The 57,671-nt window shown below is 39.5% G+C and carries 57 protein-coding genes (1 of these 57 running past the window's edge); 44 read left to right on the top strand and 13 right to left on the bottom strand.

What is annotated here, in order from left to right; genetic code table 11:
- Nucleotides 1-91: 91 nt before the first annotated feature.
- Nucleotides 92-241 carry a hypothetical protein gene (locus HMPREF2957_RS09280; protein ID WP_173390505.1) on the bottom strand — a complete coding sequence of 50 codons (150 nt, stop codon included), beginning with the start codon at nt 239-241 and terminating at the stop codon, nt 92-94.
- A 258-nt stretch (nt 242-499) separates the two neighbouring features.
- On the opposite strand from HMPREF2957_RS09280, the gene ruvB reads away from it, so the two are divergent.
- From ruvB to HMPREF2957_RS07475, 8 genes are all read left to right on the top strand, one after another.
- Entirely contained in the window at nt 500-1,498 is a 999-nt protein-coding gene (gene ruvB / locus HMPREF2957_RS07440) for a Holliday junction branch migration DNA helicase RuvB (protein ID WP_004250631.1), read from the top strand.
- Nucleotides 1,479-2,051, top strand: coding sequence for a nucleotidyltransferase family protein (locus HMPREF2957_RS07445; protein WP_004250632.1), 573 nt, complete (start codon nt 1,479-1,481; stop codon nt 2,049-2,051). Before ruvB ends, HMPREF2957_RS07445 begins: the two co-directional genes overlap by 20 nt.
- Before the next feature lie 165 nt (nt 2,052-2,216).
- Nucleotides 2,217-2,948, top strand: a complete 732-nt coding sequence (locus tag HMPREF2957_RS07450) for a pseudouridine synthase (protein ID WP_070678624.1) — start codon at nt 2,217-2,219, stop codon at nt 2,946-2,948.
- A 98-nt stretch (nt 2,949-3,046) separates the two neighbouring features.
- Nucleotides 3,047-4,381 carry an aminopeptidase C gene (gene pepC / locus HMPREF2957_RS07455; protein ID WP_004250638.1) on the top strand — a complete coding sequence of 445 codons (1,335 nt, stop codon included), beginning with the start codon at nt 3,047-3,049 and terminating at the stop codon, nt 4,379-4,381.
- A gap of 138 nt (nt 4,382-4,519) precedes the next feature.
- Nucleotides 4,520-5,836 carry an ISL3 family transposase gene (locus HMPREF2957_RS07460; RefSeq protein WP_004250640.1) on the top strand — a complete coding sequence of 439 codons (1,317 nt, stop codon included), beginning with the start codon at nt 4,520-4,522 and terminating at the stop codon, nt 5,834-5,836.
- A 234-nt stretch (nt 5,837-6,070) separates the two neighbouring features.
- Nucleotides 6,071-6,676, top strand: coding sequence for a DUF4230 domain-containing protein (locus HMPREF2957_RS07465; protein ID WP_004250641.1), 606 nt, complete (start codon nt 6,071-6,073; stop codon nt 6,674-6,676).
- A 166-nt stretch (nt 6,677-6,842) separates the two neighbouring features.
- Nucleotides 6,843-7,088: a hypothetical protein gene (locus HMPREF2957_RS07470; protein ID WP_004250643.1), complete on the top strand. Its 246-nt coding sequence runs from the start codon at nt 6,843-6,845 to the stop codon at nt 7,086-7,088.
- A 368-nt stretch (nt 7,089-7,456) separates the two neighbouring features.
- Nucleotides 7,457-8,149 (top strand): leucine-rich repeat domain-containing protein, encoded by a 693-nt coding sequence (locus tag HMPREF2957_RS07475; protein ID WP_004250645.1) that lies wholly within the window; start codon nt 7,457-7,459, stop codon nt 8,147-8,149.
- A gap of 83 nt (nt 8,150-8,232) precedes the next feature.
- Here HMPREF2957_RS07475 and HMPREF2957_RS09510 read toward each other — a convergent pair whose 3' ends face one another.
- The 5 genes from HMPREF2957_RS09510 to adhP form a co-directional block, all read right to left on the bottom strand.
- Nucleotides 8,233-8,322 carry an IS3 family transposase gene (locus HMPREF2957_RS09510; protein ID WP_367400507.1) on the bottom strand — a complete coding sequence of 30 codons (90 nt, stop codon included), beginning with the start codon at nt 8,320-8,322 and terminating at the stop codon, nt 8,233-8,235.
- 60 nt (nt 8,323-8,382) lie between these two features.
- Nucleotides 8,383-9,294, bottom strand: a complete 912-nt coding sequence (locus tag HMPREF2957_RS07480; protein ID WP_070678627.1) for a PTS system mannose/fructose/sorbose family transporter subunit IID — start codon at nt 9,292-9,294, stop codon at nt 8,383-8,385.
- Nucleotides 9,295-9,308: 14 nt separating this feature from the next.
- The gene (locus tag HMPREF2957_RS07485; protein WP_004250648.1) at nt 9,309-10,121 is read right to left on the bottom strand and encodes a PTS mannose/fructose/sorbose transporter subunit IIC; all 813 of its coding nucleotides are present in this window, start codon (nt 10,119-10,121) and stop codon (nt 9,309-9,311) included.
- Nucleotides 10,122-10,150: 29 nt separating this feature from the next.
- On the bottom strand, nt 10,151-11,140 hold the full coding sequence (locus HMPREF2957_RS07490; RefSeq protein ID WP_070678630.1) for a PTS sugar transporter subunit IIB: 990 nt from the start codon (nt 11,138-11,140) through the stop codon (nt 10,151-10,153).
- A gap of 434 nt (nt 11,141-11,574) precedes the next feature.
- Nucleotides 11,575-12,594, bottom strand: a complete 1,020-nt coding sequence (adhP, locus tag HMPREF2957_RS07495) for an alcohol dehydrogenase AdhP (RefSeq protein WP_070678633.1) — start codon at nt 12,592-12,594, stop codon at nt 11,575-11,577.
- 370 nt (nt 12,595-12,964) lie between these two features.
- On the opposite strand from adhP, the gene HMPREF2957_RS07500 reads away from it, so the two are divergent.
- The 7 genes from HMPREF2957_RS07500 to HMPREF2957_RS07530 all read left to right on the top strand — a co-directional run bounded on the left by HMPREF2957_RS07500 (nt 12,965) and on the right by HMPREF2957_RS07530 (nt 20,074).
- Entirely contained in the window at nt 12,965-14,242 is a 1,278-nt protein-coding gene (locus HMPREF2957_RS07500) for a glutamate-cysteine ligase family protein (protein ID WP_070678635.1), read from the top strand.
- A 74-nt stretch (nt 14,243-14,316) separates the two neighbouring features.
- On the top strand, nt 14,317-15,801 hold the full coding sequence (gene thrC / locus HMPREF2957_RS07505; protein WP_070678638.1) for a threonine synthase: 1,485 nt from the start codon (nt 14,317-14,319) through the stop codon (nt 15,799-15,801).
- 60 nt (nt 15,802-15,861) lie between these two features.
- Nucleotides 15,862-17,142: an MATE family efflux transporter gene (locus HMPREF2957_RS07510; RefSeq protein ID WP_070678641.1), complete on the top strand. Its 1,281-nt coding sequence runs from the start codon at nt 15,862-15,864 to the stop codon at nt 17,140-17,142.
- A 3-nt stretch (nt 17,143-17,145) separates the two neighbouring features.
- A complete protein-coding gene (locus HMPREF2957_RS07515; RefSeq protein WP_070678644.1) occupies nt 17,146-17,760 on the top strand; it encodes an HAD family hydrolase in 615 nt (204 codons plus the stop codon).
- Nucleotides 17,761-17,937: 177 nt separating this feature from the next.
- Nucleotides 17,938-19,047 carry a LysM peptidoglycan-binding domain-containing protein gene (locus HMPREF2957_RS07520; RefSeq protein ID WP_070678647.1) on the top strand — a complete coding sequence of 370 codons (1,110 nt, stop codon included), beginning with the start codon at nt 17,938-17,940 and terminating at the stop codon, nt 19,045-19,047.
- Nucleotides 19,048-19,275: 228 nt separating this feature from the next.
- Nucleotides 19,276-19,701: a MarR family winged helix-turn-helix transcriptional regulator gene (locus HMPREF2957_RS07525; protein ID WP_070678650.1), complete on the top strand. Its 426-nt coding sequence runs from the start codon at nt 19,276-19,278 to the stop codon at nt 19,699-19,701.
- A gap of 10 nt (nt 19,702-19,711) precedes the next feature.
- The gene (locus HMPREF2957_RS07530) at nt 19,712-20,074 is read left to right on the top strand and encodes a DUF1304 domain-containing protein (RefSeq protein ID WP_070678653.1); all 363 of its coding nucleotides are present in this window, start codon (nt 19,712-19,714) and stop codon (nt 20,072-20,074) included.
- A gap of 46 nt (nt 20,075-20,120) precedes the next feature.
- On the opposite strand, the gene HMPREF2957_RS07535 is transcribed toward HMPREF2957_RS07530, so the two are convergent.
- Complete coding sequence (locus tag HMPREF2957_RS07535; protein ID WP_070678656.1) at nt 20,121-20,978, bottom strand: DUF975 family protein; 858 nt, start codon at nt 20,976-20,978, stop codon at nt 20,121-20,123.
- A gap of 116 nt (nt 20,979-21,094) precedes the next feature.
- Here HMPREF2957_RS07535 and tgt point away from each other — a divergent pair, with 116 nt between their 5' ends.
- The 6 genes from tgt (at nt 21,095) to HMPREF2957_RS07565 (ending at nt 31,008) form a co-directional block, all read left to right on the top strand.
- Nucleotides 21,095-22,237: a tRNA guanosine(34) transglycosylase Tgt gene (gene tgt / locus HMPREF2957_RS07540; RefSeq protein ID WP_016466286.1), complete on the top strand. Its 1,143-nt coding sequence runs from the start codon at nt 21,095-21,097 to the stop codon at nt 22,235-22,237.
- A 134-nt stretch (nt 22,238-22,371) separates the two neighbouring features.
- A complete protein-coding gene (locus tag HMPREF2957_RS07545) occupies nt 22,372-24,189 on the top strand; it encodes an acyltransferase family protein (RefSeq protein ID WP_070678659.1) in 1,818 nt (605 codons plus the stop codon).
- A gap of 117 nt (nt 24,190-24,306) precedes the next feature.
- Entirely contained in the window at nt 24,307-24,648 is a 342-nt protein-coding gene (locus tag HMPREF2957_RS07550; protein WP_004250665.1) for a metal-sulfur cluster assembly factor, read from the top strand.
- Nucleotides 24,649-24,828: 180 nt separating this feature from the next.
- The gene (gene pgfS, locus HMPREF2957_RS07555; protein ID WP_004250666.1) at nt 24,829-25,779 is read left to right on the top strand and encodes a glycosyltransferase PgfS; all 951 of its coding nucleotides are present in this window, start codon (nt 24,829-24,831) and stop codon (nt 25,777-25,779) included.
- Nucleotides 25,769-28,387: a YfhO family protein gene (locus tag HMPREF2957_RS07560; protein WP_070678662.1), complete on the top strand. Its 2,619-nt coding sequence runs from the start codon at nt 25,769-25,771 to the stop codon at nt 28,385-28,387. The genes pgfS and HMPREF2957_RS07560 overlap by 11 nt, the downstream gene beginning before the upstream one ends.
- Nucleotides 28,388-28,407: 20 nt before the next feature.
- Nucleotides 28,408-31,008, top strand: coding sequence for a YfhO family protein (locus HMPREF2957_RS07565; RefSeq protein ID WP_070678665.1), 2,601 nt, complete (start codon nt 28,408-28,410; stop codon nt 31,006-31,008).
- Between the two features lie 106 nt (nt 31,009-31,114).
- Here the strand turns inward: HMPREF2957_RS07565 and ilvD are convergent, their stop codons facing one another.
- Nucleotides 31,115-32,818, bottom strand: coding sequence for a dihydroxy-acid dehydratase (ilvD, locus tag HMPREF2957_RS07570; RefSeq protein ID WP_070678668.1), 1,704 nt, complete (start codon nt 32,816-32,818; stop codon nt 31,115-31,117).
- Between the two features lie 184 nt (nt 32,819-33,002).
- On the opposite strand from ilvD, the gene HMPREF2957_RS07575 reads away from it, so the two are divergent.
- The 4 genes from HMPREF2957_RS07575 to rpmG all read left to right on the top strand — a co-directional run bounded on the left by HMPREF2957_RS07575 (nt 33,003) and on the right by rpmG (nt 34,710).
- Nucleotides 33,003-34,010, top strand: a complete 1,008-nt coding sequence (locus HMPREF2957_RS07575; protein WP_070678671.1) for an SPFH domain-containing protein — start codon at nt 33,003-33,005, stop codon at nt 34,008-34,010.
- A 2-nt stretch (nt 34,011-34,012) separates the two neighbouring features.
- Nucleotides 34,013-34,213, top strand: coding sequence for a type II toxin-antitoxin system antitoxin (locus HMPREF2957_RS07580; RefSeq protein WP_000796543.1), 201 nt, complete (start codon nt 34,013-34,015; stop codon nt 34,211-34,213).
- A gap of 149 nt (nt 34,214-34,362) precedes the next feature.
- Nucleotides 34,363-34,545: a 50S ribosomal protein L32 gene (gene rpmF, locus HMPREF2957_RS07585; protein ID WP_000290417.1), complete on the top strand. Its 183-nt coding sequence runs from the start codon at nt 34,363-34,365 to the stop codon at nt 34,543-34,545.
- A gap of 15 nt (nt 34,546-34,560) precedes the next feature.
- Nucleotides 34,561-34,710, top strand: a complete 150-nt coding sequence (gene rpmG / locus HMPREF2957_RS07590) for a 50S ribosomal protein L33 (protein WP_001265622.1) — start codon at nt 34,561-34,563, stop codon at nt 34,708-34,710.
- 77 nt (nt 34,711-34,787) lie between these two features.
- Here rpmG and HMPREF2957_RS09405 read toward each other — a convergent pair whose 3' ends face one another.
- Nucleotides 34,788-34,961 (bottom strand): FanG protein, encoded by a 174-nt coding sequence (locus HMPREF2957_RS09405; protein ID WP_074324509.1) that lies wholly within the window; start codon nt 34,959-34,961, stop codon nt 34,788-34,790.
- A 28-nt stretch (nt 34,962-34,989) separates the two neighbouring features.
- On the opposite strand from HMPREF2957_RS09405, the gene HMPREF2957_RS07595 reads away from it, so the two are divergent.
- From HMPREF2957_RS07595 to HMPREF2957_RS07655, 13 genes are all read left to right on the top strand, one after another.
- Nucleotides 34,990-35,604: a CadD family cadmium resistance transporter gene (locus HMPREF2957_RS07595; protein ID WP_070678673.1), complete on the top strand. Its 615-nt coding sequence runs from the start codon at nt 34,990-34,992 to the stop codon at nt 35,602-35,604.
- Between the two features lie 11 nt (nt 35,605-35,615).
- Nucleotides 35,616-35,954: a Cd(II)/Zn(II)-sensing metalloregulatory transcriptional regulator CadX gene (gene cadX, locus HMPREF2957_RS07600; RefSeq protein WP_070678676.1), complete on the top strand. Its 339-nt coding sequence runs from the start codon at nt 35,616-35,618 to the stop codon at nt 35,952-35,954.
- Nucleotides 35,955-36,381: 427 nt separating this feature from the next.
- Nucleotides 36,382-36,621, top strand: coding sequence for a GlsB/YeaQ/YmgE family stress response membrane protein (locus HMPREF2957_RS07605; RefSeq protein WP_004250675.1), 240 nt, complete (start codon nt 36,382-36,384; stop codon nt 36,619-36,621).
- Nucleotides 36,622-36,706: 85 nt separating this feature from the next.
- A complete protein-coding gene (gene amaP / locus HMPREF2957_RS07610) occupies nt 36,707-37,270 on the top strand; it encodes an alkaline shock response membrane anchor protein AmaP (protein ID WP_070678679.1) in 564 nt (187 codons plus the stop codon).
- A gap of 11 nt (nt 37,271-37,281) precedes the next feature.
- Nucleotides 37,282-37,452 carry a DUF2273 domain-containing protein gene (locus tag HMPREF2957_RS07615; RefSeq protein WP_004250679.1) on the top strand — a complete coding sequence of 57 codons (171 nt, stop codon included), beginning with the start codon at nt 37,282-37,284 and terminating at the stop codon, nt 37,450-37,452.
- Nucleotides 37,453-37,463: 11 nt separating this feature from the next.
- The gene (locus HMPREF2957_RS07620) at nt 37,464-38,093 is read left to right on the top strand and encodes an Asp23/Gls24 family envelope stress response protein (RefSeq protein ID WP_070678682.1); all 630 of its coding nucleotides are present in this window, start codon (nt 37,464-37,466) and stop codon (nt 38,091-38,093) included.
- A gap of 36 nt (nt 38,094-38,129) precedes the next feature.
- Complete coding sequence (locus HMPREF2957_RS07625) at nt 38,130-38,336, top strand: CsbD family protein (protein WP_004250682.1); 207 nt, start codon at nt 38,130-38,132, stop codon at nt 38,334-38,336.
- Between the two features lie 617 nt (nt 38,337-38,953).
- A complete protein-coding gene (locus HMPREF2957_RS07630) occupies nt 38,954-39,586 on the top strand; it encodes a YesL family protein (protein WP_024053943.1) in 633 nt (210 codons plus the stop codon).
- Nucleotides 39,564-41,237 (top strand): sensor histidine kinase, encoded by a 1,674-nt coding sequence (locus HMPREF2957_RS07635; protein WP_070679040.1) that lies wholly within the window; start codon nt 39,564-39,566, stop codon nt 41,235-41,237. The genes HMPREF2957_RS07630 and HMPREF2957_RS07635 overlap by 23 nt, the downstream gene beginning before the upstream one ends.
- 2 nt (nt 41,238-41,239) lie before the next feature.
- Nucleotides 41,240-42,526: a response regulator transcription factor gene (locus tag HMPREF2957_RS07640; RefSeq protein WP_070678684.1), complete on the top strand. Its 1,287-nt coding sequence runs from the start codon at nt 41,240-41,242 to the stop codon at nt 42,524-42,526.
- A gap of 61 nt (nt 42,527-42,587) precedes the next feature.
- Complete coding sequence (locus tag HMPREF2957_RS07645; RefSeq protein ID WP_070678687.1) at nt 42,588-43,118, top strand: ABC transporter permease; 531 nt, start codon at nt 42,588-42,590, stop codon at nt 43,116-43,118.
- A gap of 75 nt (nt 43,119-43,193) precedes the next feature.
- Nucleotides 43,194-43,661: a class Ib ribonucleoside-diphosphate reductase assembly flavoprotein NrdI gene (gene nrdI, locus HMPREF2957_RS07650; protein ID WP_070678690.1), complete on the top strand. Its 468-nt coding sequence runs from the start codon at nt 43,194-43,196 to the stop codon at nt 43,659-43,661.
- 70 nt (nt 43,662-43,731) lie between these two features.
- Nucleotides 43,732-43,941 carry a hypothetical protein gene (locus HMPREF2957_RS07655; protein ID WP_004250709.1) on the top strand — a complete coding sequence of 70 codons (210 nt, stop codon included), beginning with the start codon at nt 43,732-43,734 and terminating at the stop codon, nt 43,939-43,941.
- A gap of 34 nt (nt 43,942-43,975) precedes the next feature.
- On the opposite strand, the gene HMPREF2957_RS07660 is transcribed toward HMPREF2957_RS07655, so the two are convergent.
- The gene (locus HMPREF2957_RS07660) at nt 43,976-44,224 is read right to left on the bottom strand and encodes a hypothetical protein (RefSeq protein WP_006146258.1); all 249 of its coding nucleotides are present in this window, start codon (nt 44,222-44,224) and stop codon (nt 43,976-43,978) included.
- Between the two features lie 406 nt (nt 44,225-44,630).
- Nucleotides 44,631-46,322 carry an arginine--tRNA ligase gene (gene argS, locus HMPREF2957_RS07665; protein ID WP_070678692.1) on the bottom strand — a complete coding sequence of 564 codons (1,692 nt, stop codon included), beginning with the start codon at nt 46,320-46,322 and terminating at the stop codon, nt 44,631-44,633.
- Between the two features lie 153 nt (nt 46,323-46,475).
- Here argS and argR point away from each other — a divergent pair, with 153 nt between their 5' ends.
- Together argR and mutS are read left to right on the top strand one after the other, a co-directional pair.
- Nucleotides 46,476-46,922, top strand: a complete 447-nt coding sequence (gene argR / locus HMPREF2957_RS07670) for an arginine repressor (RefSeq protein WP_070678695.1) — start codon at nt 46,476-46,478, stop codon at nt 46,920-46,922.
- Nucleotides 46,923-46,968: 46 nt separating this feature from the next.
- Entirely contained in the window at nt 46,969-49,503 is a 2,535-nt protein-coding gene (gene mutS / locus HMPREF2957_RS07675; RefSeq protein WP_070678698.1) for a DNA mismatch repair protein MutS, read from the top strand.
- Between the two features lie 39 nt (nt 49,504-49,542).
- Here mutS and HMPREF2957_RS07680 read toward each other — a convergent pair whose 3' ends face one another.
- Together HMPREF2957_RS07680 and HMPREF2957_RS07685 are read right to left on the bottom strand one after the other, a co-directional pair.
- On the bottom strand, nt 49,543-50,001 hold the full coding sequence (locus tag HMPREF2957_RS07680) for a DUF3021 domain-containing protein (RefSeq protein ID WP_070678701.1): 459 nt from the start codon (nt 49,999-50,001) through the stop codon (nt 49,543-49,545).
- Entirely contained in the window at nt 49,998-50,438 is a 441-nt protein-coding gene (locus tag HMPREF2957_RS07685) for a LytTR family DNA-binding domain-containing protein (protein ID WP_070678704.1), read from the bottom strand. Before HMPREF2957_RS07685 ends, HMPREF2957_RS07680 begins: the two co-directional genes overlap by 4 nt.
- Nucleotides 50,439-50,780: 342 nt before the next feature.
- Here HMPREF2957_RS07685 and rpsL point away from each other — a divergent pair, with 342 nt between their 5' ends.
- From rpsL to HMPREF2957_RS07705, 4 genes are all read left to right on the top strand, one after another.
- Complete coding sequence (rpsL, locus tag HMPREF2957_RS07690) at nt 50,781-51,194, top strand: 30S ribosomal protein S12 (protein ID WP_001142332.1); 414 nt, start codon at nt 50,781-50,783, stop codon at nt 51,192-51,194.
- Between the two features lie 19 nt (nt 51,195-51,213).
- A complete protein-coding gene (rpsG, locus tag HMPREF2957_RS07695; protein ID WP_004250722.1) occupies nt 51,214-51,684 on the top strand; it encodes a 30S ribosomal protein S7 in 471 nt (156 codons plus the stop codon).
- A 394-nt stretch (nt 51,685-52,078) separates the two neighbouring features.
- The gene (gene fusA, locus HMPREF2957_RS07700) at nt 52,079-54,160 is read left to right on the top strand and encodes an elongation factor G (protein WP_070678707.1); all 2,082 of its coding nucleotides are present in this window, start codon (nt 52,079-52,081) and stop codon (nt 54,158-54,160) included.
- 113 nt (nt 54,161-54,273) lie between these two features.
- Nucleotides 54,274-57,671, top strand: partial view of a PolC-type DNA polymerase III gene (locus HMPREF2957_RS07705; protein ID WP_070678709.1) — the 5' portion only. The gene runs 997 nt beyond the window's last position; only the first 3,398 of its 4,395 coding nucleotides appear in the window; its start codon is at nt 54,274-54,276; its stop codon lies off the right edge, out of view.

A 57,671-nucleotide genomic window follows, 5' to 3' on the forward strand; every position in this document is an offset into this window, starting at 1 on the left:
ATAAAAATAGCTATTGCACTAACCATTGCTTTTCCTCTTTTCATTTGATAAAATAGAGGTGTGAGGGGCTTTCGCCCCTACCTCTTAGCGTTTACCTTTTTCTTTTGCGGGATTCGGGTTTACGCTTTTTATTTTGCCTTGCGACTGTTATTGCAGTCACCAGACTTGCGATAGCAGTTACTGTTTCAGGAATATTGTCTATTGCCTTTTCAAGTAACCTAAGCCAATCTTCTTTGTTCAACTTCCTCACCTCCTTTCCTTATCTTGATTATATTATATCACGGTATACCGAGAAAGTCAAGCGTTTTGATGAAGTTTTTTTAAATTTTTTCAAAAAAAATAGACCTTGTCCAGAGGTCGGGGAGTTGGAGGGGGCATCCTCCAAAAGCATTGATTTAATAAGATTTTATTTTTCCTTTTTCATAATAATCTCCCTAAAGAAGCCACCAAATCAGGTGGCTTTTTTGTTTGTAGGCTGGATTTTTGCTATAATAGGAACATGAGTAGAATTTTAGATAATGAAATCATGGGTGATGAGGAGTTGGTAGAGCGTACCCTCCGTCCCCAATATTTACGTGAATATATCGGACAAGACAAGGTCAAGGATCAGCTTCAAATCTTTATCGAGGCAGCAAAAATGCGTGATGAGGCGCTAGATCATGTTCTTTTGTTTGGCCCTCCAGGTCTCGGGAAAACAACCATGGCTTTTGTCATTGCCAATGAATTGGGAGTCAATCTTAAGCAGACGTCTGGTCCTGTCATCGAAAAAGCAGGTGATTTGGTAGCGATTTTGAATGACTTGGAGCCAGGAGATGTTCTTTTTATTGATGAGATTCATCGCTTGCCCATGTCGGTAGAAGAGGTCCTTTACAGTGCCATGGAAGACTTCTACATTGACATCATGATTGGTGCAGGAGAAGCTAGCCGTAGTGTCCATCTAGATTTGCCACCTTTTACCTTGATTGGGGCAACGACACGAGCTGGGATGCTGTCCAATCCTCTTCGTGCCCGTTTTGGGATTACAGGTCACATGGAATATTACGAACATGCTGACTTGACAGAGATTGTCGAGCGGACGGCAGATATCTTTGAGATGGAAATCACTCATGAGGCGGCTTCCGAGTTAGCTTTACGCAGTCGTGGAACTCCTCGTATCGCCAATCGTCTCCTCAAGCGCGTGCGTGATTTTGCGCAGATTATGGGCGATGGCTTGATTGATGATGTGATTACGGATAAGGCCTTGACTATGCTGGATGTAGACCATGAAGGTTTGGACTATGTAGACCAGAAAATCCTTCGCACCATGATTGAGATGTACGGTGGGGGTCCTGTCGGTCTAGGAACTCTTTCGGTTAATATCGCTGAAGAGCGTGAGACGGTTGAGGATATGTACGAACCTTACCTGATCCAGAAAGGATTTATCATGCGAACTCGTTCAGGACGGGTCGCGACAGCCAAGGCTTATGAGCATTTGGGGTATGAATACATTGAAAAATAAGGCTGATATTTTAGACTCTTTCAGAGAAAATCCTGATATGATGGCTATTCTGACTATCATTCGTGACTTGGAGTTGAAAGATTCCTGGTTAGCAGCTGGTTCGGTTCGAAATTTTATCTGGAATCTCTTGTCAGATAAACCAGCTTTTGACCGTGAAACGGATGTGGACGTCATTTTCTTTGACCCAGAGGTGAGTTATGAAGAAACGCTGGCTATAGAAAGTAAGTTGAGAGAGGATTTTCCCCAGTATCAATGGGAGTTGAAAAATCAAGCCTATATGCATCAGCATAGTCCCCATACGGAACCGTATGTGAATTCCTGTGACGCTATGAGTAAATATCCCGAACGTTGTACGGCGATAGGACTTCGCTTGCAAGTTGACGCAACTTTAGAGCTCTTTGCGCCTTATGGTTTGGAGGATATTTTGAACTTTCAGGTTTCTCCAACTCCCCATTTTTTAGAAAATGACGACCGGATGAAGCTTTATCAACAGCGTTTATCTAAGAAAAACTGGCGAGAAAAATGGAAAAATCTCACATTTAAAAATACTTAAGGAAACTTTAAGATAGGAGCTGTATACTTATCTCATAAGTTAAGAAGACCTTAACTTATACTCCTAAAACTTTTTCATAATAATCTCCCTATAAAAAAATTAAGTCGCCCAATCAGGCGGCTTTTTTTGTTCTAATTCTATGTTTTTTCATGATATAATAGCCCTATGAGATTAGATAAATTTTTAGTTGCCTGTGCTGTCGGGAGTCGGACCGAGGTAAAAAACTTTCTAAAGGCTGGGCGCGTGACGGTCAATGGCGAGAAAGAAAAATCTGCCAAGCTACAAATTGATGAAGAGACAGACGAGATTTGTTTTGACGGACAAAAGCTAGACTACGAGGAGTTTGTTTACTATATGATGAACAAGCCCCAGGGCGTTATCTCAGCGACTGAAGATCCTAAACACAAGACTGTTTTGGATTTGTTGGATGACTATGCACGTGCCAAGGAAGTTTTCCCGGTAGGGCGCTTGGATATCGATACGCATGGACTCTTGCTCTTAACCAATGATGGCAAGCTGGCTCATGCTCTCCTTTCGCCTAAACGCCATGTGGATAAGACCTATCTGGCGCAGGTCAAGGGAATCATGACAGATGCAGATGTTGAGGCATTTGCGCAAGGAATTCCGCTCAAGGACTTTACCTGTCAGCCTGCCAAGCTGGAGCTTGTGTCGATTGATACGGAAAAGGAAGAAAGCTTGGTTCGAGTGACCATTGCAGAAGGGAAATTCCACCAGGTCAAACGGATGGTGGCCTACTGTGGCAAGGAAGTTGTGGACTTGCAACGTCTGACCATGGGAACGTTGACCTTGGATGAGAATTTGAAACGTGGGGAATGGCGTCGTTTAACCAAGGAAGAACTAGAAGGCTTGCTTGAAAGTGTTCAATATACTGGATAATCGGAAAAGGTAGGGGAAATATCCCTACCTTTTTCAGTTTTTGGTTGCTTCCTTTGTGAAAAGCGTTATAATAGACAGTAAGAAAAAAGGAGGAATCTATGAACGCGATTCAAGAATCATTTACAGATAAATTATTTGCTAACTATGAAGCAAATGTCAAATACCAAGCGATTGAAAATGCTGCAAGCCACAACGGAATTTTTGCAGCCCTAGAACGTCGTCAAAGCCATGTTGACAACACCCCTGTTTTCTCATTGGATTTGACCAAGGACAAGGTGACTAACCAGAAGGCCTCTGGTCGTTGCTGGATGTTCGCAGCTCTCAACACCTTCCGCCACAAACTCATCTCTCAATACAAACTGGAAAACTTTGAGTTGTCACAAGCCCACACCTTCTTCTGGGACAAGTACGAGAAATCCAACTGGTTCTTAGAGCAAGTCATTGCGACTGCTGACCAAGAATTGACAAGCCGCAAGGTTAGCTTCCTACTCCAAACTCCACAACAAGATGGTGGTCAGTGGGATATGGTAGTTTCTCTCTTTGAGAAATACGGTGTCGTTCCTAAGTCTGTTTATCCAGAGTCTGTTTCATCTAGTAGTAGCCGTGAGCTCAATGCAATCCTTAACAAATTGCTTCGTCAAGATGCTCAAATCTTGCGTGACCTCTTGGCTTCTGGCGCTGACCAAGCAACTGTTCAAGCCAAGAAAGAAGACCTCTTGCAAGAAATCTTTAACTTCCTTGCTATGTCATTGGGGCTCCCACCACGTCAATTTAACTTTGCTTATCGCGATAAGGATGACAACTACCAAAGCGAAAAAGGCATCACTCCACAAGAGTTTTACAAGAAATATGTTGACCTTCCACTAGAAGACTATGTTTCTGTGATCAATGCTCCAACTGCTGATAAACCATATGGCAAATCCTATACAGTTGAGATGTTGGGAAATGTTGTTGGTAGCCGTGCAGTTCGCTACATTAACGTACCGATGGAACGCTTGAAGGAATTGGCCATTGCCCAAATGCAAATAGGAGAAACTGTTTGGTTTGGTTCAGATGTCGGCCAGCTCAGCAACCGTAAAGCAGGAATCCTTGCGACAGATGTCTATGATTTTGAATCAAGTATGGATATTCAACTCACTCAAGACAAGGCTGGACGTTTGGACTACAGCGAAAGCTTGATGACCCACGCTATGGTCTTGACAGGTGTTGATTTGGATGAAAATGGTAAATCAACTAAGTGGAAAGTTGAAAACTCATGGGGAGACAAGGTCGGAACAGATGGTTACTTTGTTGCTTCAGATGCTTGGATGGACGAATATACTTACCAAATCGTTGTCCGTAAAGAATTACTGACAGCAGAAGAACGAGCTGCTTATGAAGCAGAACCAATCGTCCTTGCACCATGGGATCCAATGGGTGCCTTGGCAGAATAAATGAGATATAAAAAGAATGTTTCTATAATTTTTAGGGTTGGTGGAAATTTTCCACCAACCCTATTTTAGTGTATACAAAAAGGCCAACATCCATTATATTAAAAGCGCCTAAACCTAAAACAAAAGAATGATGACCATATGAACAATATACTAGAAGCTACACTACAAATCAAAGATAAAAACATTATTTGGGATAATAATGTTCAAGAGAAGATATTAAAAAATAGAAAATCTTTATTTTATTCAGCTACATATACGCATAAACCAGAATTTTGTGCCGTTTGTGGGTGCGTTAGCCAAAATAACAATATAGTTAAAAACGGGACGAAAACTTCTCGTATCACTCTCTGTTCTGTTTCAGGCCTTCCAGCCTACTTAAATCTACGAAATCAGAGATTTCTCTGTAGAGAATGTGGTTCTTCATTTACTGCAGATACTAGTCGAATTGTAGAAAAATACTGTCATATCTCGAAACGATTAAAAAATGAAATTAAGGCAAAAATAAGTGAAACAGTATCTGAAACATATATTGCCAAAGAAACAAATGTTTCAATTCATACCGTTAGACGTATCATAGATGATACAGCACGATTATTAACGATTAAACCATTACATGATTTACCCGAGCATTTGTGTTTTGATGAATTTAAATCTGTTAAATCTTCCGATAGTAATATGAGCTTCATTATTTGTGATAGCACTACACACAAGTTGGTCGATGTTGTACGAGATAGAAAATCTTACAGTTTGAAACAATATTTTTATCGTTTTGAGCCTAAGACTAGATTAAAGGTGAAAACTATCTCCATCGATATGTACTTGCCATACATTCAATTAATAAAAGAAATGTTTCTTAACGCAAAAATTATCATTGATCCTTTTCACATTGTACAAGCCTTGAATAGAGAACTAAATCGAACTCGGGTACGTATCATGAATCAGCATCGTTATAAAAATCCTAAATTATATCGAAAGTTAAAACATTATTGGAAGTTAATTTTAAAGAACCCTAATGAACTTCAGAACTATAAATATAATCGTTATAAGCTTTTTGAAAGCTTCATAACAAGTAAAGGAATCGTAGATTATATCTTAGAAAACAATCCATCTCTAAAAAATGATTATGAGGTTGTACATTCACCTCGTGAATGTATACAGGATAGAGATTATATAGAATTCAAGGAAACGATTGAAGCAGCTACGCAATTAGACCTATCTCCTGGTTTAAAAAGAGTATTAAAGACTCTTATGACTTACTTGCCATATATTCAAAATACTTGTGAGTATCCAACTAGAACAAAAGGCCCTATTGAAGGAATAAACAATAAAATAAAAGTGCTTAAAAGAAATGCCTACGGCTTTAGAAACTATTACTATTTTAGAAATAGGATTATTTTAATAACAAAAATGTTTGGCCCAAAACAAAAAGGAATTAAGCAACAATTAGTTGCTTAATCCCTTCCTAAATTTCTTCATCAACACTATTTGACAAAGAGCCCTTTTTTAGTGCTCAAAATAGCACTCAATTTTAAATGGATTTGGTGTTCAAAAAATATAATCAAATGCAACAAACTAATTTCATTTTTAATAGGCACAATTAATTTTAGAAGATAGTACGAAAAAATATTGACTGTTTTCTTTAGAATGTGTAAAATTTAGATAGATTATTTAAAGTGAGGTTTTTTTATCTTGTCTATATTAAAGAAGAAATTTAATAAGTTTAGTGTTCTATTGAATCTGGTATTAATAGCTATTATAGCTATTGGAGTGCTATTTTTCTTACCTAAGGAACATAAATCAGAAGTCAAATCGTCAATTAATATCGAAAGTATTGAAAAAGTGAATGAAGTTGTATTTTTGAATGCGGGAATTAATGAAATTATTTCTGAAACAAAAACAACTCAAGTTTTTGGGTTTGATGTGCCGTTCTCTAAAAAAGCAGCATTAGTAATTTTAAATTATAACGCTAAATTTGGAATTAAAAGTAGTGTAAAGGTTGAACAAATAAGCGAAAAAGAATATAAGGTTATTGTTCCAAAATTGGAAGTAATTGGTGTTGAACTTTCAAAAGATGATCCTTATGATTTATATGATAGTCATGGAGAGTTATTAAGTGGGACTACAGAAGATGTTGATACTGGGAAATTGGTCACAAACCAACTTTCTAGTGATAAACAAGCAGAGTATTTAGATAAATTTAAGAGTGAAATTAAAGAATCTGCAATCAATTATTATAAAACAATATTTTCTTCAATGGATTCTGAAGTAAAAGTAACTATAGAATTTACAGAATAATTTTTGAAATACAAAACCCTGACCATCTCTGGTCAGGGTTTTGTGTGGTTCTATAATTTTTAGGGTTGATGGAAATTTTCCACCAACCCTATTTTAGTGTATACAAAAAGGCCAACATCCATTATATTAAAAGCGCCTAAACCTAAAACAAAAGGATGATGACCATATGAACAATATACTAGAAGCTATACTACAAATCAAAGATGCACACAATGAAGGTGTTACATTCCATTTCTTAGAGAATATTAAAGAAGTATTGCGTGATGAGAGTGGGAAAGTAACTGGTGTAAAGGTTATTACAATGGAACTTGGTGAATCAGATGAAAGTGGAAGAAGATTAACGCATGAAGTGGCAGGTAGTGAACATATTATTCCATGTGATCTTGTCGTTGCAGCAATTGAACAAAAGTAGACTTTAGTGTTCTAGATGAAAGGTAAAAATTTGACTTTCGGTCAACATCAGAATACAATAGAAATAAATAATAACAGGTGATGCATATTTAGGTCCTCAATCTATCGCAACCGCAATTAAAGACGGGCGAGAAGTTGCGACAGAAGTACATGAATCGTTTAAAGAAAACATATAAATAACTTGTGGTGCCTTTCGTTTTTTACTGGGAAAATTAAGGAACTATAGTTATAAATACTTAAAGATATTAATATATTAACATGCGTATATTTATAGGAAGATTAAATAGAAATATTTGATATTAGCAAGAATATCTACATCTTATAACATATAGGTATTAATATATTCATAAAATATTAGGAGGAGAAATAATGAACAAGAAACTATTATCAGGCTTATGTGCAGCAGTACTCTTATCAGGTTTAGTAGGATGCGGACCTAAGGAGTCAAAACAAAATACCACAACAAGTACTTCTACAATAGAAACAAAAAATACCACAACAAATAACTCTGAAGTAACAGAGAAGAACTTCAAAGACTTCCCGGATACAGATGAAAAGTACTTCACATATGAAGAGTGGCAAGAAGGATACGCAATCTATAGTTGTACTTCTGACGACAAGGTTGTTCGTGTACCAAAAACCATTAATGGTAAACCTGTTATAGCGATTGCACAGCGTGGTATGGCAAATCTTGAAAAATGTGAAGCAATCGTCTTACCAGATACAGTAAGATATGTTGGAGAGTCATCTTTTGGTCAAGATAAAGCATTGAAGTACATTTATTTAGGAACATCATTAGAAACTGTTGATGATCACGCATTTTTAGGAGCAAGTTCTCTAGAGTCTGTTGTATTTCCAGAAGGAACAAAATCAATTGGTCAATTGGTATTTTCAGACACACCATCAATCAAATCGATCACAATACCTGAAAGTGTAATTGAAATAACAGACTTATTTTACTTCCCAGAAAATTCAAATAAGAATGTAGAAATCCATACACCTAAGGGATCAAAGGCAGAAGAGGCTGCCAATAGTTTAGGACTCAAAGTAGTAAATGACTAAAGGGGAATAGTATGAACAAGAAACTACTATCAGGCTTAGGGACTGACCCCAAAAAGTGAGAATTTAATAAAAACACCCTAGGGCTACCGTCTTCGGTATTCAACCGGAGACAGGTAGTCCAATTTTTGTTGGATTCTTTTTTCATTAGGTTCTTCATCAACACTATTTGACAAAGAGCCAAAAGAATCAGGTGATAAACCTGATTCTTTTTTGTTTGTATGTTCTCACCGAGATTACATAATACCGAAGAAACGAGCTGCGATACCAACTGCAAAGAGGGCAAGGATGATTGTGATTGGAGATACTTTTTTCTTAAGCAACCACATGCAAAGGAAAGTAAGGAGAAGTCCCATCAATCCTGGAATCAATGAGTTCAACTGACCTTGAAGCGTTTGTGGTTGAACGCTATCCAAGCTCATGCCACTAAGTGCTTGACCAAGAATACCCTTCAATTCTCCACCTGTAACAGGACCTTCTGGGAAGTTGATGTAGGCACCTTCTGATAATTGTTTACCTGGAAGGTTGATAGTGAAGTTGATGGATACCCAACGTTGTACAAGAACGGCAAGGATAAACATACCAAGGATAGAAGCTCCTTTAGTGATGTCTTTCAAGATACCACCTGACATGTCTTTAGTGATTTCAGATCCAGCCTTGTAACCAAACTCTTGTGTATACCAAAGGAAAGACATACGGATTGCATTCCATCCAAAGAAGAAGAGAAGTGGTCCAACGATGTTACCAGTTGCAGCAAGTGAAGCACCAAGGGCACCAAGGATCGGACGAACTGTAAACCAGAAGACTGGGTCACCGATACCGGCAAGAGGTCCCATCATACCGATCTTAACACCTTGGATAGCAGCGTCATCGATTTCAGTACCGTTAGCGCGTTCTTCTTCAAGTGCAAGAGTAACCCCCATGATTGGAGCAGCTACGTATGGGTGAGTGTTGAAGAATTCAAGGTGACGCTCAAGAGCAGCTGCTTGGTCTTCTTTTTTAGTGTAAAGTTTCTTGATAGCTGGGATCAAAGAGTAAGCCCAACCCAAGTTTTGCATACGTTCGTAGTTCCAAGAACCTTGAAGGAATTGTGAACGCCACCAAACTTTTTGGCGATCTGATTTTGATAATTGAATTTTTTCAGCCATGATTGTTCCCCTTTCTAGTAGTCTTCTAGGATATCACCGATTGGATCGTTAGAAGTTGCAGCTCCTCCGCCACCGTTTCCACCTTGTTTAGAAAGGTTGAGGTAGATGAAGGCAAGGGCAACACCGATGACACCAAGGGCAATCAAAGTCAATTGAGAGATTGCTGCAAGAGCAAAACCGATAGCGAAGAATGGCCATACTTCACGAGTAGCCATCATGTTGATAACCAAAGCGTAACCAACGGCAACGACCATGGCACCACCGACAGCCATACCACCGTTCAACCAGTCTGGCATCAATTTAAGAGCATCTTGAACAGCAGAAGCAGGGATAGCGATAAGGAAGGCAGCAGGGATTGCAATACGTAGACCTTGAAGAACAAGGGCAAAGTAGTGAGCACGTTCAACAGCTGCAATGTTTCCTTCTTTAGCAGCAGCGTCAGCAGTGTGAACCAAACCAACTGAGATTGTACGAACAATCATAGTCAAGAAAAGTCCAGCTACGGCAAGAGGGATTGCAGTTGCAGTTGCGACTGCGATACCTTCAGTAGTAAAGTTACCACCTTTAATCATGATGATTGCAGCAGCAACAGAAGCAAGAGCAGCGTCAGGAGCTACAGCAGCTCCGATGTTTGCCCAACCAAGAGCGATCATTTGAAGTGATCCACCAAGCATAACCCCAGCTTCGAGGTTACCAGTTACAAGCCCGATAAGGGTACATGCTACGATTGGTTGATGGAATTGGAATTGGTCGAGGATACCTTCAAGACCTGCGAAGAAGGCAACAACTACAACCAAGATAGCAGAAATGATTGAAATATCTGACATGGTTTTATTCCTTTTCTATTTAATGTTAATTATTGAACGTTAGCTTTGCTAATCAAGTCAAACAAATCTTTTTTAGTGTCGTTTGGTACTTTACGTACGTCAAATTCAACACCAAGGTCACGCATTTTTTCAAATGTAGCAACGTCGTCTTTGTCCATTGACAATACGTTGTTGACCATTGTTTTACCAGTTGAGTGAGCCATTGATCCAACGTTAAGAGTCTTGATTGGTACACCACCTTCGATAGCTCGAAGAGCATCTTGTGGTGTTTCAAACAAGATAAGGGCGTGTGTGTTACCAAAACGAGGGTCTTTTGCAACCTCAATCAATTTTTGGATTGGAACAACGTTAGCCTTCACTCCGTTTGGAGCTGCTTGTTTGATCAATTCTTTACGAAGGTCATCTTTAGCAACGTTATCTGAAGCAACGATGATACGGTCTGCTTTTGAATCTGGTGTCCAAGCAGTTGCGACTTGCCCGTGAAGAAGACGTGTGTCAAGACGAGCAAGATTGATTTTCAATTTACCGTCTCCGATTACAGTTCCTTCTGGAATAGCAGCTTGGGCTACAGGAGCAGCTGCAGCAGTTGCAACTTCCTCAGCTGGGTTTAGCTCTTCTGGAAGGGCCTTGATGCCATCTTTGGCTTCTTTAATGATGTTTGCAGCAACTTTAGCCACTCCGGCATTAGCGTCCATCAGGCGTTCGGTGTAGGCTTGGATTAACATCGGCAAGTTAAGTCCTGTGATGATGGCAAATTTACGCTCAGGATTTTCTCCCATTACGCGGCTAGCTTGGTTAAATGGAGAACCACTCCAAAGGTCAGCCAATACTAGAACCTCATCTTCTGCGTCAAATGCAGCCACAGCATTGTTGAATTTTGCGTATAAGTCATCTGGACCTTCGTTTGGCATAAAGGTTACAACTTGAACCTTTTCTTGTTCACCAAAGATCATAGATCCTGACTGATGAATACCCGCGGCAAATTCACCGTGGCTCGCAATAATGATTCCGATACTCATTATTGTCATTCCTCCTTATAAAATGTTTGGCTTGTAGTTTAAGAAAACTTTAAGACTCTTTAAGTATAAACCGTTTTCAGCAAAAAATCAACTACTTATAATAAATCCTAAAAAGTGGAGGGAGAAGGCTGTTTTAGAGATGTTGATATATCAACATCTAGTGGTTTTATCTAGAGAATAGTAAAAAAATTTAATATAAAAAAGTCCTAGTACAGAAATCGACGAACCAAATCGGTATCTTATTTCTAGCCCCCTATACTTCAACCATTGGATGCTTAAAGAATGTGGATAGTAAAATGACGTTTTGTCAATAGTGTTCTTGAGCGTTAAAAAAAAGAACTTTAAGTTCAATAAATTGCTATGTCAAAATTTTATTGCTAAAAAACGAGGTGGGGTCTTTTGTCCCTACCTCGTTTTGGAATTTATTATCTATCTTAATGAGTAAAGTCTAGAACCATGCGACCTTGGATGGTGCCAGCAGCCATTTCATCAAAGACAGCAATGGCATCTTCGACGGGCCGTTTTTGAACAACTGGAACCACGAGACCTTCAGCACCAAATTGGAAAGCTTCTTCCAAATCTTTACGTGTACCAACAAGGGAACCGATGACCTGAATACCGTCAAGAACTGTTTTAACGATACTTAGATCCATCATTTCTGAAGGGAGTCCGACAGCTACTACACGACCACCTGCACGAACAGAGTCAACTGCTTGGTTGAAGGCAACTTTTGATACAGCTGTTACGACAGCTGAGTGAGCACCACCGTTTGTTTTTTCTTTGATAAGGCCTGGAACATCTTCGACTTCAAGACCATTAATCACGATATCAGCACCGACTTCTTTAGCTAGAGCAAGTTTATCGTTGTTAATATCTACTGCTATAACGTGAGCGTTGAATACTTTTTTAGCGTATTGAACAGCTAAGTTACCAAGTCCTCCAGCACCATAGAGTACAACCCATTGGCCTGGCTCAACTTTTGCTTCTTTGATAGCCTTGTAGGTAGTAACACCGGCACAAGTGATTGAAGAAGCTTGGGCTGGATCGAGACCTTCTGGAACCTTAACGGCATAATCTGCAGTTACGATACATTGTTCTGCCATACCACCATCAACTGAGTAGCCAGCATTTTTTACTGTACGGCAAAGGGTTTCGCGTCCGGTTGTACAATATTCACACATGCCACAGCCTTCAAAGAACCAAGCTACGCTGACACGGTCACCAACTTTTAGACTCTTAACATCAGGAGCGATTTCTTTTACGATACCGATCCCTTCGTGACCGAGAACACGTCCTGGAACTTTTCCAAAGTCACCATGGGCAACGTGGAGGTCTGTATGGCAAACACCACAGTACTCAACTTCAACAAGTGCTTCGCCATTTTCGAGCGGACGGAGCACTTTTTCTTCAATAGCAACACCAGTGCTTTCTGGATTTACAACAACAGCTTTCATAGCTATCCTCCTTGGTTAGTAGTTGAGGTGCAGAGGAAAAGGGGCTTGCCTTAAATCGTGATTCAAGTGAAGTCAAATTTGAACTGCCCTCTTTTTTGTCTATATGTGAATTATATCACGATATTTAATATAATGCAAGGAGATTTATGTAAAAATATATGAAATCGCTTAACTGGTTGACGATACTGTGAAATTTGCACAATAATATCTAACGTATTCATGGAAAATTTCATATAAAGAGGAACTTATTTGGCCTCAAATATAGGGAGTGAGCTTACAAACAGATTTTCTAAGATTCATCTCTAGGAGTTTTTGGTATAATAGAGAGTAATTTATTTTCTAGTATAAGAAGTTAGAGTGAGAGGTATGTATGTCCCCTTCAATTCAGTTATTAAAAGACCGCTATTTAAAAAATATCAAAGAAAATCCAGATCTCTACATCGGTATTGAGTTGGAGTTTCCTATCGTTCATACGAAAGGCCAACCTACAGATATTGAAGTCAGCAAGGATTTGTTGCGCTTTTTGGTGGATGCTCTCAGTCTGGAAGTTGAAAAGGAGGACCAGGATGGCAATCCGATTCAACTTGTAGAACCGTTGAGTCAAGATCGAATTCTGTTTGAGGTTTCCTATACGACCTTGGAATTTGCCTTTGGCAGAGCTCGGAGTATCCAAGAGATCGAAAGCCGTTTTGAAACTTATATGAAGGTAATCCAAGAAAAGCTAGGTGAAAAGGAACATGCTATCCAAGGTTGGGGGATTCACCCAAACTGGAATCAAAATGACAATCGACCTGTGGCTTATCCACGCTATCAGATGCTGATGGATTATCTGAGTATGGGGAGTCACCAAGAAAGTGCGCATTTACATGACTTTCCACAATACGGAGCCTTCATCTGCGGGAGTCAAGTCCAGTTGGATGTTTCGACCGCTAACTACCTACGTGTCATCAATGCTTTCACACAGATAGAGGCAGCCAAAGCTTTCTTGTTTGCCAATTCTGAGTTCTCTGGAGCAGACTGGGACACCCAGATTTCACGAGATATCTTTTGGGAAGACTCCATGCATGGGATTTATCCAGAGAATGTTGGTGTCAATTCAAAACTCTTCAAAGATGAGGATGATTTCTTTGATTATCTCGACCATTCTGCGATTTTTACGGCAGAAAGAGATGGAGAAACCTACTATTTTTCTCCGATTCGTGCTAGAGATTACCTAGCTACTGACGAGATTCCTGCCTATACTCTAAATGGGAAAGAAACACTTCTTGTCCCTCAAGAGAAGGATTTCCAAACGCACCGTAGCTACCAATTCCAAGATTTAACAACTCGAGGAACGGTCGAATTTCGGAGTGTTTGTACCCAGCCACTAGACCGCACTTTTGCTTCAGCAGCCTTTCATCTAGGTTTGTTGGTGAATCTTGACAAGCTTGAAGCTTACCTAGAAACAGCTCCTTTCTTTGAAAGTTTTGGTCGTGACTACAAGTCTTTGAGAAGACAATTTTCTAAGAAACACCTCACAGATGAAGAAACAGCTGGGATTGTCCAGTTTTCCAAAGACTTGCTAACGATAGCAGAGCAAGGACTTGAGATGAGAGGTCATAGTGAAACGACTTATTTAGAACCTTTGAAAGAAGAATTGGACGTATAATTTTCTTATAACGGAAGAATTTTCTGAAAAATCATGTTATAATGAATGAGACTATAGATAAAGGATAGAGATTTATGACATTAGTTTATCAATCAACGCGTGATGCGAACAATACCGTAACAGCCAGCCAAGCGATTTTGCAAGGCTTGGCAACAGATGGAGGCTTGTTTACTCCAGTGAGCTATCCAAAGGTGGATTTGGATTTTGACACATTGAAAGACGCTTCTTATCAAGAAGTGGCCAAGCTTGTCTTGTCAGCTTTCTTGGATGACTTTACAGTAGAAGAGTTGGACTACTGTATCACCAACGCCTATGACAGCAAGTTTGATACACCAGCAATTGCCCCTCTTGTAAAACTTGATGGCCAATACAACTTGGAACTTTTCCACGGTTCAACCATTGCCTTTAAAGATATGGCCTTGTCTATCTTGCCATACTTTATGACAACGGCAGCTAAGAAACACGGCTTGGAAAACAAGATAGTCATCTTGACAGCAACATCTGGAGATACTGGGAAAGCTGCTATGGCAGGTTTTGCAGATGTTCCAGGTACTGAAATTATCGTCTTTTATCCAAAAGACGGTGTCAGTAAGGTACAAGAGTTGCAAATGACCACTCAAACGGGCGAAAATACCCATGTTATCGCTATTGATGGAAACTTTGACGATGCTCAAACCAATGTGAAACATATGTTCAATGATGTAGCTCTTCGTGAGAAATTGGCAGCCAACAAGCTCCAGTTTTCATCAGCTAACTCTATGAATATTGGTCGTTTGGTCCCACAGATTGTCTATTATGTTTATGCCTACGCTCAGCTTGTTAAAACTGGCGAAATTAATGCAGGTGATAAGGTTAACTTCACCGTACCGACAGGGAACTTTGGAAATATCTTAGCTGCCTTTTACGCAAAACAAATCGGTCTACCAGTTGGCAAGTTAATCTGTGCTTCAAATGACAACAATGTCTTGACAGATTTCTTTAAAACTCGTGTTTATGACAAGAAGCGTGAGTTTAAGGTAACCACTAGTCCATCTATGGATATCTTAGTGTCTTCAAACTTGGAGCGCTTGATTTTCCATCTTTTGGATAATGATGCGGTTAAGACAGCTGAACTCATGAATGCTTTGAATAGCCAAGGTCAGTATGAATTGACAGATTTTGATGCAGAGATTCTTGACCTTTTTGCAGCAGAGTATGCTACGGAAGCAGAAACAGCAGCAGAAATCAAGCGTGTTTATGAGTCAGATTCTTATATTGAGGACCCTCATACAGCAGTTGCCTCAGCCGTATATAAAAAATATCAAGCGGGGACAGGCGATGTGGCTAAGACCGTGATTGCTTCAACAGCTAGTCCATATAAATTCCCAGTAGTTGCAGTAGAAGCTGTAACAGGGAAATCAGGCTTGACCGACTTTGAGGCTTTGGCTCAGTTGCACGAAATTTCAGGAGTGGCAGTGCCACCAGCAGTTGATGGCCTTGAAACAGCTCCAGTTCGTCACAAGACAACTGTTGCAGTGGCAGATATGCAGGCAGCAGTAGAATCTTATTTAGGACTTTAAAAGAGAGGAAGTAAACTCGGTTGGGAAACTAACTGAGTTTCTTTTCATCAGGAGGAAGGATTGTTTAAGAAAAATAAGGATATTCTCAACATAGCTTTACCTGCCATGGGTGAAAATTTCTTGCAGATGCTCATGGGGATGGTCGATAGCTACTTGGTAGCTAATCTGGGGTTGATCGCCATTTCGGGTGTGTCTGTAGCTGGAAATATTATCACCATTTATCAGGCTATTTTTATTGCCTTGGGAGCAGCAATTTCTAGTGTTATATCAAAAAGTGTGGGACAGAAAGATCAGTCTAGACTAGCCTACCATGTGACAGAAGCTCTCAAGATAACCTTGCTATTGAGTTTAATTTTAGGTAGCTTGTCCATCTTTGCAGGTCAAGAGATGATTGGTCTTTTGGGTACTGAACAGGTTGTGGCTGAAAGTGGAGGCTTATACCTATCTTTAGTTGGCGGGACAATCGTTCTCCTGGGCTTAATGACTAGTTTAGGGGCCTTGATTCGCGCTACCCACAATCCTCGACTGCCGCTTTATGTTAGTTTTTTATCCAATGCTTTAAATATTGTTTTTTCAAGTGTCGCCATTTTTATCCTTGATATGGGGATAGCTGGTGTAGCTTGGGGGACTATTTTGTCTCGGTTGGTCGGGGTTGTGATTTTGTGGTCACAATTAAAACTTCCATATATGAGACCGACGTTTGGGCTGGATAAAGACCTGCTGACCTTGGCTTTACCTGCAGCGGGAGAACGTCTCATGATGAGGGCTGGTGATGTAGTCATAATTGCCTTGGTTGTTTCCTTTGGTACGGAGGCAGTCGCGGGAAATGCTATCGGTGAAGTTTTGACTCAGTTCAACTATATACCTGCTTTTGGTGTTGCTACGGCAACAGTTATGCAGGTGGCCCGAGCAGTAGGGGAGAATGATTGGGCAAGGGTGGACAAGCTCAGTAGGCAAACTTTTTGGCTATCCCTCTTTCTCATGTTGCCCTTGACGCTTAGTATCTATGCTCTCGGAACACCACTAAGTTACCTCTACACCAGTGATTCTGCGGCTATTAAAGCCAGTGTTTTAGTGACGCTGTTCTCTCTACTAGGGACTCCTATGACGACGGGGACAGTCATTTATACAGCTGTCTGGCAGGGTTTGGGAAATGCCCGCCTTCCCTTTTATGCAACAAGTATCGGGATGTGGTGTATCCGTATCGGAACAGGCTACCTGATGGGAATTGTTCTTGGTTGGGGCTTGCCTGGTATTTGGGCAGGAACGCTTTTGGATAATGGTTTCCGTTGGATGTTCCTACGCTATCGTTATCAAGTTTATATGACATCGAAAGGATAAGAAATGCAAGAAACGGCTTTTATTTGGGATTTAGACGGGACCTTATTGGACTCCTATGAAGCTATTTTGTCAGGAATTGAGGAGACCTATGCACAGTTTTCCATTCCTTTTGACAAGGAAAAAGTTCGAGCTTTTATCTTGAAATACTCTGTCCAGGATTTACTAGTGCAAGTGGCAGAAGAAAGAGGCTTAGATGTTGATAGGCTCAATCAAGTCCGTGCTCAGAGCTTGGCTGAAAAGAATGCCCAGGTCGTCTTGATGCCGGGGGCGCGCGAGGTTTTAGCCTGGGCAAATCAGCAAGGAATTCAGCAATTTGTCTACACCCACAAAGGTGATAATGCCTTGACTATTTTACGAGATTTGGGCTTGGATGTTTATTTCACAGAAATTTTGACAAGCCAGAGCGGTTTTGCTCGTAAACCAAGTCCAGAAGCAGCGACCTACCTTATCAGTAAATACCATTTAAAACCAGACCGCACCTTTTATATAGGGGACCGTACTTTGGATATCGAATTTGCTCAAAACAGTGGCATCCAGAGTATCAATTTCCTTGGAACTCCGGTGGATTGCAATCATCAGATTTCTTGTTTAGCGGATATTCCTTCTCTCTCTTTATGAAAGTTTTATGAAAGAGAATATGTCAGCTTTGTGACAAAATTCATACATACTATTTCAATTAATGTGGTTTGTTACAGAGACTAGACAGTTTTATTAAATAGCCCCCAAAGGGCTTTTTTTCTTTTTTCTTTATGTTATGATAGAAAGGTACTACATTTGAAAAGGAGTTTGAATAGTATGAAGAAACGAATTATTTTAGCATCAACAGTAGCTTTATCACTTGCCCCTACCTTGGCGACTCAAGCAGAAGAAATTGTATGGTCACCACGTTCAGTTGAGCAAATTCAAAACGATGTTGCTAAAAGCGAAAATAAAACAAGTTACACAATTAAGTACGGAGATACCCTAAGCACGATTGCAGAGGCTTTGGGAGTAGACTTAAATGTCCTTGCAAACTTGAACAAAATCACAAATATTGACTTGATTTTCCCAGAAACTGTACTGACTACAACTGTTAACGAAAATGAAGAAGTAACAGAGGTTGAGGTTTATACACCTCAAGAATTTGGTTCTGATGTAGCAAGTGCAACAGCAGATTTAACAACGAATCAAGTAACAGTAGATGAACAAACTGTTCAAGTCGAAGATTTGACACAACCAGTTGAAGAAACTGAAGCTGTAGCAGAAACTACAGTATCGTCAGAAGCAACAACAGCAGAAGCAACTACTGAATCTGCGGCACCTGTCGTTGAAGAAACAACTACGGTCGCTGAACCAACAACTACAGTTGAGGAAACAACTACGGCCGCTGAACCAACTACAACAGTTGAAGAAACAACGACTACTGTTGAGGAGACAACTACAACAGAAGCAACAACTGAGGCTGTAACAGAAGCTCAATCAGCTCCAGCAACTTACCAAGCTGAACCAAGCCAAGGTGCATCGGCAACTTATACAGCGCCAGCGGCTCCTGATTATGCAACTATTGCAGCAACAAAATCTGAAAATGCAGGCCTTCAACCACAAACAGCTGCATTTAAAGAAGAAGTAGCTAACTTGTTTGGTATCACATCATTTAGTGGTTACCGTCCAGGAGATCCAGGTGACCACGGAAAAGGTCTTGCTATTGACTTCATGGTTCCAGCAAGTTCAGCTCTCGGTGATCAAATTGCAGATTATGCTATCCAAAATATGGCTAGTCGTGGCATCAGCTACATCATCTGGAAACAACGTTTCTACGCACCATTTGATAGCAAATACGGACCAGCTTACACTTGGAATCCAATGCCAGATCGTGGTAGCATAACAGAAAACCACTATGACCACGTTCACGTATCAATGAACTAATAATGAATGAGAAGTTGGGAACTGATTCAGTTTCCACTTCTTTTTTATTTTCAAATTCTTAGATAGCAAAGATAAACTCCAGACATAAAATTTGGAAACCTAGTTTTCTGGGATTGAGGCTAGGAGATAAATTTAACGGAGTGAGCAAAATAGTTGCGTTTTTAATCTTTCTGCACTATACTTGATAAGTCAATAGTTGATAAATCAAGTTTACGCAGGGAGGTAGAAATGAAAAAAATTAACGACTTACTGTACCAGCTCCATTTAGTAGATCAGACCATTACTCAACTTTTTGAGAAACAATTGGGAATTAGTTTGACCCGCTATCAAATTCTGCAGTTTTTATTGCAAAAGTCACCGTGTAACCAAACTGCCGTTCAGGAGAAGTTACAGATTGACCAGGCAGCTTTGACCCGTCATTTTAAGGTTTTAGAGTCAGAGGGTTATGTCAGTCGTAAGCGTAATCCAATCAATCAGCGAGAAGTCCTTGTTGAATTAACCCAAGAAGCCAAGAATCAACTCTTGGTCAATCCGCCTAGATATCATTTGAATGTGAAGGAACAGATGGAGAGCACCTTATCGCCTGGTGAGCAGAAAGAACTGACAACCTTACTGACAAAACTAGTCTCAGGTTTAGAAAAAATAGAATTTTAAGGAGAACACTATGTCAATCATTACTACTGTTTTAGCAACTATTGTTGCCCTCGAACATTTTTATATCTTTTATTTGGAGAGTATGGTAACCCAATCAGACGCAACTAGCCGGGTCTTTAATATGGGAAAGGAAGAGTTGACTCGACCATCTGTTGCCTCACTGTTTAAAAATCAAGGGATTTATAATGCTTTGATTGGGGTGTTTCTTATCTATGGGATTTATTTCTCGCATAGCTTAGAAATCGTAACAATCTTTGTTTTGTTTGTCATAGGAGCAGCGACTTATGGCGCTTTAACAGCAGATAAAAAAATCATTCTAAAGCAAGGTGGCCCAGCAATCTTAACACTTTTGAGTATCCTCTTATTAAAATAAAAAAACCAGCACTTTCTATGAAGGTGCTGCTTTTTAATAACTGATCTTAAACTTTTCTCCGCTTAATTTCAAGTAGTCTTTGATAGAAGAAGATTTGGCTACTATAGATATAAGGGAAGATAGAGATACTTGCGATTCCAAAGCTAATCCAGATGAGGATATACCAAGGAAGTAGCTGTAAATCAAGGACAAAGCGTTGGAACTTATAGCCTTTCATGAGAAAGCGGCTGGTATGCAGCACACGGCTAGGTTTGGCAATTCCGATTGCAAGGGTGTCACATAAAAGTAGTTCAACTTGGGAATAGGCATAATATTGTGGCAGATAGATAATGGTTCCCAAAATCATTACTAGGACGCTACCAAAGAAATAGAGAGCGAAAGTCAGTAGGAAGTGTTCGATATCTGGATTGGTGACGTCGACAGATGGAAATTCAGGATGAAGTTCCACAAATTTACGAGCCATGGCACTGCTATAAAAGAGCAAGTAGACTCCAAAAAGATTAGGGATGCTCCATAAAAAGAGGTAGAAACGCTTGAGTAAGAGTGTTAGAAATGTTTGGGTAAAGAAGCGGTTGTCAAGCAAGGACAGGCTATCTTTAAAGGAAAGCTCTATCTCAGAAATTCTGTAAAGATTAATCGTGGTAAAGAGGGCACCAGCTAGGATGATGGAACTTGTAAATCCAACGGCTATCGGAAAGAGAGCAGACTGGATTGTAATCCCTAGAAAACTCAAGAAGGACTGTTCAAGAATGCCTTCATCAAGTAGAGATAAAGGTCTGATAAAGCTCGATAGAATAAAGAGAATACTTGGTAATAAAAAGACAAGCAGCAAGCGAGGGTGCTCGGTTTGAAATTGTCTAGCCTGCTCGCGAACTTCTTTTAAATTAATTTTTGGGTACTTCATTCTTTCATTATACCATAGTTCGTGACAGTTCCTGTTTTTTTTGATAGAATCATACAGTATGCCCCTGGGCGCAAAGTAAGAACTGGGACTGTCTTTCCCAGCTTCGGAGGTAAAAAATGTCAGATTCGCCAATCAAATATCGATTGATAAAAAAAGAAAAACACACAGGAGCTCGTTTGGGTGAGATTATCACACCCCATGGTACCTTCCCAACGCCTATGTTCATGCCAGTAGGGACTCAGGCAACGGTCAAGACTCAGTCGCCAGAAGAGTTGAAAGAGATGGGTTCAGGAATTATCCTATCTAACACTTATCACTTGTGGCTTCGCCCTGGGGACGAACTCATTGCCCGTGCTGGAGGTCTTCACAAGTTCATGAATTGGGACCAACCAATCTTAACGGATAGCGGTGGATTCCAAGTGTATTCTCTAGCAGACAGCCGTAATATTACAGAAGAAGGGGTAACCTTCAAGAACCACCTCAACGGTTCTAAGATGTTCCTTTCGCCTGAAAAAGCTATTTCTATCCAGAACAATCTGGGCTCAGACATCATGATGTCCTTTGACGAATGTCCCCAATTTTATCAACCTTATGATTATGTGAAAAAATCGATTGAACGTACTAGCCGTTGGGCAGAGCGTGGTTTAAAGGCTCACCGTCGTCCGCATGACCAAGGTTTATTTGGGATTGTACAAGGAGCAGGATTTGAAGATCTGCGTCGTCAATCAGCTCAAGACCTTGTAAGTATGGACTTCCCAGGCTACTCTATCGGTGGACTAGCAGTTGGAGAAACCCACGAAGAGATGAATGCAGTTTTGGACTTTACGACCCAACTGCTTCCTGAGAACAAACCTCGTTACTTGATGGGAGTAGGAGCGCCAGATAGCTTGATTGATGGTGTTATCCGTGGTGTCGATATGTTTGACTGTGTCTTGCCGACTCGTATCGCTCGTAACGGGACTTGTATGACCAGTCAAGGTCGCTTGGTAGTCAAGAATGCTCAGTTTGCGGAGGACTTTACACCACTTGATCCAGAGTGTGACTGCTACACATGTAAGAATTATACCCGTGCTTATCTACGCCATTTGCTTAAGGCAGATGAAACCTTTGGTATCCGCTTGACAAGTTACCATAACCTGTATTTCTTGCTCAATCTCATGAAGCAGGTTCGCCAGGCCATCATGGATGATAATCTCCTGGAATTTCGTGAACATTTTGTTGAAAAATATGGTTATAACAAGTCAGGGAGAAATTTCTAAATTTGGCTTTAAATCCACTAAAAATCCTAAGTTTTATCTTAGGATTTTTCTGTTTTTTTTGATAAAATAAAGGTACTATGAATGAAAGTTAGATGGCTTTTCTCGCCAATCTAACGAATGGAGAATAGACTCGTATGCGTATTAAATGGTTTTCCTTGATTAGGATTACAGGTTTGCTTTTGGTACTCTTGTATCATTTCTTTCAAACGGCTTTCCCAGGAGGTTTCTTCGGGGTTGACGTCTTCTTTACCTTCTCAGGTTTTCTGATTACATCACTTTTATTAGAAGAATTTGGACAAAAAGGGAAGATTGATATCTTAGGATTTTTTAGAAGACGTTTCTATCGAATTTTTCCACCAGTTGTTTTAATGATTCTTGTCATCATGCCATTCACCTTCTTGGTTCGCCAAGATTATGTGGCAGGAATTGGTGGGCAGATTGCTGGTGTTCTAGGCTTTATGACTAACTTCTATGAAATGCTGACAGGAGGAAGTTATGAATCTCAGTTTATCCCTCACCTCTTTGTTCACAACTGGAGCTTAGCTGTTGAAGTTCATTATTATATCTTGTGGGGCTTGGCAGTCTGGTTCCTATCTAAGCGAGCAAAATCAAGCGGACAACTACGAGGAACAATCTTTCTACTTTCATCAGCTGCCTTTATCGTCAGCTTCCTTTCGATGTTTATCGGTAGTTTTATTGTGAGTTCTTACTCAACAGTATACTTTTCAAGCTTAACTCATGTTTATCCATTCTTCTTAGGTAGTGTGCTTGCTACCGTAATAGGGGTTCGTCATGCAACGCCACTTTTTAAACGTTTGAATAGAAGCTTGGATTTGAAGCAGACTTTGCTAGTCTTTGGAGCTGGGCTCGGAGTCTTGCTATTACTGACCTTCTTTGTGAAATTTACATATCTCTTTGCCTATTTACTCGGCTTCTTGTTTGCAAGTTTAGCAGCGCTTCTGATGATTGTTGCGGCACGCGTCTTGCATGAGAAAACACCGACCATCAAAGAGCCAAAGATTATCAGCTTTTTAGCGGATACAAGCTATGCTGTCTATCTTTTCCACTGGCCGTTCTATATTATTTTCTCACAGTTAATGGGAAATATTCCGGCAGTGATTTTAACCACCATCTTCTCTTATATCTTCGCAACCCTTTCTTTCTATATCATCGAACCTTTAGTAGCAGGAAAATCTACTGACCTCTTGCAAAAGGCAAAAGAAATTCCGCACATTAAACCAATTTTTGCTGGTAGTGCAGGAGTGCTTAGTTTGATTACTTTAATCGTGATACTGATAGCCCCTCAAGTCGGTGCATTTGAAACGAATTTGATGGTTAATGGTCTCAATCAGGCGCAAACCAATATAAACCGAACAAAAACCATGGCAGATCAAGCAGAAGCCAGTCGCTATAATATAGCTGAGGGTGTATCCATCATTGGTGATTCAGTAACCTTGCGTGCTTCAGATGGACTAAAAGAAATCTTACCAGATGCGCAGATTGATGGTCAGATCAGTCGAAATACCAAACAGGCAAATGAATTGATGTTGAATTACAGTCAGAATAAAGCCTTGCCTAAAATTGTAGTCATTGCGACTGGCGTTAATAATCCTGAAAATTATAAAGCTGATTTGGATCTGCTGATAACAAACCTTCCAAAAGGACATCAACTTGTTTTAGTTACTCCATACGAGGGAGACACAACGCAGGAAACACAACCTTATGTTGAGCAGTATGCAAGCTATGCGCGTGAACTGGCACAAAAATATTCATATATAGCACTAGCAGATTGGAACCAAGTCGCTAAAGATCATCCAGATATTTGGAAGGGAACAGACCAGGTTCACTTCGGTAGTGATACGACCAAGCAGGATGAAGGAGCAAAACTTTACGCAGAAACCATTAATGCTGCTGTTAAAGCTCTTGCAGACAAACCTGTCAAATCAAAATAATCACTAAAAAGTAGAGATTGTATCTCTACTTTTTTGCTTTAACGAGAATTGGGAAAAACTTGCCAAATTGTCAGAATTATGAGAAAATAGGAACAATCAAAAAATGGAGGGAATGCAATGAGAGAAGACATCAAGATTAATGACCGTGCTCTAGCATTGGAAGATCAAATCATTGAAGTACTCGAAAAAGTTTATGATACAGATGTAGAGTTAGATGTATACAATCTTGGATTGATTTATGAGATTCATTTAGATGAGGCTGGCCTTTGTACAGTTGTTATGACCTTCACTGATACTGCCTGTGACTGTGCAGAAAGTCTACCAATCGAGATTGTGGCAGGTTTAAAACAAATTGATGGGATTGAGGATGTCAAGGTTGAGGTTACCTGGTCTCCAGCATGGAAGATTACACGCATTAGTCGTTATGGACGTATAGCCTTAGGGTTGCCTCCGCGATAAAAAATAGAGTGATAAGATGAATTATGAATCGGGATTAAAGACCTGATTTATATTTTTCTTTTTTTTTGTTTATTTATTTCATACAATAAACAAAAATTTTTGTTAAGAGTAACCACTTCACTCAAAAAAATGTTATTATAGTAGAAGTGATTATAATAAAAAGAATAAGGTAGAATAGATATGAAATTATCTGTAGTAATTCCGTTTTATAACGAAGAGAATATGATTCAGAAGATGTATGATGAATTGGTTAAAGAAATCAATCAAATTACAAAGGCGGAATTTGAAATTATTTTTATTAATGACGGAAGTAAGGATCGTACTTTTGAACGTATGTTAGCCATCGCAGCTGGCGATTCACGTGTTAAATACATCAGCTTCAGTCGGAATTTCGGGAAAGAAGCTGGAACTATTGCAGGGCTTGAATATGCAACAGGAGAAGCAGTTATTCTAATGGATGGAGATTTGCAGCATCCACCAGCAATGCTTCCACAAATGATTGAAGCTTATGAGCAAGGATACGATGTTGTAAGTGCTCGTCGTACACGTACAGGAGAAAAACGTCACCGTACTTTTTTAGCTAAACATTTTTATAAACTTGCCAATAAAATGATGGATATCGAGCTAATGGACGGAGTCTCTGAATTCCGATTGTTTAGCCGTAAAGTTGTAAACGCCATTATATCTATGCAAGAATACAATCGTTTTTCTAAAGGAATTTTTGCTTGGATCGGCTTTAACGAAAAAGTTATCGAATATGAAAACCAAGTTCGTACTGTAGGTGAAACAAAATACTCGTTGAAGTTCTCATTGAACTATGCGATTCAAGGGATTTTATCATTCAACGATAAACCTCTACGTATGTGTATTAATTTTGGTTTATTCTGCTTATTAATTTCATTGGTTTATGTTCTTTGGACCTTTATCCAATATCTCGTAGTACCGGATTCACTCGTGAGTGGATACTTTACTACAATCTTCTCAGTCGTTCTCTTTGGTGGAATTCAATTGATTTCTATTGGGGTACTCGGAGAATATATCGGTAAGATTTATTATGAAGTGAAGAAACGTCCACATTATCTTGTTGACCAAACGAACATTACTGTGAAAGGAGAGCAAAATGACGACTAAGAAAAAAGTCTATCTAGCAAGTTTTATTGCGCCTATGCTCATTATGTTTGTAGCTTGGGCTATTGATGGCTTCTTTCCTTTCGGGACAAAGTCACTCATGGCGGTTGACTTTAACGCACAGTATATTGGCTTATATGCTTATTTCAAACATTTATTTTTAAATGGCGATTGGAGTAGTTTCTTCTACTCTTTCTCTAAATCCATTGGAGGGGGGATGTTAGGGATTTGGGGCTTCAACTTGTTGAGTCCATTTAACTTACTCTTTCTATTAACCTCTGAAGAAAATTTCCAATGGGTGGTTCCAATTGTTATTGCCTTACGTTATGGAGCGATGGGATTAACCATGGCACATTTCTTGGTTAAACGATATGATGGATTAAAGAATAAGGCCTACTTGGTTCCAATCGTCGCTACCATCTACGCATTAAATGGGTTTAATGTTAGTTATCAAATGAACCCAATTTTCTATGATGGAATGATCATGCTTCCATTAGTTTTAATTGGGGTTGAACAAGTACTAGATAATAAGTCTCCAAGAGGCTATATTGGCATGCTGGCATTATCTCTCTTTGTTCAATTTTACATGGGTTATATGACCTGCATTTTTGTGGTCATTTATGCTTTGTTCTACATTATTCGTTCAGAGAATTTAAGAAATAAAAAGGTTATTCTAACAAGACTGGGGAAATTAGCTGCCGCATCTATACTAGCTGTTGGAATAGTATCAGCTGTATTGCTCCCAATTCTGATTAGTTTGGTATCAACAAAAGGGGGCTTGCAAAGCACTCTGAGATTTGATTGGAAGTTACAAATCAATCCGTTTGAGATTTTAGCAAAACTCTTTTTAGGAGCTTTTGATAATACTTCTTGGCCAGCTGGACCTAACTTGCCAAATATATATGTGGCTAGCTTTGGTTTACTAGGAACACTTTATTACTTTATTTCAAGTAAGATTTCAAAATGGAGTAAAATTGCAGCAAGTTTTGTTCTCGTAGTGTTTTTGATTTCTTGTGCCCATGAATTTACAAGTAAGTTGTGGCATATGGGACAAAATCCTGCTGGATTTTTCTATCGATTCTCATGGATTATTGCTTTCTTTTTAGTTTATTTGGCTTATCTAAGTCTACGAGAAGTGGAGAAATTTACTAAAAGAGAAGCTAGCTTCCTGCTGATTAGCGGTGCAGTTATCTTTTCTATTGTACAGTTACAACAACACTCTTTCTTAACAGTTTGGCAACGTCTTGCAACGATTTTGATTTTTGTGGTTCTGCTTGGGGCTTTATTCTATCCTAAAGTAAAAAGAGCTTGGATGATTATAGCTGCTTTGACTGTAGTTGAGTTAACAGCTAATGCAGCACTTGTTCAATCACGTGTTGGCTATACAGATGCCTACAAGTATCACGATGCTGTTTTACAATTAAAGGATGCTATTAACCCTATTCGACCTGACCACAGTGATTTTTACAGAATTAATAAATCATTTAATCTAAGTAAGAATGATCCATTCATGGTGGATTATCCTGGCTTATCAATTTTTAGTTCCAACTTAGAAAATAGTACGCGAGATTTATTTGACCGTTTAGGAAATAATGGAATTAACGCAACGACCTACTATCAAGGAACTCCGCTACAAGATGCACTCTTCTCAGTGAAATACTTAGTGACTCCAAAACCAGTGCTTAAAGAGGACTATCCGGATACATCCAAGTTGTATGTATTCGGAAATATGGTAACGCGTAAAGATATTACGACAAAAGAACCTGTTTATGAAGCTGCTAGAACAAAGACTTTCGAGACAGATTTGATTTTACCAATTGCTTATGGTGTTAATGATGCAACGGTGAATGTAAAATTAGAGAACCACCAACCGATTCAAAATCAAAATAAGATAGTACAAGCAATGGGAGCGACGAGCGATTATTATTTAGCTATATTAGCAGCAAATGAATTGAAGTTAGATAATATGGAATCATCTAAACCAGAAACTTACAAACGAATTGATTCATCTAAACCAGGAACGATTACCTATCACTTATTACCTCAATCTGCTGAAGATTATTGGGTATCAATTCCGCAAAAATTATCTCATACAGATAAAAACAAAGTTCGTATCTTGTTGAATGGCAAAAATTACGAATTCCAAGATAAATTTCAACAAACACAGTTCATACAAATTGCGCATAATTCTGCTGGCCAACCTGTAGATTTAACGATTGAAATTGAAACGGATAATGAATATGACTTATCTGGATTACGATTAGCTCGTTCAAATGGTGCATTAGTAAATCGTATTATTCAAGAACGTCAGCTTCAAGGAATAAAATTGTCTCATTGGGATAATCGTAGTTTTAAAGGGACAGTGAATATTACTGATGACAGTACCTGGATGATGACAAGTATTCCATTTGAAAAAGGTTGGACTGTTAAAGTAGATGGAAAAGTAGTTGAAACTGCAAGAGTTTGGGATAGCCTGTTGGCATATAAAATTACGCCAGGTGAGCATACAGTTGAAATGAGTTACTTGCCAGATGGATTTGTTTTAGGTTTTATAATCTCAACCGTATCTATCGCTCTTTATGGATTTGCAATTTACAAAAAATGGATTTAATATAGTGGGAGTAGACTATAATGAAAATTTCAAAAATGAAATTAAAATATAGTTCGCTGTTCTTTGTTCCATTTATGGTTATGTTAGGGGTCTTCCTTTGTTTAGGGTTGACTCCCTTTTCACAAAATTCGATACATAGTGGAGACTTTCTTGCACAATATTTTCCGCTATATATCGGATTACATAAACTGTTCTGGAGTGGAGATTTTGGCGGTCTGTTTTGGTCCTTCGAGAAATCACTTGGAGGAGCAATGCCAAGTGTTTGGGGTTTTAATAGTTTAAGTCCATTCACGTTTTTATACGTAATCTTCCCGGTTTCAACATTTCAAATTTTGAGTTATGTAATCCCACTAATTCGTTCTGGGATAATGGGAGTCGTCTTTGGGTATTTCTTGGAAAAGAAATTTCAAGGAGTGTCTAAACATTACTGGTTATCGTTAGGATTATCTTCGTCGTATGCTCTTAGTGGCTTTATCGTATCGCAACAGTACAATCCTAATTTCTTAGATAATCTAATTTATGTACCGTTGATTCTTTTAGGAATTGAAGAAATTGCGGGTGGAAAGCGATCGTTTAAATTACCGATTTTTCTTTCCATTAGTTTGATTACGAATTTCTATACAGGCTATATGATGTGCCTTTTTGTAGCACTGTATACGTTTTATATTATCTTCTCAACGGATGACCCTCTGATTGAGGCGCTACTAAAAATGGGGAAAGTTGCTTTATTTACACTAATTGGTGTAGGAATTGCAGCGTTTTGGTTATTGCCGGTCTTTAGTGCCTTGTTAGAGAGTAAAGCGAGCGCTGGGAGTACCTTCGCATGGTCATGGGATTTCGTTAATGATGTAGTAGCAATGCCTCAAAAATTTATTCTAGGATCCTTCGGAGAAAAAGAATGGGGTGATCCAAAGGCTCTACCGCAGCTATATATTGGTGGCTTGGCTCTCTTTGGGTTGTTTACATTCTTTGCTAAGAAAGAGATTACTCTCCTTAAGAAGTTGTCAGCGATAGTCGTCCTTCTTGTGTTGTTTCTCTCATTCTCTATTCAAGGCTTCGATCAAATTTGGCATATGGGACAACGTCCCGTTGGTTTCTTCTTTAGAAATTCATGGGTAGCCAACAGCTTTATGCTGGTATTGGCGTCAGAAAGCTTACTACAATGGAAAGATAAGCTTCGATTAAGCGAGTTTCTAGTGGCTATTTTTGGGTTTGGTTCAATACTTGTATTATCGACTCAAAGAAGTCTTCAATTTGTTGAAACGCCGCAGAAAATACTCGCATTTTGCTTTTGGACAACCATCTTATTAGCGTTTTTCTTTAGAAAAGTAGATAAAGTTCGTAGGTTACAATTAGTGGCCGGAGTGGTGATTATCGAACTAATGATCAGTTCTTTTGTTGGATTAAAAAGGGTACCTTTTTTCATTGGTAATGAAGGATTAAAGAGTCAAATGGAATACGCCACTGCTTTTGACCAAGAAGGTTACGGCGGTTCAAAGGTATTTACACGGATGGAAATGCATAAGGGCTTGTCTCATGCCAACTTCCCTATTGCCTATAATTATAATGGGGTATCACATTTCACTTCGAGTCTCGAGTATTCATTGATTGAGGAATTGAGCTATCTAGGATTGCCGTCATCGCAATCAGTTGTTAACTATACAAGTCGTAATGTCATTCTGGATTCATTCTTTGGAATCTCAAACTTTATGATGGATGGAGATGAAAAACGTATTTTTTCAGACGTTCGTGGATTGTATGAGAAAGTAGGTACGTTAAAGAACTTTGCTGTTTATCGTAATCCATATGCCTTTTCTCTTGGATATTTAACTAATGAAAGTTCAGCGACGAATATCTCATTTGAAGCACATCAACCCGCTGCCAATTTGAATCAGCTATTACAAGTGATTGGATTATCTGGAGCAAATGCACTAAGCGAAGTGAGTGTTGGGGAACCAGTTACCTCGAATTTAACAAAGTCGGGAGACAAATACACTCTATCAAATGAAGGAGAATCTTCTAACATTGAATGGAAGTTGACTCTTGAACCAAATAAGTTGTACTTTGTTGAAATTCCAGAAAGACAAGCTGGTTCGGTAAATAAGTCGAAGGTGAAGCTCAACGGATTAAGTTATCCCTATGAAAATCGATTCCGAGATAATCAATTTTGGATGCTTGGCAATGGAAACTTAGATCAAACGATTACTCTCACTTTTGAAGAAGGAAAAGCCAAAGAATGGGATTTTCGAGGTTTTAAATTTTATTCAATTGATATACCAACGCTAACAAATGCATTGGAACAGTTTAAAAAAACACATGATATCACCATTGATTCCTATTCAAATTCAACGGTGAAAGCACATGTCAATGTTCCAAATAGTGAACAATCCTTCGCAACCTTCACTATTCCATATCACTCAGGTTGGAGTGTAACAGTAGATGGTCAAGCTCAAGAAGTTCAAAAATCGCTTGGTTTCTTTATGGGTGTATCACTAACGGAAGGAGAACACGAGATTGTATGGAGTTATAGCCCACCAGGGTTAAACTCTGGAATAGTACTTTCAATGACTTCTCTCATCGCACTCATTTATTTGTGGAAAAAAAAAAAGTGGAGTAGATAACATATTTTGTTGCCTATTCCAATAAAAAAGGATGAAGTTCCTAAGAACTTCATCCTTTTTGTATGTTTTTTAGAATGGTTAGTAATAAAGCAATCCGTAATAGTGTTTATTTTTTACCAGATTGTTCCATATTCCAGAAATCTGTAACGGCACCACGGGATGCAGAAGATACGGTGTGGGCGTACTTACCGAGGACACCACGGCTATAGAGTGGTGGCAAGGTTGTTTCTGCCTTACGTTTTTCAAGTTCTTCTTCGGATACGGCCATAGAAATTTCTTTAGTATCTTGGTCGACAGTGACGATATCTCCTGTACGAAGGTAGGCAATTGGTCCACCATCCTGAGCTTCAGGAGCAATATGTCCAACAACCAGTCCATAAGTACCACCAGAGAAGCGTCCGTCTGTCAAGAGGGCAACCTTGTCTCCTTGGCCTTTACCAACGATCATTGATGAAAGTGATAGCATTTCAGGCATACCAGGACCACCCTTAGGTCCAACGAAACGAACAACGACTACGTCGCCATCAACGATTTCATCTGACAAGACAGCTTGGATAGCATCTTCTTCTGAGTCAAAGACCTTGGCTGGACCAACGTGACGGCGTACTTTAACACCGGATACCTTGGCAACTGCACCGTCAGGAGCAAGATTACCGTTCAAGATGATAAGCGGACCATCTTCACGTTTTGGATTTTCAAGTGGCATGATAACTTTTTGACCTGGTGTCAGGTCTGCAAAATCAGCCAAGTTTTCAGCGACAGTTTTACCAGTACATGTGATACGGTCTCCGTGAAGGAATCCATTTGTCAACAAGTACTTCATAACCGCAGGCACACCACCAACTTCGTAGAGGTCTTGGAAGACATACTGACCAGAAGGTTTCAAGTCAGCCAAGTGAGGTACACGCTCTTGGATGGTATTGAAGTCCTCAAGTGACAAGTCAACATTAGCCGCATGGGCAATGGCGAGCAAGTGAAGAGTAGCATTTGTAGAACCACCGAGAGCCATAGTAACTGTAATGGCATCTTCAAAGGCTTCACGAGTCAAGATATCAGATGGTTTGATACCAAGTTCAAGCATTTTGACGACAGCACGTCCAGCTGCTTCGATATCTTCCTTCTTATCGGCAGATTCTGCAGGGTGAGAAGAAGAACCTGGCAAGCTCATACCCAAAACTTCGATAGCAGTAGCCATTGTATTTGCTGTATACATACCACCGCAACCACCAGGGCCAGGGCAGGCATTACATTCGAGACGTTTGACGTCTTCAGCCGTCATATCACCGTGGTTCCATTTACCGATACCTTCAAATACAGAAACCAAGTCGATGTCTTTGCCATCAAGATTTCCCGGTGCAATAGTACCACCATAGGCGAAAATAGCTGGGATATCCATATTGGCAATGGCAATCATAGAACCAGGCATGTTCTTGTCACAGCCACCGATAGCCACAAAGGCATCCACGTTGTGACCACCCATAGCAGCTTCGATAGAGTCCGCAATGATATCACGAGATGTCAAAGAGAAGCGCATACCAGGTGTTCCCATAGCAATCCCATCAGCTACCGTAATGGTTCCAAATTGAACCGGCCAAGCACCAGCAGATTTGACACCTTCTTTTGCAAGTTTACCAAAGTCATGCAAGTGAATATTACATGGAGTGTTTTCTGCCCAGGTTGAAATGACCCCTACAATCGGTGTTTCAAAGTCCTTATCTGTCATACCAGTCGCACGAAGCATGGCACGGTTTGGTGATTTAACCATGCTGTCATAAATGCTGCTGCGGTGACGTTTATTTAATTCTGTCATTCAAGTCCCTCCCATTTCAGTTTTTACCATTATAGCACATTTTTCGCATGAATAACAGAAGAAAATCCTTGAATTTTCAGAAAATTCAATACATTGAAATCTTCTTAAAAAAGATTGCATATTTTTGTTGACATTTAAAATTAAAGTGATATCATTTAGATATCAAATACAGGAGGTCATTCTGATGAATGAAAAACTAATAAATTCAAAACCAAATGGTGTAGTAGCCTTGATACTTATCGAATTGGCACTCGTACTTGGCATTTTTATATTTGTAATCGGTGCTGGTTCAGAAAATATTTTTGGAATTATTATCGGTCTTTTATTAATCTTAATTTCAGTTCTAGCTCATGCTGGCCTAAAAGTAGTCAAACCTCAGGAAGCTCTGGTTTTGACCCTCTTTGGTAATTATACAGGTACCATCAAAGAACCTGGTTTTTACTTTGTCAATCCTTTTAGCATAGCAGTCAACCCTGCAAACCACACTCGACTTGGTCAAAGTGGTGATGTTAGCACAAAATCACCTTTTTCAGGGATGAAATCATCAAATGGCAATGATGTAAACATTGAAATTGGCAAGAAACAGATTTCTCTCAAAGTTATGACTTTGAGTAATTCTCGTCAAAAGATTAACGATTGCTTAGGTAATCCTGTTGAAATTGGAATCGCGGTAACTTGGAGAGTTGTTGATACAGCCAAAGCAGTCTTCAACGTTGATAACTATAAAGAATATCTTTCATTGCAGTGTGATAGCGCCCTTCGTAATATTGTCCGCATCTATCCTTACGATGTGTCTCCGAATGTGGATACTACAGGTGATGGGCAAGCCGATGAAGGAAGCCTCCGCGGTTCTAGTGAGATTGTAGCTAAGCGTATTCGTGAAGAAATCCAAAGTCGCGTAGAGGATGCTGGTTTGGAAATTCTTGAAGCACGTATTACTTACTTAGCTTACGCTCCAGAAATTGCTGCTGTCATGCTTCAACGTCAACAAGCATCAGCCATTATCGATGCACGTAAAATGATTGTAGACGGCGCTGTAGGAATGGTTGAAATGGCACTGGAACGTCTTAATGAAGGAGAGTTGGTTGAACTAGATGAAGAGCGTAAAGCAGCGATGGTTTCAAATCTCCTAGTCGTTCTCTGTGGCAATCATGATGCACAACCAATTGTCAATACAGGAAGCCTTTATTAGAAATGGCAGAAGCTAAAAAAAAGCAAATCCCCCTTCGACTCTCGAATAAGTTATATGCTGCACTCGCATCATGGGCAGAAGATGACTTCCGATCAGTTAACGGGCAAATCGAATATCTTCTCACCGAATGCGTCAAACAACGAAAAAAAGACGGAAAATACGTCTCAGAGACCATTGATGAACCATTCGAGATTGATATTTAGTCTATTTTCCTATTCATAAGATTGGATAGGAAAATTTTTTAATCTTTTTTTGTCAAGTAACTTTACTTTACAAAAAAGTTTTGATATACTATTAAAGTTGATGAAAATCAAACCTAATTGAATTTATATCTTAAAAGGAGAAAAACGAAATGGCAGTACCTGCACGTCGCACATCAAAAGCGAAGAAAAACAAACGTCGTACGCACTACAAAGTAACAGCTCCATCTGTAAACTTTGACGAAACTACTGGAGATTACTCACGTTCTCACCGTGTATCACTTAAAGGATACTACAAAGGACGTAAGATTGCTAAAGCTGCATCAGCTGAATAATAGAAGGGAGATACCATGCGCGTAAATATTACACTTGAACACAAAGAATCTGGTGAACGCTTGTACCTTACTTCTAAAAACAAACGTAACACTCCAGACCGTCTTCAATTAAAGAAATACTCACCAAAACTTCGCAAACACGTTGTGTTTACAGAAGTGAAGTAAGCATTCAATACGAATCAATACATAAGAAAAACGCTGATTTCAAGCGTTTTTTCTTTTTTCAATTTCAATACATTTCACTATATTTCAGTCCAAACTCTACCTTTTTTAGATAAATATATCATATGGATATTGAAGTTAAGCCCTGCTATCATTTCGATGGCAGGGCTTTTTAATGTTTGGTACACTACCTTCTTATCTATATTTTGATGGAGCTGAAGTTGACATCTACAAAGTTTAATGTTAAAATACATTCAAAAATATATTTGAATGAGGTGTTTTATGGTTCAAAATGTTGTTACTTCAATAATCCTGTATTCTGGGACAGCCGTAGACTTACTTATTATCCTAATGTTATTTTTTGCCAAAAGAAAAAGCAGAAAAGACATTATTAACATCTATTTAGGACAATTTCTAGGCTCTGTTAGTCTAATATTGCTAAGTTTACTTTTTGCATTTGTCTTAAATTATATTCCTAGTAAAGAGATTTTAGGTTTGCTCGGTTTGATTCCAATTTTCCTAGGACTCAAAGTTTTGCTTTTAGGAGATTCTGATGGAGAAGCTATTGCAAAAGATGGTTTGCGCAAAGATGATAAAAACCTGATTTTTCTAGTCGCTATGATTACTTTTGCAAGTTGTGGTGCTGACAATATTGGTGTTTTTGTCCCATATTTTATTACCTTAAATTTAGCGAATTTGATAGTGGCTTTACTTACCTTTCTAGTCATGATTTATCTCTTGGTTTTTTCTGCCCAAAAATTGGCACAAGTCCCTTCTGTTGGAGAAATTTTGGAAAAATATAGCAGATGGTTTATTGCCAGTGTTTATTTAGGACTGGGGATATATATCCTGATTGAAAACAACGTTTTTGACATGCTAAGGACTGTGTTCGGCTAGGAGAAAAAATTATGAAAAAAGATAGTATCTGCCAAGTGAATATTATAAATCAACAAAATGTTACAACCGCAACGAACTACCTTGAAAAGGAAAAAGTCCAAAAATCACTTCGTATTTTATCAAAGTTTACCGATAATAAACAGATAAATATCATCTTTTATCTTCTTGCTGTTGAAGAACTCTGTGTATGTGATATAGCCTGTTTACTAAATCTCAGTATGGCATCTGCCTCCCACCATCTTCGTAAACTAGCCAATCAAAACGTCTTGGATACTAGAAGAGAGGGGAAAATTATATATTATTTTATAAAAGATGAGGAAATCAGAGATTTTTTTAATCAACTAGGATAACAACTATTTTTACTACTCTACCATTCACTCTACCTTTTATTATGTAGCATTCTAAAAACATTGATGTACCAACGTTTCTAACAGCTAAAATAGAAATTATTTAATCTTTTTATAGAAGTGAAGTAAGCATTCAATACGAATCAATACATAAGAAAACGCTGATTTTAAGCGTTTTTTCTTTTTCCAATTTCAATGTATTGCAAAAAAATCAACCGAATGACTATATTTTTGACTACATTTTTTGAGAAATAAATTAGATGTTCGGATATATAGAAAACGCTCTAGTCACAATGACTAGAGCGTTTTTATATTGTTTTAAAATTTATTAAAGCATATATTCGTGAGCATATAATTTGAGTACGCTCTCATATTTTGATATACTATATTTAACCCAGATATATTGGGGTAATGAAAGGAGGCGCATATTATGTTGTGGTCCATTATTGTAGGTGGCTTTATCGGCCTTGCAGCAGGGGCAATCACTAAAAAAGGTGGCTCAATGGGAGTAATTGCTAATATATTTGCCGGTTTAATCGGTTCATCAGTAGGTCAATCACTCCTTGGTACTTGGGGACCTTCACTAGCTGGTATGGCTATCATTCCATCTATTATTGGTGCAGTGATTGTAGTTTCTGTGGTATCGTTCTTTTTGGGTAAAAAAGGTTAATGTTTTACTCGAAAGCAGACTATAGTTTTTAATTTATAATGACGGGTAAAGCTATGGTTTGTTGCACTAATTGAAAGGATTTTAGATGTCAAAATCAAAGAAAATATTATTGATTATTTTCTGTATTTTAATCTTGACAATTTTCCTTCCTATTTTGATAGACTACCACCAGGTTAGTGATTTAGGAATTCAATTGACTAGCTGGCGACAGACATCATTTGAATATTATCTCGCTAGATATGTATTTTGGGGGCTTCTAGGCCTGTCTATCTTAGTTTTATTATGGATGTTAGTAATCCTGTTTTATCCTAGACAATATCTGGAAATAAAACTTGGAACTAAAGACGATAAATTAAAACTAAAAAATTCAGCTATTGAAGGGTTTGTTCGATGTTTATTGGATGAACACAAGATGGTTAAAAATCCCAAAATTCAGGTACATACTCGGAAAAAGAAATGTTTCGTTTATGTAGAAGGTACAGCTGTTCTTTCAGATAACATTGCTAACAAATTTGAAGTAGTTCAAAACGAAATCACTCAAGGATTGAAAGAATTCTTTGGTATTGATCGAGAGGTTAAACTGGAAGTTTCAGTGAAAGAATATGACCCTCAAAAAGCAGCTAAGAAAATTGTTAGTCGTGTAAAGTAAGGAAGTAAAAAATGGAATGGTTTAAAAAATATCAATACCCAATTCTATGTGGTGTAGTAGGTATTATTCTAGCCTGCTTCATCCTATCCTTCGGTTTCTTTAAAACATTGTTCGTTTTAATCTGTGGAGCCCTAGGAATTTGGTTGGGATACTATGTACAGAAGAATTATTTAAATAAATAAAGGAGTTTCATATGTCAAACGTAGAAAAAAATGTAAATGTAAATGCTGAAAAAAAAGATGTTGTTGTTTCTAAAGATGTTCGCGGAGAATTAACTTACGAAGATAAAGTTATTCAAAAAATCATCGGTCTTTCACTAGATAGAGTCCCAGGACTATTACATGTTGACGGTGGATTCTTCTCAAATCTTACAGAAAAACTTGTTAACACTAACGATGTAACACACGGTGTTAACGTTGAAGTTGGTAAAGAACAAGTAGCAGTTGACTTGAACGTTATCGTAGAGTACAGAAAAAACGTTCCAACTCTATACAAGGAAATCAAAGACGTTATCGTATCAGAAGTTGCGAAAATGACTGATCTAGAAGTAGTTGAAGTTAACGTTAATGTTGTTGACATCAAAACTAAAGAACAACATGAAGCAGACTCAGTTAGCCTTCAAGATCGTGTAACTGACGTGGCAGAATCAACAGGCGAGTTCGCGTCAGAACAATTGTCTAGAGTGAAATCTGGTATCGGTTCAGGTGTCGCAGCAGCACAAGAAAAACTTGGCGAAGGGGCTGAATTCGTTCAAGAAAAAGTTGGCCAAGGCGTTGAAACTGTTAAAGACGCTGCAGCCAAAGCAGAACCACGTGTTCAATAATTACTAATTTAGAAAAAATAAAAGGAGGACATACTTATGTCTACAGAAGAAAAATTCAACCAAGCAGCAGGAGCTGTTAAAGAAGGCGTTGGTAAATTGGTAGGTGACAAAGGACTTGAAAGCGAAGGAGCTGCTGAAAAAGTTGCTTCTAAAGTTAAAGAAGTCGCTGAAGATGCAAAAGACGCTATTGAAGGCGCTGTTGAAGGTGTTAAAAACATCTTTAAAAAAGACGACGCTAAATAATAAAATTTAGGTAATCTTGCTATTATCCTTGAAAACACTCCCTAACTGGGGGTGTTTTTGTTATTCGTTTTTATCAATGCACGTTTTATAGAGAAAAAAAGAATACAGGACAAACAAATTCCTGTATTCTTAAAATAACTTAGAACAGATATGTTAATGAAATGACTAATAAGATTATAGTGCAAATTATTTTTACGATTTTTACATATTGTTGTTTGAACAATTTATCAGAGAAAAGACTCAATCCAAGCACAACAAAAAACAAAGTAGTTCTTAAAATAAAAATAGTCATAGTCCATACTCCTTTCGTTATTTTGTTAATCCAGTAAATAAGTTGAATAGTAATTATATAATTTTCAAACATATCCATCTGCCCTGGTAAAGCCTTTGTTCTTTGATTATTAATCGGTATCTCTATCTATCTTAATTATAGTACAAATATCCTTATTAAACCAATAAATGTAATTTTTTATATAGTTTGGTGTTTGTACACTTTTGACAAGGATGGTCCCTACTCCAAGCTTACTTCTAAAAAGGTAATGAGTTAAATTGTCTTGCCCTTTTTACTGCTTCTGTTTTTGAGAGCGCTTGAAATATGTTATAATAAAACTAGATTAATGTATAGGAGGCAAACCGTGGGAAATTTCATTGAGCTAGTCTTTCATCGTTTCTTTTTGGGGATGATTGCGACTGCTTATTTTTGGTTATTGACACTAGCAGGAGGAGTGGTCTTCGGTATAGCACCCGCTAGTGCAACTCTCATGAGTTTATTTGCTGAAAACGGCTATTCTTACCGTGCTTATCGTTTTAAGGAAGCATGGGCTTTATTTAAGAGCAATTTTGTCAAAAGTAATCTCAGTTTCTACACCTTTATAGGGATTGACTTCATCTTGATTTATGGCTTGTATCTGATGATTCAGTTGCCAAACCAGACCATTATCCACTTGGCAGCAACATTTCTAAATATCTTTTTAGTAGCCTTGGTATTTTTGGCCTATACGGTATCTTTAAAGTTACAGGTTTACTTTGAATTATCCTATAAAAACACCTTAAAGCTTGCCTTTATCGGAATTTTTATGAGTTTATCAGCAGTGGCCAAGGTTCTCCTTGGTAGCGTCTTGTTAGCCATTATTGGCTTCTATATGCCAGCCCTCATTGCTTTTGTAGGTATTGGAATGTGGCATTTCTTTATTAGTGATTTATTGGAGCCTGTTTATGAAAGTATTCATGAAAAATTGGCAACCAAATAAGACCAAACAATTCCGCCTCCACTCACTCCTAAGAATCTATAGTCTGGTGATGATTATCATCATTTCCTGCTTTGCTCTCTTGATTTTTTATGCAGACTGGGATATGCGTGAAAGGGAAGCCAATCGTGTCGGTCAGCGTGTTCTCGCTCGAACAGTTGATGAAGTTGAATACTACTATCGGGAGTCAACTCGCCTAGCCCAGAGTTTAGTAGATAATCAAGCTCGGATTGAAGGGATTTACAAATATTTTAGTCTTAGTACGCCGGATTATTTTTACTGGCAGTTAGAGCGCAAGGCGTCACCCTATATTTCCGTTTCTATTTATGAAAATATCGATGATATATACGTGCGAAACGATTTTGTAACAGGTATTTCGATTGTTCTACAGGATTCAACGGACGTATTTGTTTCCAAAAGAGGAAACAGAGGTGGACAGAAAATTCCAGCTGAGAGCTTTAAACCGGATGCTAATAGTTTTGCGGTTCCAGTGTCTGATCCCATCTCGGACCAGGCTCTTGGAGTCATTTATATTTCCGTAGAACCAGAATTCCTCTATAAAGCGATTGACAACACTAGGGGAACAATTCCTGTAGCAGTAACTGTCATTGCACCATATGAAACAGATATGTTCTATATTGGAGCGAAGGGAACGAATGAGTCTTGGTTGGTAGGAACAACTGCCCATGGTTATCAAGTTCGAGTAGCTGTACCAAAGGATTATGTTTGGAGTGGGACTTTAGCGAGTTCGGCACTTATTTTAGGTTTGAGCGCCCTCTTTATCATCATTTTATATATGACCTTAAGAAGGACTTTTTCTGACTATCAAAGTCAGGTTGTGGACTTGGTGGACTCTATCCAAGCCATTACTAAGGGAGAGCAGACCAAGAGAATCGACACAGATAAAAAGGACCAGGAACTGCTACTAATTGCTGAGTCGACAAATGATATGTTGGATCGACTAGAAAGTAATATTCACGATATTTATCAACTGGAACTCAATCAAAAAGATGCCAACATGCGAGCCTTACAAGCTCAAATTAATCCGCATTTCATGTACAATACTCTGGAATTTTTGCGGATGTACGCGGTGATGGAAAATCAAAATGAACTAGCAGATATCATCTATGAGTTCAGTAGTCTCCTGCGCAATAATATCTCTGACGAGCGAGAAACGACCCTCAAACAAGAAGTGGAGTTTTGTCGGAAGTACAGTTATCTCTGTATGGTTCGCTATCCAAAATCCATTGCCTATGGATTTAAGATTGACCCTGAATTGGAAGCAATGCGTATTCCAAAGTTCACCCTCCAACCGTTAGTGGAAAATTATTTTGCCCATGGAGTTGATCACAGAAGAACAGATAATGTTATCAGTATCAAGGCTTTGAAAAAAGATGGCTATGTTGAAATCTTAGTAACCGATAATGGCCGTGGGATGTCTGCTGAAAAACTAGCAGAAATTCAAGCTAAACTGGCTCAAAGAACCTTTGAACACACAGCAGATTATAAGGGGCAACAACAGTCTATTGGGATTGTTAATATTCACGAACGCTTTGTGCTCTACTTTGGAGATCGCTATAACATCGATGTAGAATCAGCTGAACAAAAAGGTGTTCAATATAGAATCACCATTCAGGATGAAGAGAAAGGATAAACATGTATAAAGTACTATTAGTTGACGATGAGTACATGATTACAGAAGGACTTAAGCGTTTGATCCCTTTTGAAAAATGGGATATGGAAGTCGTCGCAACAGCCAATCATGCTGACGACGCTTTGGACTATGTTCGAGAGCATCCTGTAGACATCGTCATTTCTGATGTCAACATGCCTGACAAGACAGGACTTGAAATGATTGGGGAAATGAAGGAACTCTTGCCAGAGGCTTACTATATTCTTCTTTCCGGCTATCAAGAATTTGAATATGTCAAGAAAGCCATGAACCTCAATGTTGTAGATTATCTTGTCAAACCAGTTGATAAGGTTGAACTGGAGCATTTACTTGAGAAAATCCTTGGTCAACTTCGTGAGAAAGTGCATGAGCCAGAAATGTTAAGTCAAAAGTTAGACGACGAAGCATTTAAAGCACACCTGTCTCAAAAAGAAAACTGGTGGATTGGACTCTCTCAAGAGAAACAAGGGGATTTTGTCATTCCTTACTATGTTTTAGGTCAGGACTGGCAGATTGTGATTGCAGCTCAGAAATTCGACGGTCTACTTGTCATGCCTTTTGAGTTACCTTATCAGGCCAACTTTGAAAAATGGAAATTTGACGTTGAAAAAGCCCTCTTCTATGGAACTGTAAACCTCGATCAATCTGAAAGTCTCTTTTCTTATTATGAACCCATTTATCGAGTTATTATCCAAGGAAATCTTCAGCAGATTATCGAGGAGTTGAACCTACTCGAGAAGATTGTCTTAGAAAACACACCGAGGGTATCCATCACCAAGCAACTCTTTACTCAGTTTGTTATGGATGTCTTCCATCTCTTTGAACATTTGAAAGCAGATGATATGACAGATATTGTCAAGAATATTCATGCCATCACAAACTTTGAAGACTTAGTAGCTTATACCAAGGAAACCTTGACGTCCTTCTTTGGCCAATACCGCATGAATGAGAATGTTGTCAGTGTACTCGAAGTTATTGGTAGAGACTACAAAAAAGAGCTATCTCTCAAGGATATCAGCAAGGACCTCTTTATCAATCCTGTTTACTTAGGTCAGTTAATCAAGAAGGAAACCAATTCAACCTTTGCTGAGCTTCTCAATAAGCAACGCATCAAGGCAGCTCAGCAACTTTTACTATCTACAAATGATAGTATTGAGGATATTTGCTATACGGTTGGTTACAGTAATGTAGGCTATTTCTATAAGGTCTTTCGAAAACTATGTGGGAAGTCTCCGAAAGCATACCGTAAGCAGGTGGAAGTAAACTTGTAGAATTTGTTTTACTTGTTAAAATATGCTATAATAAATTAAAAATTATGAGGAGGTTACTTTTATGAAAAAGAAACCAATCTATCTATGGATTTTATTAGTCTTATCAGCGATTAATTCAGCCTTGGCAATAGTTGGAATATTCACTCCAGTACCTAGTAAGGACGCCCTTCGTGCTAGCCAAGAAAATGTTGGGACACTTAGTGCTCAACAAATAGAAGATGCTGTTAACTATGCCCACCAAGTGTCAGAGTCATCTCACTCTATTTTTAACACGATACTCATTATTCTATCCGCTATCCTAGTTGTAGTAGCCTTTGTTTTCTTAATTCGTAAGAACTTGCAGTTGGCGAACTACACTTATGTTGGATATGCCTTACTAGCTATTGTTGGACTAGTCCATGACAATATGAATCTACAAGATGCTATGCAATTGATTAAAGATGACACCCTACGTTTAGGAATGGAAGTCATGTCAAAAGCAACCACTATTATTTTCATCGTCATCAATGTTATCTTTTTGGGAATCGTCTTCTATAAAATATGGCGTCAGCAAAAAGAATTAACAGAATCTCAAGAGGAAGAACTCGCCTAAGAGTTGACAAAGGATAACTATCAAGATACAATCTTGGTAGTTATTTTTTTGGATTCGAGAAAGAGGGAGGAAAAGATGAAAAAAATTTCCTTAGTTTATATCAGTCTAAGCGGCAACACGGAAAGTTTTGTAACACGTTTGAAAGCTTATTTGTTGGAGCAATATGCGAATATTGATGTGGAAAAAATTCATATTAAAGACTTGGTCAAGGAAGGAGAAGACTTCTTTGAGATGACCAACCCGTATGTGGCTTTTCTACCGACTTACCTCGAAGGTGGCAATGGGGTTGACAATGGAGATGTGGAAATCTTAACCACTCCAGTAGGAGACTTTATCGCATATGGTGATAATGCTAGCAAGTGTTTTGGTGTCGTAGGATCGGGTAACCGTAATTTCAATAACCAATACTGTTTGACCGCCAAGCAATACAGCCAGCGCTTTGGTTTTCCAGTCCTAGCTGACTTTGAAATGCGTGGTATGTTGGGAGATATCAAGAAGGTTGCAGGCATTATTGCAGAGCTTTATGAACTTGAATCCTTGTAAGAGGATAGAGTTGTTGGGCTAGATTTTTATCCCATGGATCATAGAATTATTTCAAAAGAGAACAGTTCAAATGAGTAAATTACAGAGATCATTTTTAAAGTATATAAAACGCAAACCAAGCTTCAAGGATATTATGCTATGCAGTGCCTTGCTACTATTAGCGATTGCTCTGCTACTGTTCTCTGAGAAAATTTTTGATGAAAATGTAGCACCAGTTGGAACCATGGTATCCTTAGGGATTGTTATCCTGGTAGGAATCTTAGCTGTCAGAAATAAATAAAAAGACTCGAGAAATGTCATCTCGAGTCTTTTTGTTAGTTGCGAATTTCGTCAACGATTTCTTTTGAAATGGGAATCCCTAAACGGTAGCCTTTATTCACGTAATCAATGACATCATTGATATTTTCTATCGTTTGGATTTTTTCTTTGATAGTTGCACGAAAATCTTGATCTTTCAATAGTTGGTCCTGAAGCAGTCTTTGAAGTTTCTCTTTTTCATATTTGTTGACAAGAAAGAGAAAAAGAAGACTGATAACAACTAGAATATAAGCATACTGGCTCATAAAAATTCTCCCTAGGTGATAAAGAAGTAAGTGGTTAGAGAAAAACGAATATCCTTCGCCTCTCGAGTGATGATACTGTAAGCGCCTAGCCAAAGTCCGAATAGGATTTGGCGTTAGTTACTTAGCTTGCTTAGTAATAAATTAATTTAATAGATCACGACATGCATCCAAATAAGTCGATATTATTTATTTGGATGCATTAGTAAGGCGTTTAGGCAAATCGCCCGATAGCGATTGCCGCCAAGAGACTAGGAACTTTAGTTCCAGTAATTTGAAGATTACGACGTTCTATAACATAAATCGATGTTATTTATGTTATAGAACTAGTGAAGCAGTTAGCTAATCCGCATAAAAGCGGCTAGCGTCCAACAATTAGGAACCTTTAGTTCCAATTGTTGGTACTGAATCACATCTTCTCTGGCGCCTCTACGCCCAACAAACGAAGGGCTTCTTTGAGGACAACTGCAGTTGCATAGCTAAGGGCTAGACGACTGCCACGTTCTGGACTTTCATCTAAGATACGAGTGTGGGCATAGTATTTGTTAAAGGCTTGAGCTAAGCTGATTGCAAATTTAGCGATGATAGAAGGTTCGTAATTATCAGCTGCACGTTTAATAATACGTGGGAAGTCTTGGATGAGCTTGATGATTTCCCAGCTTTCAGCATCGTTTAAGCTATAGTTGGCACCTGCTTCAGGTTTGAAATCGGCTTTACGCAAGATCGATTGGATACGAGCGTAGGCGTATTGAACATAAGGGCCAGTCTCCCCTTCGAAAGATACCATAGCTTCAAGGTCGAAGTCATATCCATTTGTACGGTCAGTTTTAAGGTCATAGAATTTAATGGCCCCAACTCCAACAGCATGAGCGACCTGGTCTTTGTTTTCAAGTTCTGGATTTTTGGCTTCGATCTGCGCTTTAGCACGGCTGATGGCTTCTGCAACAGTTGGTTCTAGCAAGATAACATTCCCTTTACGAGTAGAAAGTTTTTTCCCTTCTTTTGTAACCAAGCCAAACGGAACATGGACAATATCTTGGCTCCAATCGTAACCCATTTCTTGCAAGACAGCCTTGAGTTGTTTGAAGTGAGCAGATTGTTCTTGACCAACGACATAGATAGATTTGGCAAATTGGTATTCGTTTTTACGGTAGAGGGCCGCAGCCAAGTCACGTGTGATGTATAGAGTTGCGCCGTCAGATTTCTTGATAAGAGCTGGGTATTCAATTCCATATTTTTCAAGATTAACAACTTGAGCACCTTCTGATTCGACTAATAGTCCTTTTTCAGAAAGGATGTCTACAACTGCATCCATTTTGTCATTGTAGAAGGCTTCTCCGTTGTAGCTGTCAAATTCAACTTGTAGCTCATTGTAGAGACGGTTAAATTCTACCAAGCTTTCATCGCGGAACCATTGCCAAAGAGCGAGAGCTTCCTCATCACCGTTTTCAAGTTTGCGGAACCATTCGCGTGCTTCTTCATCCAAGCTTGAATCGTTCTCAGCTTCAGCATTAATGCGGACATAGAGTTTGAGAAGTTCATCAATTGGATGTGCTTTGACAGCTTCTTCATTGCCCCATTTCTTGTAGGCAACAATCAACATCCCAAACTGTTTACCCCAGTCTCCCAAATGGTTGACCTTGACAGTTTTATAGCCGATTTTTTGGAAGATATGTGACAAGCTATCTCCGATAACTGTTGAACGAAGGTGACCGATTGAAAATGGTTTAGCGATATTAGGGCTAGACATGTCAATGACAACATTTTCTTGATTGCCAATCTCTTGGTCAGCGTAGTGCTCTTTTTCAGTGATAACGTTTTGTAGAACTTGGCTAGAAATGGCAGCCTTATCAAGGAAGAAGTTGACGTAAGGACCTGTTGCTACAACCTTTTCAAAGGCTTGACTATTGATCTTTTCAGCGATGTCAGTAGCAATCATTTGAGGAGCTTTACGTTCAACCTTTGCCAATGAGAAGGCAGGGAAGGCGATATCTCCCATATCTGAGTTTTTAGGTGTTTCTAGTAAATGTAAAATAGCCTCTTGGTCCAGGCTATCAATGACGCTAGCCAACTCGCTAGCAATCAATTCTTTTGTATTCATTTAAGGCTCCTTTAGGGCTTTTTTACTATTTTATCACAATTTACTACATTTTTTTTGAAAGAAGAGATATTTTTTGAAATATCCAGTTTTTTTGATATAATGTTCTTACTAAAAAAATGTAAAATGTTATAAATATGCACTTGAAAGGATCTTATGAGAAAAAGAGAACGTCATCAGCTCATCAAGCGAATGATTACAGAAGAAAAATTAGGAACTCAAAAGGAAATTCAAGATCGATTGGAAGCCTGTGATGTCTTTGTGACACAAACGACATTATCTCGTGATTTGCGAGAGCTTGGCTTAACCAAAGTTAAGAAAAACGATGTTGTTTACTATGTGCTAGCAAATGAGACAGAGAAGATTGATCTAGTCGAATTCCTTTCACATCACTTAGAGGGTGTTGCAAGAGCCGAATTCACCTTGGTTCTCCACACTAAACTTGGAGAAGCATCCGTTTTAGCCAATGTAGTAGATTCAAATAAAGATGGGTGGATCTTAGGTACTGTTGCCGGAGCGAATACCTTGTTGGTTATCTGTAAGGATCAACAAGCAGCTAAAGTCATGGAAGAACGCTTGCTAGAGTTAATGGAAGATAGATAAGGTCTTGAGAGCTTCTCTCAGGACTGTTTTTACAAGGAGAGAGTAAATGACTACTGAAAAATTATCACCTGGGATGCAACAGTATGTGGATATCAAAAAACAATATCCAGATGCTTTTTTGCTTTTTCGCATGGGTGATTTTTATGAGTTGTTTTATGAAGACGCAGTCAATGCTGCACAGATACTAGAAATCTCACTAACCAGTCGCAATAAAAATGCTGAAAATCCGATTCCCATGGCTGGAGTTCCTTATCATTCTGCCCAACAGTACATCGATGTCCTCGTTGAGCGTGGCTACAAGGTTGCTATCGCCGAGCAGATGGAAGACCCTAAGCAAGCTGTTGGTGTTGTTAAGCGCGAGGTTGTTCAGGTCATTACACCAGGAACAGTGGTTGATAGTAGTAAGCCAGATAGTCACAATAACTTTTTAGTGGCTATTGATCGTGAAGGTTCCCAGTATGGACTAGCCTATATGGACCTAGTGACAGGTGATTTCTATGTAACGGGATTATCAGATTTCTCTCTAGTCTGTGGTGAAATCCGTAATCTCAAGGCCAGAGAAGTGGTGATTGGTTACAACTTGTCTGAAGCAGAAGAACAGATTCTCAGTTGTCAAATGAATCTAGTGCTTTCCTATGAACAAGAAACATATGAAGACGTTCATCTGTTGGATTCAAGATTGGCAACTGTTGAAGAAGCAGCTAGTGGAAAACTTCTTCAGTATGTTCATCGGACGCAGATGAGAGAGTTGAATCACTTAAAACCTGTTATTCGTTATGAGATCAAAGATTTCTTGCAGATGGATTTTGCGACCAAGGCTAGTCTGGATTTGGTTGAAAATGCTCGCTCAGGCAAGAAACAAGGGAGCCTGTTCTGGTTGCTAGATGAGACTAAAACTGCAATGGGTATGCGTCTTCTACGTTCCTGGATTCAACGCCCCTTAATTGATTTAGATCGTATCATAGAACGTCAGGAGGTTGTGCAAGTCTTTCTGGATTATTTCTTTGAGCGCAGTGACTTAACGGAAAGCCTTAAGGGAGTCTACGATATCGAACGTCTGGCTAGCCGAGTATCTTTTGGGAAAAGTAATCCTAAAGATCTCTTGCAATTAGCGACTACCTTGGGAAGTGTTCCACGAATTCGCGCCATTTTAGAAGGAATGGAGCAACCAGCTCTAGCTTATCTGATTGAACAACTAGATGCTATCCCAGAGTTGGAAAATCTCATTAGTGCAGCCATTGCCCCAGAGGCCCCCCACGTGATTACCGAAGGTGGTATTATCCGAACGGGCTTTGATGAGACCTTGGATAAATACCGTCGTGTGCTGAGAGAAGGGACCAGCTGGATTGCTGAGATCGAGGCCAAGGAAAGAGAAAACTCTGGCATCAATACTCTCAAGATTGACTACAATAAAAAAGACGGCTACTATTTCCATGTGACCAATTCGCAGCTCGGCAATGTTCCAGCCCATTTTTTCCGCAAGGCTACGCTGAAAAATTCTGAGCGTTTTGGGACAGAGGAGTTGGCGCGTATCGAGGGAGAAATGTTAGAGGCGCGTGAGAAATCAGCAAACCTAGAGTACGAAATCTTTATGCGTATTCGTGAGGAGGTTGGCAAGTATATCCAACGTCTACAGGCTCTGGCTCAAGGAATCGCTACTGTCGATGTCTTGCAAGGCTTGGCAGTAGTTGCAGAAAAACAGCACCTGATTCGACCAGAGTTTGGGCAAGAGTCGCGGATTGATATCCAGAATGGTCGTCACGCAGTTGTTGAAAAGGTTATGGGAGCTCAGACCTATATTCCCAATAGTATCCAGATGGATGAAGATACTAGCATTCAACTAATTACAGGTCCGAACATGAGCGGGAAGTCAACCTACATGCGTCAACTGGCCATTACAGCGGTTATGGCTCAGATGGGTTCTTATGTCCCAGCTGAAAGTGCTTGTTTACCAATCTTTGATGCGATTTTTACACGTATCGGAGCGGCAGATGACCTGGTTTCAGGTCAGTCCACCTTTATGGTAGAGATGATGGAAGCAAATAATGCTATTAGTCATGCGACAAAGGATTCATTGATTCTTTTTGATGAGCTTGGTCGAGGAACCGCAACTTATGATGGTATGGCTCTAGCTCAGTCTATTATCGAGTATATCCATGAGCATATTGGTGCCAAGACTCTCTTTGCGACCCACTACCATGAATTAACCAGTCTGGAAGCTAGTCTTGAACATCTAGTAAATGTACACGTGGCTACACTTGAGCAAAATGGCCAGGTCACTTTCCTTCATAAGATTGAACCAGGTCCAGCAGACAAATCGTACGGTATTCACGTTGCTAAGATTGCAGGATTGCCAGCAGATTTGCTAAAAAGAGCGGATGCGATTCTAACTCAACTAGAGAGCCAAAGTCAGGAAAATCCAATTTCTATCAATCAAAGGAATGTTGTCAATGAGCAAATGTCTCTCTTTGATGAAAAAGAAGAAAATCCTATCCTAGCAGAGTTGGCCCAAGTAGATGTGTACAATATGACACCGATGCAAGCCATGAATCTCTTATTAGAGCTGAAACAAAAATTATAAGCAAAAACCCACTCACAAAACGGAGTGGGTTTTTAGGTCTTATTTTTTCTGAGCTAATAGTTGGTTGATGTGGGCAACCTTCTTTGATTCTCTCTTGTAGAGAACAACCCAGATGATGAGGTAGACGATTGCAAACTCTGGGATAAGTTGGAGGATGAAAGTCCAGTGAAGAGGGAACCAGCCTGCTAGGATTGCTAAAGGTACAAAACCTAGCAACATAAGGAAGAAGTGAGTGACAGTCGCACGAAGAAGGCTCCAATCTTGAGCGAATAGACGACTACCAAAACTAAAGAGGACTCCAATAGCTGACCAGATAAGTGTACAGTAGAGTAAAACTAGAGCACCGTGAACCTGATGACTGCTCATGAATTGACCAACAGGAGATTCAGGGCTGAGAGGTGCGTAGTTGCTTGGTGAATAAATGAGTGAAAAGATAATAGATAGGGTGAGGCCGATGAGGATACCAGTTGTGGCATCGTGGAATACTTGTTTTTTCATAGTTCTAATTTCTCCTTAATAGTTTTGAGGTAACGGCGAGATGAGTAGGTGAAACTTTCGTTTTTAAGATAAATTTCAATCAAGCCGTTAGAGGTTAGTTTTAGATGACTAATTGCATCAATGTTGACAATTTCCGATTGGGAAATTTGGATAAAGGAAGCAGGTAGAATTTCACTTGCTTGGTAGAGACGAATGTCAAGTGCATAGGTTTGGCTATCCGTTTCGGCCAGAACCTTACGATTTTCAATGTATACACGCTGAATCTTGCTAATCTGAATCAAGTAGACCTGGTCTTGGTATTTTCCTTTAAGAGTTTCTTTTTGTTCAAGATTTTGTACAAAGTCCTGAACCTTTTGAATTTTTGAAGACAAGGCAGGTGCTTCTATGATGATTTGCTCTTCGGTGTATTGCTGATCAATATCAAGTCTGAGTTTCATAATTTCTCCTTTATAAAGTTGTAATAGAGATCTCTTACTTACAAATCTATTAAACACCATTTTGTCGACAAATACAAGAAGCTCTGTCTATGTGGTCGGTTGAAGAGCCTATCTGGTAGGTGACCGTTTTCAAATAGATTTATGATCCAAGAAGTCAAAAAATAAGAAGAAATATATTGACAAAAATAGAAAAAACGTGGTACAATGTTAGACGGTACTTTTTACTTTTGGTCTCTCAAGAGTGTACAGGGACGTGCTGACAAATGTTGCAAAAGTACACACAGATGATAGCTGTCACCAAGTGTATCATCACCAAAAATAAAAAAACACAGGAGAATGTAGATGCCTACAATTAACCAATTGGTTCGCAAACCGCGTAAATCAAAAGTAGAAAAATCTAAATCACCAGCTTTGAACGTTGGTTACAACAGTCATAAAAAAGTTCAAACAAACGTTTCTTCACCACAAAAACGTGGTGTAGCAACTCGTGTTGGAACTATGACACCTAAAAAACCTAACTCTGCCCTTCGTAAATTTGCTCGTGTACGTTTGAGCAACCTTATCGAAGTTACTGCCTACATCCCAGGTATCGGACACAACTTGCAAGAGCACAGCGTGGTGCTTCTTCGTGGTGGACGTGTAAAAGACCTTCCAGGGGTACGTTACCATATCGTCCGTGGTGCACTTGATACTGCAGGTGTTAACGATCGTAAACAAGGCCGTTCTAAATACGGTACTAAACGTCCAAAAGCATAAGGAAAGGGGATAAAGAGAAATGAGTCGTAAAAATAGAGCTCCAAAACGTGAAGTATTGCCAGATCCGCTTTACAATTCACAATTAGTTACTCGTCTTATCAACCGCGTTATGCTTGATGGTAAACGTGGTACAGCTGCTTCAATCGTTTACGGTGCTTTTGAGCAAATCAAAGAAGCTACTGGTAACGATGCACTTGAAGTATTTGAAACAGCTATGGAAAACATCATGCCTGTACTTGAAGTACGTGCACGTCGTGTTGGTGGATCTAACTACCAAGTCCCAGTTGAAGTTCGTCCAGAACGTCGTACAACACTTGGACTTCGTTGGTTGGTAACAATCGCTCGCCTTCGTGGTGAACACACAATGCAAGACCGTCTTGCAAAAGAAATCTTGGATGCTGCTAACAACACTGGTGCAGCAGTTAAGAAACGTGAAGACACTCACCGTATGGCTGAAGCTAACCGTGCCTTCGCACACTTCCGTTGGTAATATAGGATGCGAAAGCGTTAAGGAAGTCCCAGAGAAAATAGGGAATCGAAGCAGGTTGCGACTGCAACCAATGAGATTCATCTTTTTCTCCAGACTTTTAGCTTGAGCTCAACAATAAAATGATGCTAGGAACGGTAAGGATGCAAGGTGAAAATAGGAAACTGACGCAGTATTCGACGAATACAAGGAAGTTTATCTTTTTCACACAGCATCCCGTTCCGGCTCAAATCGGCTAACTAACTTTAGCCCGAGTACAATTCAACTTCCCATCTCACAAGTTGAAACCAACTAAACAAGATAAACATTGAGAACGGGTGGGTCCTGCCTATCCGTTTTTATTGAAATCGTGTTATAATAGAATAGAAATCAAAAATAAATAGGAGAAACAAACCTCATGGCACGCGAATTTTCACTTGAAAAAACTCGTAATATCGGTATCATGGCCCACGTCGATGCTGGTAAAACAACTACAACTGAGCGTATTCTTTACTACACTGGTAAAATCCATAAAATCGGTGAAACTCACGAAGGTGCGTCTCAAATGGACTGGATGGAGCAAGAACAAGAACGTGGTATCACTATCACATCTGCTGCAACAACAGCTCAATGGAACAACCACCGCGTAAACATCATCGACACACCAGGACACGTGGACTTCACAATCGAAGTACAACGTTCTCTTCGTGTATTGGACGGTGCGGTTACAGTTCTTGACTCACAATCAGGTGTTGAACCTCAAACTGAAACAGTTTGGCGTCAAGCAACTGAGTACGGAGTTCCACGTATCGTATTTGCCAACAAAATGGACAAAATCGGTGCTGACTTCCTTTACTCAGTAAGCACACTTCACGATCGTCTTCAAGCAAATGCACACCCAATTCAATTGCCAATCGGTGCTGAAGACGACTTCCGTGGAATCATCGACTTGATCAAGATGAAAGCTGAAATCTATACTAACGACCTTGGTACAGATATTCTTGAAGAAGATATTCCAGCTGAATACCTTGACCAAGCTCAAGAATACCGTGAAAAATTGATCGAAGCAGTTGCTGAAACTGACGAAGAATTGATGATGAAATACCTCGAAGGTGAAGAAATCACTAACGAGGAATTGAAAGCTGGTATCCGTAAAGCGACTATCAACGTTGAATTCTACCCAGTACTTTGTGGTTCTGCCTTCAAGAACAAGGGTGTTCAATTGATGCTTGATGCGGTTATCGACTACCTTCCAAGCCCACTTGATATCCCAGCGATCAAAGGTATCAACCCAGATACTGAAGAAGAAGAAACTCGTCCAGCGTCTGATGAAGAGCCATTTGCAGCTCTTGCCTTCAAGATCATGACTGACCCATTCGTAGGTCGTTTGACATTCTTCCGTGTTTACTCAGGTGTTCTTCAATCAGGTTCATACGTATTGAACACATCTAAAGGTAAACGTGAACGTATCGGACGTATCCTTCAAATGCACGCTAACAGCCGTCAAGAAATCGACACTGTTTACTCAGGTGATATCGCTGCTGCTGTTGGTTTGAAAGACACTACAACTGGTGACTCATTGACAGATGAAAAAGCTAAAATCATCCTTGAGTCAATCAACGTTCCAGAACCAGTTATCCAATTGATGGTTGAACCAAAATCTAAAGCAGACCAAGACAAGATGGGTATCGCCCTTCAAAAATTGGCTGAAGAAGATCCAACATTCCGCGTTGAAACTAACGTTGAAACTGGTGAAACAGTTATCTCTGGTATGGGTGAGCTTCACCTTGACGTCCTTGTTGACCGTATGCGTCGTGAGTTCAAAGTTGAAGCGAACGTAGGTGCTCCTCAAGTATCTTACCGTGAAACATTCCGCGCTTCTACTCAAGCACGTGGATTCTTCAAACGTCAGTCTGGTGGTAAAGGTCAATTCGGTGATGTATGGATTGAATTTACTCCAAACGAAGAAGGTAAAGGATTCGAATTCGAAAACGCAATCGTCGGTGGTGTGGTTCCTCGTGAATTTATCCCAGCGGTTGAAAAAGGTTTGGTAGAATCTATGGCTAACGGTGTTCTTGCTGGTTACCCAATGGTTGACGTTAAAGCTAAGCTTTACGATGGTTCATACCACGATGTCGACTCATCTGAAACTGCCTTCAAGATCGCTGCATCTCTTGCACTTAAAGAAGCTGCTAAGACTGCACAACCAGCTATCCTTGAGCCAATGATGCTTGTAACAATCACTGTTCCAGAAGAAAACCTTGGTGATGTTATGGGACACGTAACTGCTCGTCGTGGACGTGTAGATGGTATGGAAGCACACGGTAACAGCCAAATCGTTCGTGCTTACGTTCCACTTGCTGAAATGTTCGGTTATGCAACAGTTCTTCGTTCTGCATCACAAGGACGTGGTACATTCATGATGGTATTCGACCACTACGAAGATGTACCTAAGTCAGTACAAGAAGAAATCATTAAGAAAAACAAAGGTGAAGAATAATTCACTGTCACTTTAAAAGAAGTCACTTTGTGGCTTCTTTTTCTGTTTGGTAGAAATAGCTAAAATTGCCTCAAATATGGTAAAATAGAAGGAGTATATTGTGAGGAAAATGGATGTCAACCACTTTTGAAATTTTAATGAATCAGTTGGGAATTCCCGCTGAGATAAGAAATCATGAGGCCTTCTCCCAGGCTGAAATTGAACAAGTTATTGTACACAAGCAAAGTAACATTTGGGAGTTTCGTTTTGTCTTTGAAAATATTCTGCCCTTTGAACTCTTTTTAGCATTGAAGAAGGGATTGAAAGAAGAATTTTCAAAAACTGGAAATCAAGCGACTTTTGAGATTAAAACGAAAGATCAAGATTTTTCAAGAGAGCTTTTACAGGCCTACTATCGGGAGGCTTTTTCAGCTGGGCCTTGTTCTAGCCAAGGATTTCGGACCATGTATCAGGATTTTCAGGTTCGGTTTGAAAATGATCAATTGATTATTGAGGCCTCTGAAGCAGCAGATACAGAGCATTTCAGAAAAAACCATTTGCCAAATCTTAGCAAACAACTTGAGCTCTTTGGTTTTCCTAAGTTTTCATGCCATTTAGAGAAAAATGAAGATTTGACCAAGGAAGAGCAGGAAGCTTTCCATTCTGAAAATCAAATGATTGTTCAGGCTGCCAATGATGAGACCCTTCGAGCTATGGAACAGTTAGAACAGATGGCACCGCCTCCTCCAGTTGAGGATAAACCTGTCTTTGATTTCCAAGCCAAGAAGGCAACTGCTAAGCCTAAACTCGACAAGGCAGAGGTAACTCCAATGATTGAGGTCAATACCGAAGAAAATCGACTGGTTTTTGAAGGGGTTGTCTTTGATGTCGAGCATAAAGTGACTAGAACGGGTCGTGTCTTGATTAATTTTAAGATGACGGACTATACGTCTAGTTTCTCTATGCAAAAATGGGTCAAAAATGAAGAGGAAGCTCAGAAGTTTGACATCATTAAGAAAAATTCATGGCTCCGTGTTCGTGGAAATGTCGAGGTCAATAATTTCACACGAGATTTGACCATGAATGTGCAAGATGTGCAGGAAGTTGTTCACTATGAACGTAAGGACTTGATGCCAGAAGGTGAGCGTCGCGTTGAGTTTCATGCCCATACCAATATGTCGACTATGGATGCTCTTCCTGAGGTTGAGGAAATCGTTGGAACAGCAGCAAAATGGGGCCACAAAGCAGTGGCAATCACAGACCACGGCAATGTTCAATCCTTCCCTCACGGATATAAGGCAGCCAAGAAAGCTGGTATTCAGCTCATTTATGGAATGGAAGCCAATATCGTAGAAGACCGTGTTCCTATCGTCTATAACGAAGTGGAGATGAATCTTTCTGAAGCTACCTATGTAGTTTTTGACGTGGAAACGACTGGTCTATCTGCTATCTATAATGATTTGATTCAGGTGGCCGCTTCCAAGATGTATAAGGGCAATATCATTGCTGAGTTTGATGAATTTATCAATCCTGGGCACCCCTTATCAGCCTTTACAACTGAATTGACAGGGATTACCGATGACCATGTAAAAAATGCTAAACCCTTGGTTCAAGTTCTGAAAGAATTCCAAGAATTCTGTAAAGATACCGTTCTTGTAGCCCATAATGCAAGCTTTGACGTTGGTTTTATGAATGCCAACTATGAGCGTCACGGTCTTCCAAAAATTACTCAACCTGTCATCGATACGCTAGAGTTCGCTAGAAATCTCTATCCAGAGTACAAGCGACATGGTTTGGGACCCTTGACCAAACGTTTTGGTGTTGCCCTAGAACACCACCATATGGCCAACTATGATGCGGAAGCAACTGGCCGTCTGCTCTTTATCTTTATCAAAGAAGTAGCAGAAAAACACGGTGTGACGGACTTAGCACGATTAAACCTTGATTTAATCAGTCCAGATTCATATAAAAAAGCTCGTGTCAAGCATGCGACAATCTATGTGAAAAATCAAGTGGGCTTGAAAAATATCTTTAAGCTGGTTTCCCTCTCTAATACCCAGTATTTTGAAGGAGTCCCACGGATTCCACGTACGGTGCTGGATGCCCATCGAGAAGGTTTGATCTTAGGTTCAGCCTGTACAGAAGGGGAAGTCTTTGATGCAGTCGTATCACAAGGTGTAGATACGGCAGTCGAAGTAGCCAAATACTATGATTTTATCGAGGTGATGCCTCCAGCTATCTATGCGCCTCTGATTGCCAAAGAGCAGGTCAAGGATATGGAGGAGCTTCAGACCATTATCAAGAGCTTGATTGAGGTCGGAGACCGTCTCGGTAAGCCAGTTCTTGCGACAGGGAACGTCCACTATATCGAACCTGAGGATGAGATTTATCGCGAGATCATCGTGAGAAGTCTCGGTCAGGGTGCTATGATTAACCGAACGATCGGCCATGGAGAAGCTGCCCAACCAGCTCCGCTACCAAAGGCACATTTTAGAACGACCAATGAAATGTTGGATGAATTTGCTTTTCTAGGAGAAGACTTGGCCCGTAAGATTGTCATTGAAAATACCAATGCCTTGGCAGGAATCTTTGAGTCTGTCGAGGTCGTTAAAGGCGACTTATATACACCTTTCATTGACCAAGCCGAAGAAACAGTTGCCGAATTAACCTATAAAAAAGCCTTTGAAATCTATGGAAACCCACTGCCAGATATTGTCGATTTACGGATTGAAAAGGAACTAACCTCTATCTTGGGGAATGGGTTCGCCGTGATTTATCTGGCTTCGCAAATGCTAGTGCAGCGCTCCAATGAACGAGGCTATTTGGTCGGTTCCCGTGGGTCTGTTGGATCCAGTTTCGTTGCGACCATGATTGGAATTACCGAGGTCAATCCTCTCTCTCCTCACTATGTCTGTGGTCAGTGTCAGTACAGTGAATTTATCACGGATGGTTCCTACGGTTCAGGCTTTGATATGCCAGATAAAGACTGTCCAAACTGTGGCCACAAGCTCAGCAAGAATGGACAGGATATTCCTTTCGAGACCTTCCTTGGTTTTGATGGGGATAAGGTACCTGATATCGATTTGAACTTCTCTGGTGAGGATCAACCAAGCGCCCACTTGGATGTTCGTGATATCTTTGGTGAGGAATATGCCTTCCGTGCAGGGACGGTTGGTACGGTGGCTGCCAAGACAGCCTATGGATTTGTCAAGGGTTACGAGCGTGACTATGGCAAATTCTACCGAGAAGCTGAAGTAGAGCGCCTTGCCCAAGGGGCTGCCGGTGTCAAACGGACGACTGGTCAGCACCCAGGAGGAATCGTTGTTATCCCTAACTATATGGATGTCTATGACTTTACTCCGGTACAGTATCCTGCAGATGATGTCACTGCTGAATGGCAGACCACTCACTTTAACTTCCACGATATTGATGAGAACGTCCTCAAGCTCGATGTCCTAGGACATGATGATCCGACTATGATTCGGAAATTGCAGGACTTGTCTGGGATTGACCCTAATGAAATCCCTATGGA

The sequence above is a fragment of the Streptococcus sp. HMSC062D07 genome (assembly GCF_001814215.1).
GTDB classification, from domain to species: domain Bacteria; phylum Bacillota; class Bacilli; order Lactobacillales; family Streptococcaceae; genus Streptococcus; species Streptococcus infantis_I.

Bases quoted from the DNA above. Each gene is read 5' to 3' on its own strand.
- ruvB (WP_004250631.1), top strand. From the start codon at position 500: ATGAGTAGAATTTTAGATAATGAAATCATGGGTGATGAGGAGTTGGTA.
- HMPREF2957_RS07445 (WP_004250632.1), top strand. From the start codon at position 1,479: ATGAATACATTGAAAAATAAGGCTGATATTTTAGACTCTTTCAGAGAA.
- HMPREF2957_RS07450 (WP_070678624.1), top strand. From the start codon at position 2,217: ATGAGATTAGATAAATTTTTAGTTGCCTGTGCTGTCGGGAGTCGGACC.
- pepC (WP_004250638.1), top strand. From the start codon at position 3,047: ATGAACGCGATTCAAGAATCATTTACAGATAAATTATTTGCTAACTAT.
- HMPREF2957_RS07460 (WP_004250640.1), top strand. From the start codon at position 4,520: ATGAACAATATACTAGAAGCTACACTACAAATCAAAGATAAAAACATT.
- HMPREF2957_RS07470 (WP_004250643.1), top strand. From the start codon at position 6,843: ATGAACAATATACTAGAAGCTATACTACAAATCAAAGATGCACACAAT.
- HMPREF2957_RS07475 (WP_004250645.1), top strand. From the start codon at position 7,457: ATGAACAAGAAACTATTATCAGGCTTATGTGCAGCAGTACTCTTATCA.
- HMPREF2957_RS07480 (WP_070678627.1), bottom strand. From the start codon at position 9,294: ATGGCTGAAAAAATTCAATTATCAAAATCAGATCGCCAAAAAGTTTGG.
- HMPREF2957_RS07485 (WP_004250648.1), bottom strand. From the start codon at position 10,121: ATGTCAGATATTTCAATCATTTCTGCTATCTTGGTTGTAGTTGTTGCC.
- HMPREF2957_RS07490 (WP_070678630.1), bottom strand. From the start codon at position 11,140: ATGAGTATCGGAATCATTATTGCGAGCCACGGTGAATTTGCCGCGGGT.
- adhP (WP_070678633.1), bottom strand. From the start codon at position 12,594: ATGAAAGCTGTTGTTGTAAATCCAGAAAGCACTGGTGTTGCTATTGAA.
- HMPREF2957_RS07500 (WP_070678635.1), top strand. From the start codon at position 12,965: ATGTCCCCTTCAATTCAGTTATTAAAAGACCGCTATTTAAAAAATATC.
- thrC (WP_070678638.1), top strand. From the start codon at position 14,317: ATGACATTAGTTTATCAATCAACGCGTGATGCGAACAATACCGTAACA.
- HMPREF2957_RS07515 (WP_070678644.1), top strand. From the start codon at position 17,146: ATGCAAGAAACGGCTTTTATTTGGGATTTAGACGGGACCTTATTGGAC.
- HMPREF2957_RS07520 (WP_070678647.1), top strand. From the start codon at position 17,938: ATGAAGAAACGAATTATTTTAGCATCAACAGTAGCTTTATCACTTGCC.
- HMPREF2957_RS07525 (WP_070678650.1), top strand. From the start codon at position 19,276: ATGAAAAAAATTAACGACTTACTGTACCAGCTCCATTTAGTAGATCAG.
- HMPREF2957_RS07530 (WP_070678653.1), top strand. From the start codon at position 19,712: ATGTCAATCATTACTACTGTTTTAGCAACTATTGTTGCCCTCGAACAT.
- HMPREF2957_RS07535 (WP_070678656.1), bottom strand. From the start codon at position 20,978: ATGAAGTACCCAAAAATTAATTTAAAAGAAGTTCGCGAGCAGGCTAGA.
- tgt (WP_016466286.1), top strand. From the start codon at position 21,095: ATGTCAGATTCGCCAATCAAATATCGATTGATAAAAAAAGAAAAACAC.
- HMPREF2957_RS07545 (WP_070678659.1), top strand. From the start codon at position 22,372: ATGCGTATTAAATGGTTTTCCTTGATTAGGATTACAGGTTTGCTTTTG.
- HMPREF2957_RS07550 (WP_004250665.1), top strand. From the start codon at position 24,307: ATGAGAGAAGACATCAAGATTAATGACCGTGCTCTAGCATTGGAAGAT.
- pgfS (WP_004250666.1), top strand. From the start codon at position 24,829: ATGAAATTATCTGTAGTAATTCCGTTTTATAACGAAGAGAATATGATT.
- HMPREF2957_RS07560 (WP_070678662.1), top strand. From the start codon at position 25,769: ATGACGACTAAGAAAAAAGTCTATCTAGCAAGTTTTATTGCGCCTATG.
- HMPREF2957_RS07565 (WP_070678665.1), top strand. From the start codon at position 28,408: ATGAAAATTTCAAAAATGAAATTAAAATATAGTTCGCTGTTCTTTGTT.
- ilvD (WP_070678668.1), bottom strand. From the start codon at position 32,818: ATGACAGAATTAAATAAACGTCACCGCAGCAGCATTTATGACAGCATG.
- HMPREF2957_RS07575 (WP_070678671.1), top strand. From the start codon at position 33,003: ATGAATGAAAAACTAATAAATTCAAAACCAAATGGTGTAGTAGCCTTG.
- HMPREF2957_RS07580 (WP_000796543.1), top strand. From the start codon at position 34,013: ATGGCAGAAGCTAAAAAAAAGCAAATCCCCCTTCGACTCTCGAATAAG.
- rpmF (WP_000290417.1), top strand. From the start codon at position 34,363: ATGGCAGTACCTGCACGTCGCACATCAAAAGCGAAGAAAAACAAACGT.
- rpmG (WP_001265622.1), top strand. From the start codon at position 34,561: ATGCGCGTAAATATTACACTTGAACACAAAGAATCTGGTGAACGCTTG.
- HMPREF2957_RS09405 (WP_074324509.1), bottom strand. From the start codon at position 34,961: ATGTATTTTAACATTAAACTTTGTAGATGTCAACTTCAGCTCCATCAA.
- HMPREF2957_RS07595 (WP_070678673.1), top strand. From the start codon at position 34,990: ATGGTTCAAAATGTTGTTACTTCAATAATCCTGTATTCTGGGACAGCC.
- cadX (WP_070678676.1), top strand. From the start codon at position 35,616: ATGAAAAAAGATAGTATCTGCCAAGTGAATATTATAAATCAACAAAAT.
- HMPREF2957_RS07605 (WP_004250675.1), top strand. From the start codon at position 36,382: ATGTTGTGGTCCATTATTGTAGGTGGCTTTATCGGCCTTGCAGCAGGG.
- amaP (WP_070678679.1), top strand. From the start codon at position 36,707: ATGTCAAAATCAAAGAAAATATTATTGATTATTTTCTGTATTTTAATC.
- HMPREF2957_RS07615 (WP_004250679.1), top strand. From the start codon at position 37,282: ATGGAATGGTTTAAAAAATATCAATACCCAATTCTATGTGGTGTAGTA.
- HMPREF2957_RS07620 (WP_070678682.1), top strand. From the start codon at position 37,464: ATGTCAAACGTAGAAAAAAATGTAAATGTAAATGCTGAAAAAAAAGAT.
- HMPREF2957_RS07625 (WP_004250682.1), top strand. From the start codon at position 38,130: ATGTCTACAGAAGAAAAATTCAACCAAGCAGCAGGAGCTGTTAAAGAA.
- HMPREF2957_RS07630 (WP_024053943.1), top strand. From the start codon at position 38,954: ATGTATAGGAGGCAAACCGTGGGAAATTTCATTGAGCTAGTCTTTCAT.
- HMPREF2957_RS07635 (WP_070679040.1), top strand. From the start codon at position 39,564: ATGAAAAATTGGCAACCAAATAAGACCAAACAATTCCGCCTCCACTCA.
- HMPREF2957_RS07640 (WP_070678684.1), top strand. From the start codon at position 41,240: ATGTATAAAGTACTATTAGTTGACGATGAGTACATGATTACAGAAGGA.
- HMPREF2957_RS07645 (WP_070678687.1), top strand. From the start codon at position 42,588: ATGAAAAAGAAACCAATCTATCTATGGATTTTATTAGTCTTATCAGCG.
- nrdI (WP_070678690.1), top strand. From the start codon at position 43,194: ATGAAAAAAATTTCCTTAGTTTATATCAGTCTAAGCGGCAACACGGAA.
- HMPREF2957_RS07655 (WP_004250709.1), top strand. From the start codon at position 43,732: ATGAGTAAATTACAGAGATCATTTTTAAAGTATATAAAACGCAAACCA.
- HMPREF2957_RS07660 (WP_006146258.1), bottom strand. From the start codon at position 44,224: ATGAGCCAGTATGCTTATATTCTAGTTGTTATCAGTCTTCTTTTTCTC.
- argS (WP_070678692.1), bottom strand. From the start codon at position 46,322: ATGAATACAAAAGAATTGATTGCTAGCGAGTTGGCTAGCGTCATTGAT.
- argR (WP_070678695.1), top strand. From the start codon at position 46,476: ATGAGAAAAAGAGAACGTCATCAGCTCATCAAGCGAATGATTACAGAA.
- mutS (WP_070678698.1), top strand. From the start codon at position 46,969: ATGACTACTGAAAAATTATCACCTGGGATGCAACAGTATGTGGATATC.
- HMPREF2957_RS07680 (WP_070678701.1), bottom strand. From the start codon at position 50,001: ATGAAAAAACAAGTATTCCACGATGCCACAACTGGTATCCTCATCGGC.
- HMPREF2957_RS07685 (WP_070678704.1), bottom strand. From the start codon at position 50,438: ATGAAACTCAGACTTGATATTGATCAGCAATACACCGAAGAGCAAATC.
- rpsL (WP_001142332.1), top strand. From the start codon at position 50,781: ATGCCTACAATTAACCAATTGGTTCGCAAACCGCGTAAATCAAAAGTA.
- rpsG (WP_004250722.1), top strand. From the start codon at position 51,214: ATGAGTCGTAAAAATAGAGCTCCAAAACGTGAAGTATTGCCAGATCCG.
- fusA (WP_070678707.1), top strand. From the start codon at position 52,079: ATGGCACGCGAATTTTCACTTGAAAAAACTCGTAATATCGGTATCATG.